The sequence below is a fragment of the Rothia sp. HMSC072B03 genome, from assembly GCF_001809565.1.
Lineage (GTDB): Bacteria > Actinomycetota > Actinomycetes > Actinomycetales > Micrococcaceae > Rothia > Rothia mucilaginosa_A.
The window spans coordinates 1-57,671 of record NZ_KV797968.1; the positions used below are offsets into that span (position 1 = coordinate 1).

Sequence of the window (57,671 nt, forward strand, 5' to 3'; positions counted from 1 at the left end):
TTGCGTTCACTGTATGGTTTTTGGATAACAATCCAATAGGCAATAAAAAGAGCCCGCTTACGCGGGCTCTTTTGCTTTAACAGCTAAAGCTGGGAAGGGGGGCAGACCCAGGTGGGTCTGCCCCCCTTTTTGTGCCCTCGCACCCCTTCGAAGGGAGGGGAGGCAAGGAGGAAGAAAGAATATCTCCTCCTGATAGGTGACCAGTGGGATAGAGTAGAACCATGCACTACCCCATGTTTTCCCACGCACCAGAGCCTACCGACCAGCAGCAACCGGTCAGCGAAGAACGCACTGTAGCCCTATATGTAGAAAGCGCTCTGGAGCCCCACGAAGTATGGGCAGCACTCACTGAATACATTCACCTCTGGTGGCCCAGGCAGCTCCTACAGGGCGAGGAAAGCCATATAGACCTCTCCGCTGAGCTATTGCTCGAAGAGACCGAGAACGGTGATGTTATTCCTATAGCCCGTGTTATCCAATGCGTAAACGAAGACGTACTTACCATCGCCCCCTACCTGGGAACACTCCTAGGGCGCCTCCTGGGAGCGGATGAAGAGACAGAAGAGAGCCTGAGCTTCATCCTGGACGCCCTAGCCCCGGAGACCGCAGAGGGGCCGCTATCCCTGCTCGAGATGAGCAGCGGTACCTACAAAGGACTAGAGGATGAGGAGTTAGGCATCTACGCGGGACACGAAGAAGTAGCTGCGCTACTCATGGGTGCGTATGCCCGTTTCATTGGAGCTGAACTCCAGAAGGAAAAACTATAAGGTATTCTCGACCCTGTAGAGTGGTATGTCATGAGCACACAGGACCAGAACACCCCGCAGCAGAAGGACGCACGCCCCATCTGGGCGCGGCTGCGCACCAAAGCCGCAGAGGGACGATCTCTGCAATACAGCAGAGCCGATATGCTGAGGTAAAGTAATATCTGGTTCCGCAAGCAGGGCGTGCCCCTCATCATTCCTGCACGTCAGCGTGCTCTTGACGCGTTCCCGCGCTCCGTTCCCTGGATTCTGTGGGTGAGCATCATGCACGTCTGCTATATCTTCCTGCGCGATATCCTCATCTTCATCCTTGACGGAACTAACGGTTCCCTCCCGGAGTACGTTAGGGCCATTGCAACCGATACTGCCCTGAGCGAGGACGTCGTTCCCCTACTCGTGCTTGGCGGCATCTTCCTCGTGATGCCGATTATCTCTGGTGCGTTTATTGCCCTAGTACATCTGCTGATGGTGCGCTCCCCGAAGTGGGTACAAATTACCGCAGGTGCTTTTACCGTACTCGTTGCAGGGGCTCAGCTTCCCGCGTACCTGGGCGGTTCTGGGCCTCATGGGGCTACTCGCCGTGTTCGTGGTCGTCACTGCCTCTCTAGAGCGCACAGCGCGCCTTCTGGGTCGCAACAGAGGTGACGACGTCGCACGCTTTAGCGAGAAAACGACTACGAGCGCGCCGTAGCCCTCGAAGGCGGAATCTGGAACACCGCCCAGGACTGGGTCGAAGAGCAGAAAATCCTCGAACACCGACCCCTCAAAATCGCGCCCTGGGGCAACCTCATCATCATCCCCATGATCGGGTAGATTATTCAGGCAAGCTTCTTCATGCTGCTCGTCTTCGGGTTCTTCATGGGGTTCTCATCCGTAGCCATTAGTGACACCATCATCGAATCGTGGATGGCCGTCAAACCCAAACACCTCAAAATCCTCGGCGTAGACACCAATATCAACGCCGTGGTCATCAAGGTGTCCATGATTGTTGCCGTGTTCTCCGGGCTCAGCTTCGTCGCAACCACCAGTAGCGACGAAAAATATGCCCGAAGCTTCCTCAAACCCATGATTGAGCGAATCAAGCACATCCTGATTATTCGCGATATCTACCTGGGGCTTGCTCACCATGCCTAAAAGCGAAGCACTCGTACCCCTTAGCGAGGAGGAGACTGCGGAAAAAGAGCCTGACAAGGGATAAAAGGTATGGTGCTAGTGGGCAGATAGGTCCATGGTGAGCAGGTTGAATACCAGATACACCATGAGTAGGGCCACCGCCGCGTCAAGTACACGCCAGGCCTCCGGGCGGGCGAAGAGCGGACGTAAAATTCGTGAGCCGTAGCCAATCATGAGGAACCACAGCACGCTACCGCAGCAGCAGCCCAGGTAATACCACCAGCGGCCGGGATCGCCCTGCGTATTAGCCAGAGAACCGAGGAAAATCGTTGTGTCCAACCATGCCAGCGGGTTGAGGTAGGTGACCGCCGCCGTGGTTAGCAGGGCCGCCTTCAACGACTGCGCATCCTCGGTACCCTCCTCAACGACAACCGCATGCGGGGTGAAAACACGCTTCGCCGACTCGTAGCCGAACCACGCCAGAAAAGCTGCGCCGACGTAGCGGAGAACCTCCATAACCCACGGGGCGGCGTCAAGTAGCGCACCAAGACCCACGACACCCAAGCCAATCATGAGCGCATCCGAGAGCACGCAGAAGATAATAATCGGGGTAATATGCCGACCCGTAATGCCCTGACGCAACACAAACGTGCCCTGGGCGCCAATGGCGGCCACCAAAGAGATAGTGGTGGTGGCACCCAGAAACAGCAGGGACAGGGATGTGGACATCGTGAAACTTTCTATGTCGATCAAACGGGGTATGAACCCGCGTACGCAGTGGCGGGTAGCGGCTCTCTTACTACCAGCTTGCCAGGCAAAAGCTCGCGACGCAGGGATAAAGCCTGCGTTAGCAGGAGTATGAAGCGCCAGAGACGAGAATACGGGAAAAAGGACCCTAAATCTATCTAAATATTTTCACACTGCGTAAGATATTCTTATGACACGTTTCAGTACCGACCAGCTCACCACCTTCGCCACCGTCATCGAATATGGCACCTTCGACGCGGCGGCAGATATCCTGCGAGTGAGCCCCTCCGCCGTCTCCCAGCGCATCAAAGCCATGGAGCAGATCGCCGGAAAGGTTCTGCTGCGCCGAAGCAATCCCGTGACCCCCACGGATGCCGGACAGAGCGTGCTGCGCATCGCCCGCCAGAGTGAATTCCTGCAGCAAGAAATGGAACGCGAACTCATGGGTGCCGGCGGCTTCCAAAGCGTGTCTGTGGCGGTCAATGCCGATTCGCTTGCCACCTGGTTCATCGACGCCGTCGGAACTCTCAGCCGCGAAGACAGCATCTTCTGCGACCTGCGACGAGAAGGCGAATTCCACTCCTCCGCCATGCTCCGATCCGGAGAAGTCATGGCAGTCATCACCTCCAAACCCGAAAAAATCCCCGGCTGCTCCGTCGAAACCCTCGGCGTGGCACGCTACTGGTGCGTTGCCACCCCCGACTACGTGCAGCGGTACCTGCCCGGCTGGCCCAAGACCATGAGTCACGAAGAGCTCAATCGTGCCCCCGTCGTCGAATACGACCGTAAAGACTTTGTGCAGGATGTGGCACGAGCCCTCATTGAAAAAGAGGTAGGCCTAGAGGCTGAAGAAACCTTCGTTCAAAGCCCCACCATCTACATTCCCTCATCTCCAGACTATGCGCGCGCCGTTAGCTCCGGTATTGCCTGGGGCCTCATTCCTGAGGCGCAATGCGCCGAAGAGCTCGAAAATGGGCACCTCGTGAAGCTCGCCGCAACCCCGGTAGAATTTCCCCTCTACTGGCAGCGGTGGAACATTAACTCGCCCGTTATGGAGACCGTAACCCGCCGCGTCCACGAAGCGGCGCGAGGCGACCTTATCTACTAGAAGGGGTGGTTCCGTGGGTTTTGTGGAACGTCACCAGGTGGCCCTCTACCTCGTCTCCATGGCTGCGGGAGTTGCCTGCGCGGGGCGGGGCGGATGGAGTCAGGTCTCCGAGCAGCTCGTGCCCTACGCGCTCGGTGCGCTACTGTGGACCAACTTTGCCCTCATGCCCCTAAGCGGCATGAGCGCCGGTCAGCACAAGAGGCTCACCCATACTGTGGTGCTGGTTGCTGCTTTGGGGACTCCAGTTCTGGTTGCACTGCTCGTTCCCCTCTTTAATCCCGAGGGCGGTCCCGTTGCTTTAGCTGTAGCAATTGTTCTGTTGGCTCCATGCGTGGATTACGTTGTGGTCTTTACGTGTATTACCGGAGGGGAATATCGAGGTTTGCAGGCGGCAACACCCTACCTACTTGGCGCCCAGATCCTTTCTATTCCTATATGGACTAGTGTATATATTTATATGAGAATATTAAATATGGGGGTAGTGGGAGAAATATTCCCCCTCCCCGTCGAAAGCTACCTCAGCCTTGCACCGCTCATCGTGCCCCTAGCAGCCGCTTACCTGGCGCAACGCTGGTCAGCCCGCTCACCGTAGCGTCAGCAAACCTCATGAGCGCCACCGTACTCACCCAAACCCTCACCGAACTGCTCATCATGGTCGCCATGACCGCAATCTTCCGGGTCAGAACAAAGAAAAGCACAGCAGAGGCTCTCTAGCCCCAGCCCTACCAAACACTCAACTCCCAAACGCAGAGAGGCGGCCGCCACATACGGGACGACCGCCTCTCTCATAAAATCTAACGCCTAAGTCTTAACGCCAGCGGGTCATCATCAGCATACTCACCATCATGGCGCCCACGCCGATGCTGACGTTCCACATACCCAAGTCAGGAATCGGGAATAGGCCCTGCGTAATGTAGAAAACAATAATCCACAGGATGCCCAGGGCCAGCAGCGAAAACATGATGACCCGGTACCACAGCGGAGTCTGCTCCTTCAGCTGCGTACCGCTCTCCATCTCATGGGCAATCTCGCGCAGACGAATCTCGCTTGCGTCCTCCACCTCAGATTTCTCGGACTTCTGAGACTTCTTCTTGGACGATGCCTTAGCCGAGTTGGACGACATACTTCCTCCGCTTATTGTTGTATGGGTAACCTAAAAATATACGTTTACACCTATCTTTGCAGACTTGCGGGATGATTTCACCTCGCCCGAGCGTTAAACACAGCGTATGACGGCTGAGAAACGCAATGCCACTAACCCCAAGGAGAGAGCATGAGCCACGGAAAAGCACATAATGCTGCGCGCCGACCCCGCACCGTGCTGCAATGGATCATCCAGATTACCGGCGAGCTCCTTATCACCGCGGGCGTTATTCTGCTTCTCTTCGTTGCCTGGCAGCTGTGGTGGACCAATATCGACGCCGACCGTACCCAGTCCCAGGCCGTCAGCACCCTCGTGCAGGAGTTTGACGCGCATCCGGCCGAAGCCCCGCCCAGCTGGGACCCTAACACCCCTCCCACCGGGCTGAGCGAACCCGAACACGGTGAGGTCTTCGGAGTCGTCTACATCCCCAAATTTGGCGCGGATTATCATCGTCCCGCCACCCAGGGCACCAGCGCCGACGTGCTCGACTCCCTCGGTCTCGGACACTACGACGGGACCGCCATGCCCGGCCAGGTCGGCAACTTCTCCCTCGCCGGCCACCGCCAAACCCGCGGTAAGGTCCTCAACGACATCGACCTGCTCACCGAAGGCGACCACATCTACGTGCGCACCAAAGACGGCTACTACACCTACACCGTCTACAGCCACGAAATCGTGCAGCCTGACCAGGTTGAAGTCATCGAACCTGTGCCCGGCCAACCCGGTGTGGCCCCCACCGAGCGTCTCATGACCCTCACCACCTGCCACCCACGCTACGGCGATACCGAACGATACATCGTGCACGCCCGATTCGAATCGTGGCGTCCCGCCTCCGCCGGCGCCCCCGCAGAAATCGCCGCTTCGGTGGCCGGATCTTAAGGAAAGGAAAAGAACATGTACGGATGGATTTTCCGACACCTGCCCGGGCCCCTGTGGCTGCGCATCATTATTGCCATCGTGCTGGTGCTCGTAGCCGTCTACCTGCTCATGGAGTACGTCTTCCCGCACTTCGCCGAGTACGGCCCCTTCAACCAGAACGTCACCATCAACCATTAGCACTAGGACAACACCATGACCCGCATCCTTGTCATCGACAACTACGATAGCTTCGTCTTCACCCTTGTGGGATACCTGCAGCAGCTCGGCGCCGAGACCACGGTCATCCGCAACGATGAATACGACCTGGACCACGTGCTGAAGCTCGCGGAAGACCACGACGGCGTGCTCATCTCTCCAGGCCCCGGAGCGCCCTCTGAAGCCGGCGTCATTATTGACACCATCCGCTGGGCGGCAGAGGCAAATAAGCCCCTGCTGGGCGTCTGCCTGGGCCACCAGGCCATTGCCGAAGCCTTCGGCGGCACCGTTACCCACGCCCCCGAACTGATGCACGGCAAGACCTCGAAGATGGTGCACGAGAACGTTTCCGTCTTCAAGGACGTGCCCTGCCCCTTCACCGCGACCCGCTACCACTCGCTTGCGGTCGTACCCGAGAGCATGCCGGACGTCCTGGAAACCACCTCCACGACCGACAACGGCATCATTATGGGCCTGCGCCACCGCGAAGCCCCCATGCACGGCGTGCAGTTCCACCCCGAATCGGTCCTGACCGAAGGCGGCTACCTGATGCTCGGCAACTGGCTTGAGGAAACCGGCCTGCAGGGCGCCGCAGAACGCGCTAAGAGCCTCTCGCCCCTCATGGCCTAATCCCTTATAGCCTTTAGAGTCCTCAGTGGCTTATATCGCCTCCAGAAGCTCCGTAGTAGGCGCACTACAGGGAAGCTGGAGGCGATACTCTATCTGAGCCCATAGTCGCGAGCAAGCCCGGGCACACGGACAGGCACACGAAAGGGGCGGCGCCCCACACCCAACGGTGTAGAGCGCCGCCCCTTTTTTCGCGGCTAACCTCTAAAACCCCTTAGCGGGAGTTAGCGTTATTTGCATTGGCGTTCGCGTTATTACCCTGAATCGTACGGGTACCCGCAGTAGCGGACGCAGCCGGTGCCGGAGTAGCCGAAGCGGTAGAATGCTGCTGGTTCTGGTTACCGGTGGTAGCGTTCTGGTTACCGGTCGACGCGGCAGGCTGAGTGGCCTGCTGAGTGGCCTGACGCTGCTGGTTACCGGTGGTAGCGTTCTGGTTACCGGTCGACGCTGCCGGCTGAGTAGCCGCAGCAGTCGGGGCAGTCGTCTGAGTCGGGGTAGCAGCCACGCGAATCGTCACGGTGCTGTTCTGCGGCACCAGGGTACCGGCCGCAGAACTCTGCGAAAGCACGGTACCGGCGGGACGCTCGGTCGTCTGAACCGTCTCAATGTTGGTGTTCAGCAGAACATCCTGAGCGGTCAGAGCGGCAATCGCCTGATCCTTGGTCAGACCCACCAGCGAGGGGACCTTCACCTTACCCGAGGACAGGACAATGTTCACGGTGCTACCGGCCTCAACCGTCTGAACACCCTTATCGTCCGTCGAACCCTTCTCGGGGGACAGCTCAACCACCATACCGGCAGGCACCGAAGCGCTCTCCACGGTGGAGACACGGCCGTCCACCAGACCCAGGTCCTTCAGCGCGTTACGCACGTACGCCTCGCTCTGGCCCTGCAGGTTATCGGGCAGCTTAATCTTCTCCGGGCCGCTTGAGACGGTCACGGTCACGGTCGAGCCCTTATTAACCGTAGAACCGACACCCGGCTCGACGCTAATCACGTCGCCCTTCTTGATGTTGTCGGAGTAGCCCTGACGGTACTCCACCACGAAGCCTCGGTTACGCAGCTGGTTATCGGCATCATCGCGGGAAATGTTCACCACGGCCGGAACCTGAACCTGCGGAACCTCGTTCAGCTTGTTCTGGTAATACAGCACCGAGCCGACGCTAAATGCCAGTAGCGCGGCGATGAGAATACCAACCAGGAAGCGCGTCCACGCACGCTTACGGGGCGAACCCTCATCGTATTCGACGTACTCCTCATCCTCGTACGGTTCCTCTTCATCCTCGTAGTCGAAGAATCCGTTGAGACCGCCGTCCTCCACCGAAGCCTCGGTAATCGAGGTGGTGTACGGGGCGTAATCTTCGCCCAGGGACGCGGTGGTTGCCGACGGCACGAACGCGGTCGTCATGGCGGCGTCCTGAGCCACGGTTTCCTCGCCGGGACGAATCACGGAGACCAGTGCCTGCTCGAACTCGGCAGCGCTCTGATAGCGGTCGTCCGGGTTCTTAGCCAGACCCTTCAGAATGACCGCATCCAGACCTGCCGGAACCTCGAGCGGGGTGAACTTGCTCGGGGGCTCAGGGGTGTCGGAGAGGTGCTTAGCAGCCAAATCCACATTCGACTCGGCATCGAAGGGGGAACGGCCGGCAATCATCTCGTAAATCACGCAGGCGGCCGAGTACAGGTCGCTACGGGCATCGACCTCCTTGCCGCTGACCTGCTCGGGGGACATGTAGCGTGCGCTACCCATCACCACGTTCGCCTTGGTCAGCGCCTCGCCGGCCTCCTCAATCGCGCGAGAAATGCCGAAGTCCATGACCTTAATCTGGCCCGGCTGACCCTTCGCGATATCCTCGCTGGTGCGGTCCAGCACCATGATGTTCGCCGGCTTAATATCGCGGTGAATGATGCCCATCGAGTGGCTGTACTGGAGCGCGCCCAGCAACTGCTCGGCGTAGCCCAGCGCATCGCTCACCGGCAGGTGACCGCCACGCGACAGGATGGTGCGCAGGGTGTGACCCTCCACGTACTCCATCACGATATAGGGGATGAGCGTAGACTCGCCTGCGGCCTCATCCACGCCGTAGCTCTGGGAAGGATCGAACGAACCGGTGTCATACACCGCAACAATCGCAGGATTATTCAGAGACGCGACGGCCTCCGCCTCCCGCTTGAAACGGGCACGGAAGGTCTCATCCTGGGCCTGCTCCGGACGCAGAATCTTAAGAGCCACCTTGCGGCCGAGGCGGGTGTCCTCGGCAGCGTAAACGGTCGCCATCGCACCGGTACCGATTACCTCGAGTACCTTGTAACGGTTATCAACCGTGTCGGGAACCGACAGGTCCATAAGTTCTCCTGGATCAATAAGACAAAAACTAAATCAAAACGTAGGGGCTAACGCGCCGTGGCGGAAGCCGACGCAGACGGTGCAGCGGAAGCGCTGGCACTCGATCCCCTACCCGAATTGGAAGAGGCCACATACATGTCTACATTACTACCAACCGTCACCTTAGTGCCAGATGAAGGTGTAGTACGAAGAACCGTGCCGGGGGCCGCGGTATCCGAATTCTCGTAGTGAAGAGAAACATTCACGCCGAGCGCTGCGACGGCCTTCGAAGCCTCGTCCACGTTCTTACCCTCAAGGTTCGACGGGAGAGTCACCGACTTCGGACCGGTCGAATAGCGCACGGTGACGCTATTGCCCTGCTCCAAAGTACCCGTCGGGGAAACCGAAATCACCGTGTTCTCCGGTTGAGTGGACTCCACACCCTCCGTCTTGGGGGAAAGGCCGAGGTTCTTCAACTCGTTCACCGCATCCTGCAGCTCACGACCCTCGTAGTTCACCGCGTTCACGGTCACCTTCTTCTTGGAGGAGGTCGTGGCAGCGGCCTCGCTCGTCTCCACCGTCGACACCTTACCGGTGTTTGTCGGTTCCGAAGAGGCCGAAGCGCTCGCCGATGTCTCCGGGGACGTGCCGCCTCCACCGTTATTGGTGAAGAACACGGTCCAGATGCCGCCCAGAATCAGCAGGATTGCCAGCAGCATCGCGACCCACATCCACACGTTCGGGCCGCGCTTCGTCGAGGAACGGGGCGCCGCGGCAGAACGCTCCGCACTCGTGCGCACCGTCTGGGCGCTCGTGCGGGGGATAGGCGCCGTGGTCGGTTCCGGCGAGAAACGCCCGCCCGAACCGAAACGCGGTGCGGCGGAGGCGCTAATCGGCTCAGCCGCACCGTTCATAGCGTCCATGGCCACGGTTGCATCGTCGGCATTCTCCTCGGCCAGGAACTGGGCAAGGGAGGGCACAGCCTTCACCGCTGCCTTCAGGTCGCGGCGGCGAATCGCATCCACCGCAGAAGCCAGAGCGGTCGCATCCTTAGGACGCTGAGCCGGGTCCTTCGCCAGCAGGCACATAATCAGCGCGCGTGCCGCGGCCGGAATGCTCTCCGGAAGCGGCGGCGGCGGATCGTTCACCTGAGCCAGCGCAATCGCAATCTGCGACTCACCGGTGAACGGGCGTCGTCCCACCAGGCACTCGTAACCGATGATGCCCAGAGAATACATATCAGAAGAAGCGGTCGCAGCCTGGCCGGTAGCCTGCTCGGGAGCCAGGTACTGGGCGGTACCCATCACCTGACCGGTCGCAGTCAACGGCACCTGGTTTGCCAAGCGCGCGATACCGAAATCGGTCACCTTCACGCGGTCGTCCGGGGTGATAATCAGGTTACCGGGCTTCACATCGCGGTGCACCAGGCCCTGCGAGTGAGCGGCAGCCAGCGCACGAGCGGTCTGCGCGATAAAGTTCAGGACGCGGTCCGGCGGCAGGGTACCCTCGCGCTCGATGATACTCGACAGGGGGCTACCCGGCACAAGCTCCATCACCAGGTACGCGGAGTTATCCTCCTCGCCGTAGTCGAACACGTTCGCCACGCCGGGGTGGTTCAGCAGCGCCGTATTGCGAGCCTCCGCGCGGAAACGCTCCAGGAAGCCGGGGTCGCCGGTGTACTCTTCCTTCAGGATCTTGACCGCAACGATGCGACCAAGCACCTTATCGCGAGCCTTCCACACCTCACCCATACCGCCAATTGCGATACGCTCGGTCAGGGTGTAGCGCCCGCCCAGGGTAATATCAGCCGCAGGCCTCACTTGTTCAACACCGCCTCAAAAAGTTGCTTACTTGTACCGGTTGCCAATTGTGCGCCGGTCGCCACGTCAATATCTTCGTACACCACCGCGATGGCAATCTGAGGGTCATCGGCCGGAGCGAAACCGGTGAACCAAGAATTATTCAAACCCGCCGTCGTCTCTGCGGTACCGGTCTTACCCGCCACCTTCACGCCCGCGACACCGGCATTACGTGCAATACCATTATCAACCGAATTCACCATCCACTGCTTCACCTGGTTGGCCACCTCGGGGGAGGTGGAGGTGCGGAGCTTCTCAGCCGAGAACTCCTGCAGGGTGCTCAGGTTGCTGGTCTTCACCGAACGAATCAGGTTCGGCTTCATCTGCACACCGCCGTTCGCAATCGCCGCGGAGGTCATCGCCACCTGCAGGGGCGTGGTCTTCACGTTATACTGACCGACGGCCGACTGAGCCAGCTGGCTCTGCGTCATATTCGAAGGGAACGAAGACTTCGACACGGTCAGCGGAATCTTCAAATCCTGACCGTACCCGAAGTTCTCGGCGGTCTTAGCGATACGCTCCTGACCCAGGTCCATCGCAATCTGCGCGAACGGGGCGTTACAGGACTGCGCCAACGCCCACTCAATCGTTGCCTGAGTTCGGGTGGAACACTGGCCGCCCGTGTAGTTCGGCAGGCTGATGTTCGTGCCCGGCAGAGGCAACTGCGCGGGGTTCGCGATAACCGACTCGGCGTTGTACTTACCCGACTCGAGGGCCGCGACCGCGTCAATAATCTTGAAGGTCGAACCCGGCGAGTACGTATTACCGGCAATCGCTCGGTTGAAGAGGGGCTGATCCTCATCTGCCGTTAGCGCCTGGTAGTTCGCAATCACGGAAGAACCCGAGTGGGAGGACAGCAGGTTCGGGTCGTAGGAGGGGGATGAAGCCATCGCCAGAATCTCGCCGGTCTTCGGGTTCAGCGCCACGACGGCACCCTTACGGCCCTGCAGAGCGTTGTAGGCGATGTCCTGAAGCTTCGAGTTGATGGTCAGCTCCACGCTGGCACCCTGAGCGGAGGAACCGCTGAAGAGCTGCGCCACGCGATCGTAGAACTGGCTATCGCTCGTGCCGGCGAGCTCCTTATCCATGGCGGCTTCCAGGCCGGTCGCGCCGTAGATGGTGGAGAAGTAGCCGGTCAGAGCCGCGTACTTGAGCGGGTGGTTGTACACGCGCTGGTAGTTGTACTCATCATCGGACTTCACCGAGGAAGCAATCTCCGTGCCGTCCACCACGATGGAACCACGCGCCGAACCGTAGTTGTCGTACAGTGCTCGGCTATTCCACGGGTTAGCCATCAGGGTCTTCGAATCGAAGAACTGAATATAGCTGAGGGTACCCATCAGCAGGACAAACACGCACGCGGCTGACATCCACATGCGGCGAATCGCCCTATCCATTCTTCTCACCTCCAGAATCCTTTGCCGTGATACGGGCCAGGACGCTCGTCGCGCCCTCGGGCTCGTAGCTGGTATCCATATGGTCGATACCCTGCGATGCATCGTAACCGGCCACCAGGTGCGGGGCACGGGCACTATGCGAAATCGACAGCCACAGCGCCACAATAATCCAGTTGGCCACCAGCGACGAACCGCCCGCCGACATAAACGGAGTCGTCAGACCCGTCAGCGGAATCAGACGGGTCACGCCGCCAATCACCACGAACAGCTGCAGCACCATGACCGTGGACAGGCCCGCCGCCAGCAACTTACCGAAGCCGTCGCGGGTGCCCAGAGCCGCGCGGTAGCCGCGCGAAACCAGCAACATGAACATCATCAGGATGGCGCCCAGACCAATCAGGCCCAGCTCCTCACCCAGCGAAGAGATGATCATGTCGGAGTTTGCGTAGGGAACCAGGTTCGCTCGGCCCTGACCCCAGCCGCGACCAAACAGGCCGCCGTATGCCAGGCCGAATACGCCCTGTAGAATCTGGCCCGAACCACCCGGCGAAGCCTGGTAAATATCCGGGTCAAAGGCGTGAACCCACGCGTAGATGCGGGCGTGCACGTGCGAAACGTAGTTGTACGCGAAGTACCCACCCACAGCGATACCGATACCGGCCACGACCAGCCACGACAGGCGGCCCGTCGCCAGGTACAGCATCGCCATGAACAGGCCGAAGAACATGATGGCCGAACCCAGGTCCTTCTGGAACACCAGAACACCCAGGCTCACGAGCCAGGCCAGGAACACCGGTGCAAGGTCGCGCAGTCGCGGCAGGTTTACCGGACCGATGCGGCGGCCCGCCACCAGAATCAGGTCGCGGTGCGTTGCCAGGTAACCGGCGAAGAAAATCGCCAGCGTAATCTTCGCGACCTCGCCGGGCTGGAAGGTGCGGTTGCCGATGTGAATCCAGATGCGCGCACCGTTCAACTCCATGCCCAGGCCGGGAATCAGCGGCATGATGAGCAGAATCATCGACAGCACCAGGGAGGTGTACGTGACCTTGCGCAGCACGCGGTGGTCGCGCAACACGAACACGATGACCGCGCACAGCACCATGGACACGCCCGTCCACATGAGCTGGCCGTCGCCCACCGGCGCGGCAATCTGCGGGTCCAGACGGTAAATCATCGTCAAACCGATACCGTTCAGAGTCACCACCAGCGGCAGGATGAACGGGTCGGCGTAGCGGGCACGGAACTGCAGGACCAGGTGGATCAGGAGCGAACCGGCGCCCAGCACGATGGTGCAGGGAAGCCACTGGCTCTTCGACGTGTCCAGGGCGTGCTCCGGGTCAATCAGGTACATGCCGAAAGAGCTAATACCCACGGCCACGACCAGCAATAGTAGCTCCGTGAAGCGACGCGCGCGCGGCGCATCGGAATCGCGTCGGAACGACAGCTTAGCCATGGTTCTCACCGCCCTCCGTGCTCGGGGATTCGGTCGGGGTTTCAGCCCCTGATTCCGCGGGCTCGGGAGCCAACGATGCGGTCGCCGTCGGATCGGGAGTCGGCGAAGCGGAGGCGGACGCCGCCTGTTCCGCCTTGATGCGGTTCTGCTCGGCCTGGGTCTTCAGGCGCGACACAATCTGGTGCGCCTCGTTCAGGTCCTTCGCGGTAATCGAATTACGCAGCAGGGTGCGGGTGTGGTCGGAGAGCTGCGAGGTCGAAATATCGGTATTCTCCACCACGTGCGAGAGGCGAATCGGGCCCAGCGCATGCGGAATACCGTTGTACACCGCCACCGTGCCGTCGCTCTCGCCCACATAGTAGCTACGCTCCACGTAGCGCAGGCCGGTCCACGCCGCCAGGGTCAGCAGAGCCGCCACCAGCAGGAAGATGAAGAGACGCACCGACCAGGAACGGCGGGAGGTGCGTTCGGCCGGCTCCTCCGCGATGAGCTCCTCCAGCTCGGCGGGCAGGGGCGCTTCATCCACCGTTAGCGGCATGCGCTGAGCCACCGTGGCGCGGTGCTCCAGGGTACGGGAGGTCACCGCCGGAATCATGCCGGTCTCGGTCGCCACCGCGGCGGCACCGACCAGCTGATGCGGACGCGAACCCAGCTCGCCGCGCAGAATCGCGGCGTTGGTGAGGGCCGCATCCACGGCGTTGTCGTAGGTTCCGATGTGGTGGCGCACCGCATCGGAACCGCTGTGCAACAGGGTTCCGGCAAAGTCGCGGGCACGGCGGAAACGACGCACGTTGTGGTGAGCGGACTCTTGCTCCAGCGCGGCGAGGGTTGCCTCCGCGGCCTCGGCGGTTGCGGCAATCTCGGGAAGCTTCTGCGTATTCACGCTGACTTCCTGCTCCGCCGCAATCGAGTCGGGCAGCGCGGAATCGGGTAGCGCGGAGGGACCCACCGGCTCGTCCACCGGCAGTTCCTCGCGGTCGATGACCTGCAGGGCCACGACGGTCACGTTATCGGGCGCGCCGCGCTCCAGGGTCATGGAGATGAGCGTGTCGGCAACCTCCGCGAGGTCGTCGTGCGAACGCATCACCTGCTCAATTTCGGGTACGGAAACCACGGCGTCCAGGCCGTCCGAGGACAGCACCCAGCGCTCGCCCACGACGGCGTCCAGGGTCTTGAGCTCCAGCTCGGGGGAGGCGTCAACGTCACCGAGCACGCGCATAATCACGTTCTTATGCGGGTGGTGTTCGGCCTCCTCCGGGGTAATGCGGCCCTCGTTCAGCAGGCGCTGCACGAAGGTGTGGTCGGTCGAAATCTGCTCGAACTCACCGTCGGCACCCGGGCGCAGGCGGTACGCACGCGAGTCACCGATGTGGGCAAACTCGATGCAATCGCCGTCAATCAGCAGCGCGGTGCAGGTGGTGCCCATACCGGCAAGCTGCGGGTCATTTGCGGCCAGCTCGTTAATAATCAGGTTGGCGCTCTGAATCTCGTCGGCCAGGTAAACGCCGCCGGTGCCGTTCTCAAAGTCGGGGTGGTCCAGCGGGGTCAGGCTCAGCACCGTGGTCGCGGAGGCGACATCGCCACCCACGTGGCCGCCCATGCCATCGGCGACGACCGCAAGGTAGCGGCCGCCGTAACCGGAATCGTCGTTCTTAGAACGTTTGAGGCCCGTATCGGAGCGCGCCTCAAGACGGAAAGCAATCTTCATCGGCTACCCCCTCAGCTGCATGGTGGTGCCGCCCACGCGGAATTCATCACCGGGTTCAATCGGGGTAGCGCGAGTCAGTCGCTCACCGTTGACGTACGTGCCGTTGGTCGAGTTCAGGTCCTCCAGGAACCAGCGGGAACCCTGGGGGAACAGGCGGGCGTGACGGCCCGAAGCGTAATCGTCCTGTAGGGACACCTCAATATCGTTGGCGCGACCAATCGTGATGGGGTGGTCGCCCAGCTGCATCATGGCGCCGGCCTGCGCGCCCTCGGTAATAATCAACTGCGAGGGCCGCGAGGGCGGGGGCGTGATGTGGGTGGCCTCGGCGGAAGCCTCCACAGGCACTGCGCGGTAGTTCTTACCCAGACCTAGGTCGCGGCGTGCCGCGGAGACCACCAGGAACACGAAGAACCAGATGAGCGCCAGGAACGCGTAGCGAAGAATAGTGACTGTTAGTTCGGACGCCATTAACGGGCACCTCCGGTAGAACTATGGAAGATGATGCGGGTATTGCCCATGCGAAGGAGTGAACCGTTGGTCAGCACCACGGGAGAGCGAAGTGGAGCGCCGTTGACGAGGGTGCCGTTCGTGGACCCCAGGTCGGTGGCAACGACGGCGCCGTTATGCGCCGACAGCTGCACGTGACGACGGGAGACGCCCTTATCGTCCAGGCGCAGGTCAGACTCCGAACCGCGGCCCAGCGTGAAGGGCAGGTGGCTAATCGGGTGCATGCGCCCGTTGATCTCCAGGAAAAGACGGGGAGCCGCCGCGGCGGGAGCGGCCGGGGACGCCGGGGCACCGTGGGCGCCCTGCGGGGCGTGCCCACCCTGGCCGCTACGCGGGATGCGCGAGAGACGAGAGTTCGGCTGCGCCACCGGCTGCGGCGGCTGAACCGGCTGCGCGGGCTGAGGCTGGGCGGCGGGTTTCGTGATGCGCGTGGGCAGCGAAGACTCCCGGGGCGGGCGCACCGGCGCGTAGTTAGCGGCGCCGCGCAGGGTGGGGGAGGCGGGCGCATCCGGAACCGAGAACGGCTCGAAGGTGGCCACCACCTCGAATTCACCCTCGGCCAGGGAATCGAGAACGTTGAAGGTCACGCGCACCGCGCCGATGAGGGTGTATCCCTGGGCGCGAGCGTGAGAGATGGCCAGGTCGCACAGCTCCACGGCGAACGGGTTGCCCCACTCGCGCACGCGCGGAAAATCGACCGGCGCGAAGCGGAGCGTGTAAATATTCGGGGCCATGGTGCGGCCGCTGCCGTCCACGTAAGACTCGTCGTCCATCATGATGCGGACGCGGTTGGCGACATCTGCCTTCTCAAAGGTGCCGAAGCCCTTAGAAAAGCCGACGGTGCGGCCGATGCCCTGTTCCAGCTTTCCTAGCTTGTCGAAAAACTTCATGCCGCCTCCTTCTCAACGACCAATCCGAGCAACTACTGCGCTCGCGGTATACCTCAAAGGGTTCAGTTTAACGAGCGTGCCTGTGCGTTAGCTGTGTGTTCTGTGCGTGAACACACCCGGTTCCATTTTAGGGGATGCACGGGTGAATCGGCCCGGAATCCCGCGTATCGTCTGGGGATTGGGCCGTTAATGCATGAAAAAATCCCCGGTTCTTTCGAACCGGGGATCGTTGGTGCGCGAGGGGGGAGTTGAACCCCCACGCCCTCACGGGCACACGGACCTGAACCGTGCGCGTCTGCCTATTCCGCCACTCGCGCAAGTGTCTTACGGTGTATCACCGCAGGCAACACATAGAACTATACGGGGTGTGTGATGTACTGTCCAATTGAAATGGTGTGACCTTCGTTACCTTAATGGTTGGGTGGGGGTGTTAGACCCGGACTACTCGGCCCGAGCCGCAACCTCACCGGCTTCCCCGAGCGGAGCCCCGTCCCGCTTCGCCGCCTCCAGCTCCCGCTGTGCGGCCTCCGCGCGCTCGGTACGAACCCGCAAAATCCAAACCAGGGGGCCAAGATACGGCAGGAACAGCACCAGCAGAAGCCACTTAAGCTTCTGCACCTCGGAAAAGTACGGGCTACGGTGCACCGTCAGCAGACCCCACAGGGCCAGGCCGATACCCAGCAGGAAAACCGCGGTCACCACGATATCCACTACGGGCTTCCAGTCCATTACTTCTCCTCACAATGCCTCAATAGCGCCCCGCCTACGCGCGGCGCACCTCCACCAGAATACCGGTGCACGCGACGCCCACCGGCCGAATCGCACCGTTGGGCCCCCGAATAGCGTGAGGGCCCGCCCCCACATTCGGCGGGAACGGGCCCTCACACAGCTCTCAGTCGACGGCTCACGCTCGGTGAACCGTGTCAGCTAGCCTAGCGACCGGCCTTCGCAGCCTTCTTGGCGGCCTTCAGCTTGCGACGCTCGGCCGTCTTCGCATCGTACTCGGCCCAGAACTCGCGGGTCGTCACCACGTCCGTGCCATCCCAAGCCGCAAGGTTCTTAATCTCCGGAAGGTCCGAAGCCCTGAAGATCGGCTCCAGGCCGGCCTTACGCTGCGCCTCGTAATTCTTCAGCACCGCAACAACCTTCGGCGTCATCAGCAGCACCGCCGTCAAGTTCACAATCACCATGCCAGCGTTCAGCATATCCGCGGTCGTCCACACCAGATCCAGCGAAGAAATCGCGCCGAAGAACACGAACACCAGAACCAGCACGCGGAAAATCGTCAGGACCACCTTGTTCCCGGTCACGAAGCGCATGTTCGACTCGCCGTAGTAGTAGTTACCAATCACGGTCGAGAACGCAAACATGAAAATCGCGATAGTCAGGAAGTGAACCGCCCAATCGCCCAGCTGCATAGCCAGCGCCGACTGAGTCAGCGAAGCACCACGCGACTTATCACCGTAGGCCGGGTTCGACAGCAGCACGATAAACGCGGTCACGGTGCAGGCCATCATCGTGTCAAAGTAAACACCCAGGGTCTGCACGTAGCCCTGCTTTGCCGGGTGAGAAATCGTTGCGGTAGCGCCGGCGTTCGGGGCGGTACCCATACCGGCCTCGTTGGTCAGCAGACCGCGCTTCATACCCCAAATCACGGCACCCATGGTACCGCCGGTCACGAACTCCTTAATGCCGAACGCGCCCTGGAAAATCATCAGCAGCATGTTCGGGATCTCGGTGATGTTCAGCAGAACCACCAGCAGACCCAGCAGTAGGTACAGCACCGCCATAATCGGAACCAGCCACTCGGTCACCGAAGAAATCGCGCGAATACCACCGAAAATAATGGCCGCGGTCAGCAGCACCATGACGACGCCCACGACCACGCGGAAGCCCATGGAGTTCGTACCCGACACGTCGATGCCCAGGGAGTTCGAGGTCGCATCCACCACGGCGTTAGTCTGCACAGCAACGAACACGAACGCATAGGTAATCACGATGAACGCCACGAAGATGTAACCCATCCAGCGAGCGTTCAGGCCGCGCTTCATGTAGTACGCCGGACCACCGATGTAGGAATCCTTACCGCGCTCCTTGTACAGCTGACCCAGCAGAGACTCCGCGAAGGCTGAAGCCGCGCCCACGGCCGCGATAACCCACATCCAGAACACAGCGCCGGGACCGCCCATAGCGATAGCCAGGGCCACACCCGCCACGGTACCGGTACCCACGCGGGATGCGGCAGAGACCGTAAACGCACGGAACGAAGAGATGCTCTTCTTACCGTCAGCCTCACGAGCAACCGGGTCACCCAGAACACGGACCATTTCCTTAATGGAACGCCACTGCACGCCGCGAGTGCGAATCGTAATGTACAGACCAGCCGCAATCAGGGCGTAGTAGAGGAAGTTGCTCCACATCCAGTTCTGCACAGCATACACGGAAGAAGTCAGTCCCGAGGTCTGCTCATTTATGTCCCCGATGATGTTCAGAAGAAAATCCACTCGGTACTCCAATCTAGAAAGCGCGAAAGCCCACACGTTCACACCGAAGGGTGGGTTACGAGGGGCTTCTCTGCTGGTGATGCGGCTTTAGATCCGCGGCGCGCGGTCAAAATGCGCACGATTAGTCATCTCATTGTGGAGTTCGTGGGCTTCGTTCGGCAACTTAAAAGTGGGGCAGAGCTCAAATTGTAACGAATACTTAATATAGGGTCGGGTTAAACATTCACGCCCCGGCGGGCCGCGAAGAGGCGGTGCCGGGGCGAGAAGGCGCGATGCTGTGCCCTATCCTTGCCCTCTAATCTTGGCGGGACTTCACGAGCGCCGGGGTTTCACGAACGGGAACGAAAGCACGCCGCGAATCTGCGTCTGGGCCAGTAGCATCACGAGGCGATCAACGCCCAGACCCAGGCCGCCGGTCGGGGGCATACCCGTCTCCAGGGCGTACAGGAAGTCCTCATCCACCTCCATTGCCTCCGGGTCACCCGCGGCGGCCTTCAGCGACTGCTCCGTCAGACGCTCACGCTGCACGAGGGCATCCGTCAGCTCCGAATAAGCGCACCCCATCTCCATGCCGTTAATGACCAGGTCCCAGCGCTCCGCCAGGCCCGGTACACTGCGATGCGGAGCCGCAAGCGGGCTCGTTTCCGCTGGGAAATCCGTGTAGAACGTCGGTTCCACGGTGACGGCCTCCACCAGCTCACCGTACAGCTCCTCGATGATGGCGCCCGGCCCCATGCCCTCGTGAACGCGCACCCCGTGACGCTGCGCGAGGGCCAGGAGCTCCTCGAAATCTGTCTGCAGGTCGACGCGGCGGCCCAGCGCCTCCGAAAGGGCATCACACACCGAAACCACGCGCCAGGGGCCCGAAACATCTGTCAGCACACGCTCCAACGAGGACTTGGGGCCAAGGGGCAGCTGAACCGTGCCGAACACGGCCCGTGCGGCGTCCTTGATGAGCCGTTCGGTCAGCTGGCGCATCTGCACGTAATCGGCGTGGGGGCGGTACGCCTCCAGCACCGTGAATTCGGGGTTGTGGGTTGCGTCCGCACCCTCGTTGCGGAAGTCTCGGCCCAGCTCGTACACCGGGCCGCTACCGCCAACCACCAAGCGCTTGAGGTACAGCTCGGGGGCGATGCGCAGCGTCAGATCCTCGCCGTAGGCGTTGATGTAGGTACGGAAGGGGCGTGCGCTCGCCCCGCCGTGCACCGTGTGCAGGATGGGGGTCTCGACCTCGAGGAAGCCTTCGGCGTCCAGACGCGCGCGCAGTGCCTTGATAACCGCCGTGCGTAGGCGCAGGTTGTGCATCTGATCGGGATTCACGATCAGATCGGTCGAGCGTCGGCGCAGGCGGGCCTCGGGGTCGGTGAAGGAATCGAAGGGGATGGGGTGCAGGCTCTTAGCGGCCATACGCCAGCCGGAGGCGATGAGCGAGGGGGTGCCCGTGCGGCTCGTGCCGTAGGTGCCGGTGGTTTCGATGAGGTCACCGGTATCGAGGGCTCGGGAGGCGAGGCTCAAAAGCTTCTCACCAACGAGCTCACGCTCTAGGATGACCTGCAGGGTCTTGCCAACCTCAAAGAGCGTCACAAAGAGGACTCCACCGTGGTCACGCAGAGCGCGAACGCGACCCGAAACAGTATATCCTTTTTCAGGAATATTTTGGTGGGAGAATATATCGAGGGCCTCGGGCACGCTGAGCACCATAACAGAGCCATCCCAACCGTGGGTTTCGGTAACATCTTCGCTCTCGATGGGGTACGGGTTCATGCCGGCATCGCGTAGCTCCTGCAGGTGGCGCAGGCGGTGCTGCGTCTGCTGGCTACGGGGCACCTGCGGGTGCTCCTCAGCGCGCACCTGTTGCATCTCGCGCAGAAGAACCAACTCACCCTCGCTCAACGTGCGATGCTCCTCCCGCGAGCGACGGGCGGACAAATCCGGCAGGAAGCCCTCCGCCACGCCCGCCGCAACCGCAACGTTCACAAGCGCCAGCGTCGGCTCGCAAGCAAGGTAGCGGGGTACCCAACGTGGAGAGAACTTCAAGTTGAAGCGATACAGGCGACGCAGCTGCAAGAAACGGTCAAGCACACCCAGGGAACGGGAAGCGAAACGATTCCACGCCGAGGCACCCACCCGGTCGGCCGCGGCGAAAATCTGCCCAAACATCGCGAAATTCAAGGACACCCTGCGCACGCCAAGCGAAGCGGCCTGCTCCATGAGGGAGGCCACCATGAACTCCACCACCCCGTTGGGGGCCTCGGGGGAGCGGCGCATGACATCGAGAGAGAGCCCCGTGGGGCCCCAGGGCACGAAGGACAGCAGGGCCACCATGCGGCCCTCACCGTCGTGGGCCGATACCAGAACCGTGGACTGATCCGCCGGATCATTGACGCGGTTCAGGGCCATGGAGAAGCCGCGCTCCACGCGACCGTGCCGCCACGCCTCGATATTGTGCTGGATCTGCCGCTTCTGGGTATCGTCAAGCTCGGAGTAGCGGCGAATCTGCACGCCGTACCCGCCGCGGCGCACACGCTGAACGGCCTGGCGCACCGCAAGCATCGAGGTGTCGTTGAGGGTGAACCGGTCGGTTTCGAGCACCGCCTCCTCGCCCATCTGAAGCACGCTCAGGCCCGCGCGACTATAGGCGCGCGCACCGGCCTCGCTGACGCTCAGGGCCGCTGGAACCCAACCGTAGCTGCGGGCCTGCAGCATCCAACGTTCGATGACGTCCTGCCAGGCGTGCGGATCGCCCACGGGGTCGCTGGAAGCCAGGCACACCGAACCCACAGTGCGGTAAGTGATGGCCGCCCTGCGGTCGGAGGAGAAGATAACCTGCTTATCGCGACGGGTCGCAAAATAGGAGAGGGAGTCGTTTGCGCCGTAGTGCTGCAGCAGGGCACGAATCTGTAGCTCCTTCTCGCCGTCCCACTCGTCGGGGGCGCGGTACCCGCGGGCCAACTGGTAAAGAGCCAGCACGAGGAAGAGACCATCGCTGACGGAGGCGATAAAGCCCACGAGGTCTGCGGACCACAAGCCCGGATGCATACGCTCGATGCCCAGCCCGTGCAGCAGCAACTCCCACACTGAGACGTGGCGTAGCTCGGGCCACCAGCCCACCCGGCAGAGGTACCACAGGGCGAGGGTCGTAAGGGCAATACCGCCCACCGCGGTCGCCAGGGCCCCGGCCCAGGAGAGGCGCCCCACGCGCGCGGGGAACGCCGAGCGAATCGTCACGAGGAAGGGAACCAGCAGCGCGGCGCACAGAATCGAGAGCGTGTCGATGCTCGAGGAGAAGAGCCGGTCCTTGGGCATAATGCCGGCGGGAAAAAAGAGGGTGAAAGCGCTATGCGAGGCCAGGAGCGCGCCAAAAATCTGGAAGGCAATGACGACGTATAGGGCGGCGCGCTTGCGCGCGATAAGCCCGGAAACCACCACAATCAGGGTGATGGCGCTGGGCAGGGTGTGCGTGGACGGGATATTGAGCAGGTCGGCGATGACCTCCCACCAGGTAAACCCGCGGCCGTGGCGTAGCGGCGAGAGAATCCACGCGAACGAGGTGAGAATCGCGGCAAACGAGTACACCCCGATAACCCAGCGTGCCGAAATTTCTGCGTACCGGGAGGGGACGGCGAGTTTCTGCCGCCTCCTGCCGGTTGAGCGGTGGCGAGCATGCCCATCCGCTACGTATTCCGCGCGTTCCGCGGGGTTGTCCGTCGTGCGACGGCCCCCAAGGGGAGTGCGGTTTTCGGTGTTTTCGATGCGGTGAGACATGGTTATCTTCGGCTGGGAATCGGGGTGTAGCGGGTGAGCGTTTTAGGCCTTCGGCTCGGTCTTCGGGTCACGGTAGGTTCCCTCGAAGACGTCGGGGATGCCGTTGTCGTCAGCGTCCACGCTTTCCTTCTCAGCCAGGGCACGGTAGTGCTTGTTACGGCGAGACAGGATAGCCGCACCCACAACAGCAGCCAGAACAGAGCCGACGAGAATCGCAATCTTTGCGTCCTCGGTATGCGGAGAGCCGTGCGGGAAGGACAGCTCAGCCACTAGCAGGGACACGGTGAAACCGATACCACCGGTTGCAGCCAGACCGATCACGTCAATCCAGGCGACGTCCGGGTCGAGGTTAGCGTTCTTGAAACGGGTCACGAGCCAGGTAGTACCGAAAATACCGATGGTCTTACCTGCAACCAGCGCAACCATAATGCCGACCGCCACAGAGTCGGTGAGGGCGCGTCCGAGGCCTTCAAAACCGCCTACAGCCACACCCGCGCTGAAGAACGCGAAGATGGGCACGCAGATGCCGGTAGAGAGGGGGCGGAAGCGGTGCTCCAGCACCTCTGCCAGGCCGTGTTCTGCGTGCGCTGCCTCGGAGCGTGCGGACATCTTCACGGGCACCAGGAAGCCCAGAACCACGCCGGAAATGGTGGCGTGAATACCGGATTCGAGGAAGAGTGCCCAGGTGATGATGCCCAGGGGCAACAGCAGAACCCATGCGGCGAGCGGCTTCAGGTGCAGCATGGTCTCACCACGGTAGGCGATGAACGCGAAAAGTGCGAGCGGAATCAGTGCGAAGAGCAGGTACTCGCCGTGGAAGTTATTGGTGTAGAAGATCGCGATAATGCAGATTGCAATCAGGTCGTCGACCACAGCCAGGGTCAGCAGGAAGACACGCATCGCAGAGGGGAGGAAAGTACCCACGGCGGCGAGAACAGACACCGCGAACGCAATATCGGTTGCGGTGGGGATAGCCCAGCCGTGCAGTGCGGTGGGGCTGGTGAAGTTCAGCGCCGTGTAGATAATCGCGGGCACCGCCACGCCACCGAAGGCAGCCGCAATCGGCACAATAGCGGTGGAAGGCGACTTGAGGTCACCAATCACGAATTCCTTCTTCAGCTCCAGGCCGGTGAGGAAGAAGAAGACGACGAGCAGGCCGTCTGCTGCCCAGGTGCCGATGCTCATCTGCAGGTGGTTGAAGCCGGGGATAACCGGGCCGACCACGGTGTCTCGCAGACCAAAGTAGAAGGTGGAGGCGGGGGTGTTGGCGAGTACTACTGCCAGCACCGTTGCGATGAGCAGGATGGTACCGCCGACGGATTCTGCACGCAGAATATCGGCTACGCGGCGTGAGTTGCTGTAGGAGCCGCGGCTGAGGGTATCTGGGTTGGTGTGGGTCATTCTCTCCTCTTTCTGCCGCGAGATTCTGCGGCATCTAAGGCTTTTAAGTTTACTCTGCACTGTATGAGTATTCGAGTATCCGCTGGCGGCTTTTAGCTCCTGGACGGTGCTCTACGGTAGGCTTTTAGGTTTTAAATGCATAAACGTTCCGCCCTCGCCGCGGTATGCGGTGAGGGCGGAACGTTAAAGATTCTGCAGGTATTCTGCGGGGTCGACTAGGGGCCTAGCCGCGCAAATGCGAGATTAGGCGCCTGCGATTGCGGGTGCGCCGGACTCCTGGCCGTGGTCGTCGCCCAGCTCGCGGGCAACGTAGTTCTCCAGGTCGAAGAGGTTGCCGTTGGCACGCTTCACGACGGTTACGAGGGTCTCCATGGTGGCGACTTCCTCAACCTGCTCCTTCAGGAACCAGAGGATGAACTGCTCGCCCAGTGCGTAGTTCTCAGCGCGTGCTGCGGAGAACAGAGCCTCGATCTGACCGGTGACGACCTTCTCCTGTGCCAGGGACATGTCAACGATTTCCTGGACGTTCTCGAAGTCGTTCTTGACGGCGGGAACAGCGGGGATCTCGACCTTGTGGCCGCGGTCCAGCTTGTACTGAACCATCATGAGTGCGTGCTCGCGCTCCTCGAGGGACTGGCGGTAGAAGAACTTAGCCAGCTGGGGCAGGTCCTCACCGTCAAGCCAGATAGCCATGGACAGGTACTGGTGGGATGCTGCGAACTCGTGGCCGATCTGCTCGTTCAGAAGGTCGTAGAAAGACTTAGACATATGGTTTCTCCTTATATGGTGGTTGCTTCTGGGCGCCGGACGGCGCGGTGCAACCTGTTGGTATTTATCGTACGGGGTGCTGTGGGGTGTGTACAGAGAGAAAAGGCTAATCGGTGGGGTAGATGAGGTACCCCTGACATATTGTCACCACTACCCTTAGTGTGGGTGACCTGAATACAACCTTTGGGATGGGTGGTATTGGGTGTGTTTCCTTGAGATTTCGCGGTTGAGGGAGGCGTTAGATGCCTCAACCTCCCACACACTTACACGAGGCAGCTTGTGCTCGACAGCCGCTCATCCGGCGTTCCTGCGTGGTCCTCGAGCTGTAAAAATTTTTTTAAAATTCTTCGCATATGGCGGGGGATGGGGCTACTTGAGGCTGTTTTAGGCTCACCCGTGCCGTAGCGCTCGCGGCTACAAGAGGCTGTTAAAGAAAACTGTTAAAGAGATAAGGCACGCTCCCGGTGGGGAATGTGCCTTATCTCTGATTCTCTCAACTCTCACCCGAGGTGGAGGAGGTTATTGTGCGGGGTATTCTCCGCGCTTGAGCGCATCAATGGAGATGACGTTTGAAGGGGTGTTGCCCAGGACTGCCTCACCGATTTCTGCGAGGTGCTCAATCTGCTCGGTCGTGAGGTGGTCGAAAATCTGGCGGCGTACTTCGTTCACGTGGCCGGGGGCGACCTCCTGCACCTTCTGCTCGCCTGCGGGGAGCAGGTGGCAGATGCTGACTCGGCGGTCTTCGGCGCTGAGGGAGCGGCGGACGTATCCGCTCTTCTCAAGGCGTGCCACGACGCGGGAGAGACGCGCAGGTAGGGTGTTGGTGGTAATTGCCAGCTCGGTCATGGTGAGGGAATGATCCCTAGACTCGGAGAGCATCGCGAGCACCATGTATTCAACAAAGCTAATGCCGGCTTCGGTCTGCAGCTGGTTTTCCAGCTTGCGGGTGAGGCTGAAAATGATGGAGCTGATAAAGAGCCAGCCTTCTCGCTCCTGCGGCGAAAGCCACTGGACGGATTCGCTGTGTGCGGTATTGTCAGACCGCTGCGCAGGCGTGGTTGGTGTGGACACGGGATTGGTTCCTCTTTTATCGGATATGGAGCTCCCTTTTTAAGGGGAGATGCGGTGTGTTGGCACCCATTGTAGCGAAGCAACAACCGCTCAAGGTTGAAATTGGTACGGTCAAGTAATACTTGACACTTTGGTGCTAATTTTTCGGAGGGTGCTAGGGTTGTCGATTTATGAGTATTAGGTGCAAAAATAGCAATCTGCCTAGTGACCCAAGACACTTATAAAAAGATTTCCACCGCAAGTATAAACGAGAATGACTCAAAAATCATCTTTGGCCCACCGGGAAACTTCCGCGAAATATCAAGGATTTTAGGGGTATTGATGAAAATTCTGGAGAGTGCAAAGAACTTGCCCTGGGTGAAAAATAACAAAACGATAACAAATTTTTTAAAAAACCCCCGGTTTTAGGTTTGCAGACGTTATGAAACCGTGTACACTGATTACATAACGGGGTCGAAGGAAGCCTCCGAGGCGAGACCGGAAGCTCGCTTCGATAGGTTCGACTCTCTATTTATCGGTGATTGTCGTCGGTGTACGAGTAACTCGTATTTCTACCGACGGATGTGCGGTGCGGATGCAGTTCGTGGTTGGGCTGCATTCCGTACCGTATCTTTTTAATTGCGTTTCTCTATCACTCACTCAAGAGCATCCCGCGGCGGGATGCTCTTTTCTTTTGCCCTTTACGCCCCGACGTCGGCGTCGACGGAAATTTGGCACTCTGGTGCGGCTCCTCGGGGTAGTTTGGTTCCCTGGCGTTCCGGGGGTACGTCTCCCCAATCTTGTCTCCCCCCGTTCTTGTCGGAAAAGAGGTTATCCACAGGAGTTTTCCACAGTGTGGAGAACTTACATGCGTGTGATTCTTGCTCCCTGCGCGGGGGGACCGATGTGCCTTAAAAATTCTGGGCGGCTGGAAAATTCTTGTAATTACAGGCTTCTGCGCTCGTTAAAACCGAGGGGGAATTCTTAAACCGAAAGGTTTCTCGCCTTTAAATCCGCGGATTTAGATTTTCTCCACAGTTGTGGATAACCCTGTGCACTTAATCCACCGCCTCCGCCCCGCGGTCCCAAAAATCGTTAGGTGATGTCACGAGATGTCACATACTTCGGCTGGGGGCGAGGGGCTTGGGCGCGACGTAATCCTCCGCCTATCCCCTTAAAAGATGGTTATCCACAGAAGTTTTCCACAGTGTGGAGAACTTACAGCACTGTTATTCACATGAGTGCATACCCCGATATTTCAAGGCAGAATAGGGTGCCGAACCTGAAAATCCTGCTGATACACAGGATTATCCACAGATGTGGGGAAAAGTCTTTGCCTAAGATCCACAGGCTCGAGCGAGGTTTTACATAAATGTGACGCTCCCCAACTTATGAAAAGTAAAGTAAACGCTACGCTGGTAATCTTTAATGCGAGCCAAGTTTTCTAATGAAAGGCATCATCATGGCTGAAAAGTACACTCTCCCCGAGCTCCCCTACGACTACGCGGCGCTCGAGCCCCACATCTCCGCAAAGATCATGGAGCTGCACCACGACAAGCACCACGCAGCATACGTTGCAGGCGCTAACGCAGCTCTCGAGCAGCTTGAAGAGGCACGCGAGAACGGTGCATACGGCAACGTCTCCAAGCTCTCCAAGGACCTGGCGTTCAACCTGGGCGGCCACACCAACCACTCCATCTTCTGGAACAACCTGTCCCCCGAGGGTGGCGACAAGCCCACCGGCGAGCTGGCAGCAGCAATCGACGAGTTCTTCGGCTCCTTCGACAAGTTCCGCGAGCACTTCACCAGCGTTGCACTGAGCATCCAGGGCTCCGGCTGGGCAATCCTCGCGTGGGACACCGTCGGCAAGCGCCTCATCATCGAGCAGCTCTACGATCAGCAGGGCAACATCTCCGTTGCACTGATCCCCGTTCTGCAGCTGGATATGTGGGAGCACGCATTCTACCTGGACTACCAGAACGTCAAGGGCGACTACGTCAAGGCATTCTGGAACATTGTGAACTGGGCTGATGTTCAGGCTCGTTTCGAGCGCGCAGTGTCCCAGACCAAGGGTCTGGTCCTCTAATCTAAGGTTTTCACCGACGCGGTGACGTAGCCGCGGCGGAATAACCGAAACGGGTGCCCGGTGCCTCCACATTCGGAGGTGCCGGGCACCCGTCTCTTTAATGGCTTAATCGGGGTATGTCCGCAATTTTAAGCGTGATGATGTAACAACTGGGATGTGAAATTTGTAAATCTGGTGGTTTTGAGTGGCAAATATGTAACTCTCAATCAGGTTTTGAGTGACAAAATGTAACTTTCCAGCAGATTTTGTCACTCAAATGTAAAGTTCACGCAGGAGTACATACACGATTGCTATGTAACTTTGTCCTAGATGGCGCTCTGGATACTATTTCCTGTCTTAGATGTACAGCGGAGCCCTAGAGCGCCAGCGTGCGGTCAATACGGATGCGGCGGCAGAAATCCTCATCGTGGCTCACCACGATGAGCGCGCCGGTGTATGCTTCGAGCACCTGCACCAGCCAGTCCACCGAAGAAATGTCGAGGTTATTCGTCGGCTCATCCAGCATGAGTAGCTGCGGCACCGGATCTGCCAGAAGCACCTGCGCCACCGCGGCACGGAAACGCTCACCACCGGAGAGCTCACCGGTCTTGTGGTGCACGCTCTCTCGGCGGAAGAGCAGGCGCGCCAGTTGGTCACGCAGATGCTGTTCGCTCACGCCGGGATTAGCCCGCTGCACACTCTGCAGGAGGGTCAGCTGCGGGTCGAGGGTGATGCGCTGAGGAATGTACGCCCCCTCGAGGCAATAGTCGACGCGGTAGGCGGGCTGCACGGGGGAGCGGTACTCCGGGTCTTGTGCGTGGGCAATTGCCTCAAGGAGGGTGGTCTTGCCGCTGCCATTCGCGCCGGTGATGCGCAGATGCTCGGGGCCGCTGAGAATCAGGTGTTCTGGGTACTCCGCAGGGGTTCCCTGCCGGCTCTCACTATCAGTCTCAGTGGGTGAAAAATGCAGAGAATCAACCTTAGTGGGTTGCTGAACAGTAAATGTTTCACGTGAAACCCGAGAATCAACACGGTGAGAATCAACCCTATGTAGCTCCAGCACCTTGCGACCTGCGGGTAGGGGCTGCTGGCTCAGCTCGGCATAGATTTTCTCCTGCACGCGCACCTCATCCTGGGCGTTCTGGTATTCCTCCTGAGCCTGCTCCTGCTTGCCGATGCGCAGAACTCGAAGCTTTGCCGCTGCCTGACGCGAGGCGTCCTTGGTGAGGGCAAGAATCGTATCCGGCTGGTCGTCTTTCCACACCTGCGCCATGTTCTTCGAGATAATCTCCTGTGCATGCACCCACTCGCGATGCGCCGAACGCACCCGGTTTTTCGCCTCGCTCACGCGACGCTGAGCTGCCTGCTGTTCGGTCTCCAGCGCCTGGCGGTAGGTGCTGTAGTTACCCTCAAAGAGACGCAGATGCGCCAGCCCCTGACGATCGGAGTGAAGCTCCGCAATCACATTAACGCGCTCCAGCAGATCGCGGTCGTGGCTAATGATGAGCGCCGGGCAGGGTAGCGCCTCCAACGCGGCGAAGAGCTGAGCCTTCGCCGCGGAGTCCAGGTTGTTCGTCGGCTCGTCGAGCAGAATGAACTCGGGGTCAGAAATCATCAGCGAGCCAAGCGCGGCAATGACTGCCTCGCCACCGGAGAAGCTGCTCATGTTGCGGGCAAAGAGCGCCCGAACCGCCTGCGGGTTGTCGCGATCAACCACGGTCGCCGGGGTGAAACCGTAGGTCGCAAGAGCCGCCAGGGTGCGCTCCTCAACATCCCAGTTATCCCCGATGGTCTCGTAGAGTTCGGGGGAGTACTCGCCGGATTCCACTGCCTGCAGCGCCCGCAGAATCTCGGAGATTCCGCAGAGCTCGGCGAGGGTCTGCTCCCGATCCAGACCCAAATCCTGAGGTAGATACGCCATGCGTGCCGGTGCCGCCAAAGAACCGGAACTCGGGGTCAAATCACCCAAAATCAACCTCATAAGGGTTGTTTTTCCGCAACCATTATCACCAATGAGCCCGGTCAGAGGTGCCGAAAACACCGCCGAAAGGTCCACAAACAGTGGAGGCTGGCTCGGGTGCGCAAAGTGCAGATGAGCGATACTAATGTGCGCCGCCGCATGGGAAATGGCGTGCGAGCGGGCATCGCGGGAAGAAGCGGAACGGGGAAAGGTCGCCTGCGGCTGAAGTACGTGTGTCATACGAGCTCCTTGAGGTATGGATGCTCGGGTGCTCTCAAACTCCGACGGTGGTGCGTTGCAGTAGTGTGCCGGCAGTTTGGGGGTGCCTATGCTGAGCGCGTGGCGGTAAGAGGATCGCCCCAAAAAAAGGCGCGAAAAAACCCGAGCGTAACGGTGGATGTACCTGTGCCCGGGTGCGTGCGCGCTGATTGGAACACGTAGGAAACGTGTCCGTAGAGCTGCTGCGTGAGCGCGCGAAAAATTCTTCTGAGTCCGGGCTTATGCTCGGTGGGTCATTTCTTTGATGCCTCCTAGATTCCGAATACCACCCCGGTCGCGCCTTGGGTGGCTTCGGTCAAACGATACGTTCAGCTCCAGGCTACCTCGGTAACGGGAGCGAGAAGAGAGCTGATGGCTCAAGCATAGAAACTATGTGGGCGCTGAGTCAAACACCCTCCCATGTAGGAGAAGATTCAGCATGCTGATTCCCCGAATGGTTCCTTCCCGAGAGTTTTTGTTGAAAGGTTGAGTGTGCGGTCAATGCGGATGCGGCGGCAGAAGTCCTCATCATGGCTCACCACAATGAGTGCGCCGGTGTATGCTTCGAGCGCCTGCACCAGCCAATCCACCGAGGAAATATCGAGGTTATTCGTCGGCTCATCCAATATGAGTAGCTGCGGCACCGGGTTGGCCAGAAGTACCTGCGCCACCGCGGCACGGAAGCGCTCACCTCCGGATAAATCCCCAATGCGCTGATGTACGCTTTCGCGACGGAAGAGCAGGCGCGCCAGCTGGTCACGCAGATGCTGTTCGCTCGCACCGGGATTCGCCCTCTGTACGGTTTCAAGGAGGGTGAGCTCCGGGTCGAGGATGATGCGCTGCGGTAGGTATGCGGTGTTGTCCAGGCGGTAGAGCACTTGGTATGCAGGCGGCACTGGGGAACGGTAATCAGGGTCATTCGCGTGCGCTATCGCATTGAGAAGCACAGTCTTGCCACTGCCGTTTGCTCCCGTGATGTGCAGGTGTTCGGGTCCGGTCAGGATAAGAACCTCGGGAAAATCTTGGATTTGAAGCAGATAATCAACTTTATATGGTTGTGTTTCACGTGAAACGGTGTTTTGGGTGTACGCATTCTTAAGGTCGGTGCTCTGTGGTGTAGATGCGCAAGAGTCGTTCTTCATCCGATGTAATTCCAGTACTTTCCGCCCCAGTGGGAGCGCATCCTGAACAAGTTCCAGATAGATACGCTCCTGCACGCGCAGGTTCTCTTGGGCTTCTCCAACTGCCGCCCGCGCATCCGCCACCATGCTTTCGTGGGCTGTGTGAAGTTTCCCGGCAGAGCGCTCTGAACTGTTCTTATCCAGGCCCATAGCCATGCCAGGTTTCCGCTTTGACCGCTCAAATTCGCGACCTCGGCGAGTGTTGCGATCGAGCTTAATCTGGTTCTCGGCACGCTCACGCTCAGTTCTACGGGCCTCATTCTTCGCCTCGGTCACGCGACGCTGAGCTGCCTGCTGTTCGGTCTCCAATGCCTGCCGGTAGGTGCTGTAGTTACCCTCGAAGAGGCGCAGATGAGCCAGCCCCTGACGGTCGGCGTAAAGCTCCGCAATCACGTGCATGCGCTCCAGCAGATCGCGGTCGTGGCTAATGATGAGTGCCGGGCAGGGCAGCGCCTCCAGTGTCGTGAAGAGCTGGGCTTTCGCTGCGGAGTCCAGGTTGTTCGTCGGTTCGTCGAGCAGAATGAACTCTGGGTCTGAATACAGAAGCGCGGTGAGTGCGGCTGTGACCGTCTGACCACCTGAAAAGGTGCTAAGGGGACGCATCAGAAGGTTGCGACGGGCCTGTGTATCGGTCGTAGTGAGGGCAGGACCAAAACCATGTTCGGCAAGGGCTACGAGGGTGCGTTCTTCAATATCCCAGGCGTCGCCTATGGTGTCGTAAAGGCTGGGGGAATATTCGCCCGATTCCAGCGCATCAAGCGCCTGCAGTATTTTTGTAATTCCAAAAATATCGGCAAGATGCAGATGCCCACTCAACCCTAAATCTTGCGGTAGGTACGCTATGTGCGGTGGGGTGCTGATTATGCCTTGACTAGGGTTTATGTCGCCAAGAATAAGTCTGAAGAGGGTAGTTTTTCCGGTGCCGTTATCGCCGATAAGCCCGGTGAGTGGCGCAGAAAATACCGCGGAAAGGTCTGTGAAAAGTGGGGGCTCACCCGGATGTGCATACGAAATATGGTCGAGTGTAATGTGGTGTGGCATGGGCCGAGTTCCTTCGAATGGGTGCTCGGATTCCCGCCATCGTATTGCACGTTAGGCATGAGAATATGAAAAAACCCGAGCGCGGTCTGTAGGTACACGTAAGCCCGGGTAGTGGGGTGGACGCATAAAAGCGCATTGACCTGGTGTTGTTGGATCCGGGCTTATGCTCGGTGGGTCATTTCTTTGATGCCTCCTAGATTCCGAAGGGCACCCCGGTCGCGCCTTGGGTGGCTTCGGTCAATCGATATGTTCAGTCCCTTAGGCTACCCCCACGGTGGGGTAGCGCGGATAGAGAGCTGATGGCTCAAGCATAGAAACTGTGTGGGTGCTGAGTCAAACACCCTCCGCAAAACCTTCTGACAAGTACCGATACCCCCTAGAGAGCACCGGAGAGTACTAGAGAACACAAAAGGAGGGGCGACACCATTCGGTGCCGCCCCTCCTTTGAAGCATTAGATCTTAGGCATTAAATCTGCGCGCGTACAACGCGCGAAACGCTATTACGCCTCGTGGCGCTCACGGTACATGCCCAGCGGGCCCGCATCCGCGTACGCCTGAGCGTCGTTGTAACGGTACAGGCGCGGCGGGCGGTGGCGGGTGCCCTCCACACGGCGGCCGGTGTCAATAATCGACTTCGATGCCGCAATCTGGCGGCGGAAGTTCGCCGGATCCAGGGTGCGGCCCAGAATTGCCTCGTACACCTCACGCAGCTGCGCCAGGGTGAACTCCTCACCCAAGAAAGAGTGCGCGATACGCGAGTACTCGACCTTGTTCTGTAGGCGGTAGAGTGCGTACTCAATGATTTCGTTGTGGTCGAAGGCGAGCTCGGGCAGCTCATCCACCGGGAACCAGCGGATGTTCTCGTGCACGCGAGTGTTCGCGACCTCGGTGGCGGGAATCGAAGCCCAGTACACCACGGACACCACGCGCTCGTGATCGGCGGCGGGGGTGGGAACCGGGGCGCCGCTCAGGCGGGCGGCGCGTGCCTCGGGGGCGCGCAGAACGTCGCCGAACGCGTAGAGCTGCTCCAGGTAGCCGGGCTCCAGGTTGGTGGCACGCTTCAGGGTAAAGCCGGCCGCCTCCTCCAGGGAGAGGGTCGGCTTGAGGGGGCCGCCGGGTAGCGCCCACTGGTCCTTGTAGGGCTCGCGGAGGCGGCGAACCAGCGGTAGCCACAGGGTCGGGTGGGTCTCGTTCTCCTTGGGGCGCAGGGCTAGGATAACGGTTGAAACGGCGAGGGATACGGAAGAGTGGTCCACGTCGTTGTGCTCTTCAACGGCGACTGCGCCGGGAAGAGGCTCAGATGCGATGCTCATTCAGGCCTCCTGTGCGAATGGGTATCGATAGGTGTGCATACTCTACTCATTTTAAGGGGTTAATAGGGTAAAAATGCACGCAAGGCATCCGCTGACCCGAAAACCGGTACCATCCGCGTCGTGTCAAGGGGAAAAGTTCAGGTACCGGACACGCTAAAGCGCCTCTCCTGTCTGTCCAATAGGACAGGCAGGAGAGGTGCTTTGGTGTCTACTTATGCAACATCTAACTATGCAATTCTAGGGTGCATATCAGCGGTGCAGACTAGTCAATCTGCAGCTCGCCCATAGCGTCCCAGCCCTCGCCGTCAACCAGGCGAGAAACAATCTTCGGGGTTGCGGTCAGCATGGGGCGCATGTCCTTCAGAGCCTGCTGGAAGTGGTCAGAGTTCACGTGCGGGCCAGCGGCGTCATCGTTGAAAGCCTCGAGCAGAACGAACTCGTTCGGGTCTTCGATGCTGCGGGACCACTCGAAGAACTTGTTGCCTTCCTCGGCGCGGGTTGCCTCGGTGAAGGCGCGGGTCTTCTCAATCCACTGGTCAGCGTATTCGGGCTTGACGGGGAACTTCACGGCAATAAAAATCATGGGAACTCCTTGGTTGGGGTGATGACGTATCACTTCAGTTTAAACCCTCGGTGCCTGTCGGTGCTCGGGTTTTCATCGGGGTGGTCGCACATGCGGGGGTCGTTAATTGGCAACCACTGCGGCCTTGAGCACCTGCAGTGCGTGTTCCAGCGCGGCGCGGTCGGATTTGAGCATGTCGGCGGTCTGCGGGTTGGCGGAGCCGCCCCCGAAGGCCGCGTTGTAGTACATTCCGTCACCCAGAAGTAGCACGGCGCGGGCGATGCGTTCGTCGCCGAGCTCGGCAAGAATGAGCGAGTGCCACCCCTCCTGTACGCGACTCATGGTCTGCTGGGCGAGCTCATTATTGTTCTGAGCCAGGCGGCTGAGGGCAATGAGGGCACGGTCGAACGGGGTGTTATCCGGAGTGGAGGAATTGATGTAGTAGGCGCTTGCCCCCTCGGGCGCCTGTTCCATTGCCGCGAAGTCCTCTTCGGCCAGGGTGAGGGTGCGTTCTGCGAGCGCCTCAAGGAGCGCCTTCTTGGATGAGAAGTGGTAGAGCAGTCCGCCCTTGGAGACCTTGGCGGCGGTGGCGACGGCGTCGAGGGTTGCGGCGCGTTCTCCCGAGCGAATCAGTAGGTCGACGTAGGTGTCGAGGATGTGTTCGCGGGAGTTGTTGGCGCGTTGTTTGCGGTGGTTGGGGGTGGTCATGGGTACCAGTCTAACCGCTTGAAACTATACCGTCCAGTTGGTATAGTTAATCTTCGTTTGTGGACCCGCCCGGACCCCTAAAACCTCCGGGTAAGCCCCGAAAACCTCACTAAAATACCTAGTCCAAAAGACAAACCGAGCTGATGCTGCGCCCGCGTCCGCCACATCAGCCGACACTTTATAGACGCACGAAACACTTCATGACGAATCACAATCCGCACACCACGGCTCTGCCCATTCACGCCCCCGACCAGAAGACCAAGCGCTGGGCGGCACTCGGCGTGCTCATGCTCCCGGTGCTCCTGGTCTCCATCGACAACACGGTGCTCGCCTTCGCGGTGCCCGCAATCGCTAAGGCACTGAGCCCCTCCTCCGCGGAGCAGCTGTGGATCGTTGATGCCTACCCGCTGGTGCTCTCCGCCCTGCTCGTGCCCATGGGCGCTATCGGTGACCGCATCGGCCGCCGTAAGCTGCTGCTCATCGGTTCGACCGGCTTCGCGGCGATTTCTGCGCTCGCGGCGTTCGCGCCCTCCGCACTGATGCTCGTGGTTGCCCGTGCCCTGCTCGGTATTTTCGGTGCGATGCTCATGCCGGCAACCCTGTCGATTATTCGCAATATCTTTGTGGACGCGACCGAGCGCCGCATCGCTATTGCCGTGTGGGCTTCGGGCTTCTCCGCCGGTGCGGCGCTGGGCCCGATTGTGGGTGGCTTCCTGCTGGAGCACTTCGACTGGGGTTCGGTGTTCCTGCTCGCTGTGCCGATTCTGATTCCTCTGCTGATTCTTGCCCCGATTATGGTGCCCGAGTCTAAGGACCCGAATCCCAGCCCGGTGGATCCGCTGAGCATCCTGCTGATTATGACCGGCATGACCGGTATTACCTTCGGTCTGACTCACACCTCCGAAACCGGTTTCGATGCGGTGGCTATTAGCACCATCCTTGCCGGTCTGTGTTTCATCGTTCTGTTTGTGCTGCGTCAGCTCAACCGCGAGAAGAACGACATTCAGCCCATGCTGGATGTGCGCCTCTTCCGCAACACCGTGTTCACCGGTGCGATTACCGCGAACCTCATCTCCATGACGGTGGACGTTGGCTTTATCTACTTCGCCTCCCAGCACCTGCAGTTGGTCTCCGGCCTGCCGCCCATGTACGCCGGTATGCTGCTGATCCCCGGTACCCTGGCGACCATTATCGCCGGTCTGGTGATTGCGCGCGTGGCGGTGCACTTCCACCCGGCGCAGGTGGTGTCCTTCGGTCTGGCGCTCAACGCTGCCGCGTTTGCGGTGCTCGCCTTCCTGGGTGCGCACAGCGACGTGGTTATTATCCTGATCTTCATCGTGCTCGGTACCGGTATCGGTATTGCTCAGACCATTTCGAATGACCTGATGCTCTCCAGTGTGCCGCCGCGTAAGGCGGGTGCGGCATCCGCGATTTCTGAGACCTCCTACGAGACGGGTGCGGTGCTCGGTGCCGTCATCATCGGTGGTATGCTCACCGCCGTCTACCGTGCGAACGTGGTCGTGCCCGCCGGTCTGGATGAGACTCTCGCCGATAACGCCCACGAAACCCTCGGCGGTGCCGTGACGGTCGCAAGCCATGTAGGTGGCGAGCAGGCGAACCAGCTGCTCTCCTCCGCATTCGCTGCCTTCGACTCGGGCGTGGTGCTGAGCTCCGCATTCAGCGCCGTGCTCATGGGTGTTATGGCTGTCATCAGCTACCTCATGATTCGTAAGGCACCGCGCGAAATGAAGCCCGCAGAACACTAAACGCAGAACACTAATATCGCCCCCGTTCGTCATGGGTCCGCCGCCCGCCCCGGCCTTCTTCGGAAGCCGGCGCGGGCGGCGTTGCGTTACCCGGAGGTGCCGCCCCGGGGGCGCCGCGCGAACCGCCGACCAGTCATGCGGATTTTCCAGCCCGCGCACAGCCGGTCACAGGTGCGGGTGGTACGGTAGAACCCGGAAGATATTGCACCCGAGGCAACGCCCGGTCCGCGTGCGCGCGGAACTCGGGGCGACCGAAACCCCGGTATACGCGTTCAACGAGAAAGGCCGGAATGGGACTCAAAGACTGGATTGCACCCTTCATCACCCTGCTGATCGGTGCCAGCACCATCTTCATCTCCTATAAGAACTATCAGGCGCAGGCTGCGGCAAAGCCCTCCGAGCTGGCGCGACTGGAACTGTGGAGCAAGCTCCTCACCGAAGCCGGCATGGACCTCAATGCCCTACCCGACCCCGATAAGCTCACCTCCGATCAGCGCGTCGTCCTGGAGAATTACCGGGTCTTCCTCAAGCGCGCCTCCCTAGAATCGAAGCTGCGTAAGGTCGGCATCGACAGCAACCGCATCTTCAGCCTGCTCATGAAGCGCGCCCACTCCTCGGTCAAGCCCGCCCCCATCCAGATGGGCGACTCGATTAGCTACTACCGCCTGATTCTGCGTGCCCTGCTGTACATTTGGGTTCCGCTGGCCGTGATTTTCATCGGCGTGCCCATCATCGTGGTCACCATCGCCTACCTGATTGGCCTGTTCACGAACCACCGCGGTGACCTGTCTGACTTTGCACTCTCCCCGCTCGCCGTGGTGCTCCTGATTGTTGGTGCGGTTGCCGTCGGTTCCCTCGTGTACCTGCAGAACCGCATTATCTCCGCCATTATCGCGAACAACGTGTACTTCTACTTCTGGGATATTTACGGCTCCAAGAAGGGCGCCCGCGACTCCAAGGACGCCTACAGCGAGCGCCTGGCGGCTAAAACCTACGCCGACCAGCTGTTCTTGGGTCAGCAGGAGTTCGCCCACCAGTTCCGCGAGAACATGTACATGGCGGGTATCCAGGAGATCGACGAGTACCCGCGCGTGCTCAGTGATAGCGTGATGTTGCCGCGTAACTACCGGGTCGTGGAAACCACCGAAGGTGAGGACCGCATCGACCGCTTCGTGAACTGGGTGCGTTCCAAGATTGGCTTCGAGCGTCTGGAACCGCGCATCATCTACACACTCGAACATAAGGACGCGCACAAGGATGGGCAGAAAGACTCCGCGCACGGTGAGCCGGTAGCTACTGAGCAGGGTGTTTCTGGGCAGCCCGTAGAGACTCCGGCTCAGGATAAGCAGGAGGATGTGCAGAAGGCTCCGGAGGTACCCGCCTCGGAGGAGCCCATCGTTGCGGAGGTGCCCGTTGAAGCGCCTGCCGAGGATCCGGCTGATGCACCCACCGAGCCCGTCACCGGAAGTGCCACCGAACCCTCCGCCGCAGCAGTTGCCGTATCCGGGGCAGACGACCCCACGGAGGCGTTCACCCGCATCCCGCACGATGCCGCCAGTGAGGAACCCGGCGCTGAGAAGCCCAAAAACTAAATAGCCGCCCGGAACACAGAAAAACCCCGGGGCACAGAAAATCCCCGCAGTGCCGGAATCCGGGCATGAGAAAAGGGTCGCAGCCTACGAGTTCGCCGTTGAACCGTAAGCATACGACCCTTTTCTTTATTCTCTTCGGGGGCGCGCGAAATCGGAGGTACCGCGCGTTCCAGAAGAGCCTATCGATGCGCTCGTCGTGCATCGTACCGGCCATCTCGCCGGGTAGCCGGCGGGCGCATCACGTCTTTCGAGCCGTCCGCTACCGCGGACGGGGGATCCGCTCCCCGGGTGAGTCCTACCCTTTCTCACCCGGGGGCGCATCGAGGGACGTTCACGGTGTCATGAACCATCCCACCGGAACCCCACACTCAACACAGGAGTTCCGGGACCTCGACGGTATGCGTGCCTACCGAGACGTGGGGGCGTCCTCGCGAGCGATAACAACCTTGACCGCGTTGTGCTCGGTCGCGTGCCCGAAGACGTCGTAGGCCTCCTCGAACTGGTCGAAGGAGAAATGGTGCGTCGCCATGGCCTTGGCGTTCAGGCGGCCGGAGCGAACCATGTTCAGCAGGTTGCCCACGGTGTTGCAGTTGACCAGGCCCATGTTGATGTTCACGTTCGAAATCCACATGGTGTTCAGCGGCAGCTCAACGGGCTTGCCGTGCACGCCGGCGTTCGCGATGTTGCCGTAGGGGCGAACAATCTTGGTGCAGGTCTCGAAGGTCTGCGGAACGCCCACGGCCTCGATAGCGACGTCTACGCCCAGGCCGTCTGGGGAGAGGGCCTTAATCTTCTCGATGAAGTCCGGGTCAGCCGCGTTGACCTTATCGGTGGCACCCAGCTCCAGGGCCTTGTCCATGCGGTTCTCGTCGAAGTCGACGGTGATGACGCGACCGGCACCGCAGAGGTTAGCGGTCATAATCGCGCCCAGACCCACCGGGCCCGCACCAATCACGGCGACGGTATCGCCGGGCTTGGTGTTGCCGTTGAGAATACCCATCTCAAAGCCGGTGGGCAGCGCGTCGGTGAGGAAGAGGACGTCCTCATCGGTCAGACCCTCCGGAACCAGGTGAACCGAGGTCTCTGCGTAGGGAACACGCACGTACTCAGCCTGCGTACCGTCAATCATGTAGCCAAAAATCCAGCCGACGCCGCCGACGGTCTGGCAGTGCGAAGGCTGGTTCGCCTTACAGTACGAGCACTTACCGCAGCTGGTCACGGCCGGAATGATGATGCGGTCGCCGACCTTCAGGTCAGTCACCGCGGAGCCAACCTCGGTAATGGTACCGACAGCCTCGTGGCCGAGGATGCGCCCGTGCTCCACCTCGGGGCAGTCGCCCTTGAGGATGTGCAGGTCGGTACCGCAGATGGTGGTGGTGTCCACGCGTGCGATGACGTCCGTGGGCTCGAGGATGGTGGGGTTCGGCACTTCTTCCCAAGCGCCCTTCTGGTCGGGGCCGTGGTAAACATACGCTTTCATGCTGACTCCTCCGTTGAAGTTCATGTAAGGGGTAGCGATGACGTTATCACTGCCGATATCAACCTATAAGAAGTGTTTGATAGGTTGTACTTTCATTAAACAGGGAGTGTTAAATTAAGCGTCTTTATTACACGGAGTGTTCTCTTTGGTTCTTAAGGCTTAAGCATGGGGCCTCTTGAAGGCTTAAGCCGCTGCCTCCGAACTCTGCTTGAGCTGAGCTCGCGCTCGAGAACGAACCGCCGTCACCGCCCACACCAGCACAAAAGCCGCCACCATCGACAGCACAATCGTGCCACCGGTCGGCAGGTTAAACGCCCACGACAGGTACAGGCCAACAATCGAGCAGATACCGCCGAACACCGGCGAGAACACCATCATCGACCCCAGTCGGCGGCACGCCAGGCGCGCTGCCGACGCGGGAATCACCAGAAGCGCCAACACCAGCACATTACCGAGGGTCTGCAGGCCCAGCACCACGGAAATGGTTACCAGAACGTACAGCACAATGTCCAGGGCGAGCACCGGCAGGCCCATCGCGCGGGCACTCTCGCGGTCCAGGCTGACCGTCACAATCTGCCGGTGGAACAGCCACAGCACCAGCAGAATCACGGCGCCCATGATTGCGGCGTTGGTGATGTCCTCATTCGAAACACCCACAATCGAGCCGAACAAGAAATCCTGCACCGACCCCGAATAGCCCGGCGCCAAGGAAATAATCACAATGCCCAACGCAAAAGAGGCGGCGAAGAAAATACCGATGACCGAATCCTCGCGCAACCGCTGATTCTGGCTAAAAATAGCCACCAGAATAGCCGTCACCACGCCCGCGGTCAGGCCGCCCACCATCAGGTTGCCGCCCAGCACGAACGCCACCGCAAGGCCCGGGAACACCGAGTGCGCCACCGCATCGCCAATGAAGACCATGCCGCGCATCATCACGTGGCAACCCACCACACCCGTCACCACCGAGGCCAGCAGCACCGCAGCCAGGGCGCGCGGAAGGAACGCCAGGGACGGGTTGAACAGATCGGCCAGAAAATCGAGAGGAGTAATCAACGGGAACCCCCGGTAGAAGTAGCAGTATCAGCGTGGGCGGGGGAAGAAGCGCAGAAATCCGGCAGTTCGTGGCCGTACTCATCCAACGCACCACCGGCACAGGTGAAGCCCGTGCGGGCGTGACCCTGCGCCTCCTCAATATCGTGGCCGTGCAGCCACGTGTGCAACTGCTCCAGGCTGAAGGAGGCCGCCGGGCCGTCCAGGTGAATATTGCCGCGCACACCGCACAGGCGCGAACAGGATTCGCGCGCCGCCAGCATGTCGTGCGTGGACATCAAAATCGTGATGCCCTCGTCCGCCAGCTCGCGGTACAGGCGGGTCAGCGTGGTCTGGGTGGGTGCATCCACGCCCGTGAACGGCTCGTCCAGCAGCAGCAGGGAGGGGCCGGCCGCCAGGGCGCGCGCCAAAAGAACCCTCTGGCGCTGACCACCGGAAAGCTCCGCAATGGAAGCATCCTGCAGGTGCAGAACATCGGTGCGTTCCATCGCCGAAAAGACCTGCACCCAATCCTTCTTCGCCGGGCGGCGGAAGAACCCAATCTCACGCACGCGGCCGGTCATCACCGTATCCTTGACGGTCAGCGGAAAATCCCACTGGAACTGGTGCTTCTGCGGCACGTAACCGATGTGCGCACGCGCCGCGCGGGGCGACTCACCCAGCACCCGAACCTGCCCGGAGGCGGGGCGAATCAGGCCCAAAATGGTACGCAGTAGCGTGGTCTTACCGGCACCGTTGGCGCCAATCAGACCCGCAAACTCGCCGCGCTCCAGGGTCAGGGACAGATCCTTGAGGATGGAGCGGCGCGCGTAGCCCGCGTACAGGTTTGAAATTTCGAGGACGGGCTCAGTGCTCGCTGTTACCGACGCGCTCACGAACGGTCACCGCGCACTTCATCCAGTGCCTCACGCTGAGCGGAGGAACGGCGGCGACGGGAGGCGATGAACGCGCCCACGCCCACCACGACCACGATGCCAGCGACAATAGGACTCCAGGAAATCGTGAACTCGGCACGGAAACCGCTCTGGTCGCTCGCTGCGGCGGCAGAAGAAGAACCGGATGCCTGGGTACCGGCGGCCTGAGAAGCAGAAGAAGCCGAACCCGAGGAACCGCGCGCCTGCGCCTCCATCGCGTACAGGGTATCGGCGCTCGCGGAGTCACCCACCGCAAACTTCAGGTAGCGGGTATCGGACACGGTCGAACCGTCGGAGAGCTCGGCGCTCGCGGTGACCTTCAGCAGGTACTCGCCCGGGGCGGTGAATACCCAGTTCGCGTGGGTGTGAGTGTTCTTCTCAACCCACAGCTTCTGCGGCTCACTCTTGGTCGAGGACCACAGCACCTGCGGTGCCGAGAAGTTGCCGTTCTCCAGGTACAGGCTGAACGTGCCGGGGCCGCTCACCTGCTCCAGGGTCAGGTTCACGCCGCGGTTCAGCTTGGACACCAGCTGCGGATCCTGGGTGTTCCAACCCGGCCAGATCACGCCCTTGGTTTCGGTCTGCGGAATCACGTACACCTTAGAACCGGCGGGTGCGCCCACGAAGGAGTAGCGTGGGTCGTTCGGCACCTCCAGGATGGCCTTATCGCTGCCGCGGTAGATGACCTCGTCCAGGCTGCGCCAGACGGGGGTCTCGCCGTGGTCGTCGTGGAGCATGAGCTCAAACTTACCGTTATTGAAACGAGGACCCATGTCCACGTGGCCGGCGGAGATTTCGGTGCGGCCGGATGCGACCGGCTGCTCCGCCGACAGGGTCTGGGTGAGGGCGCGCTCGCCGCGGCTGAGGTTGCTGTCGCTCGGCTGAGTCGAGGCGCTCTCAGTGGTTGCCGGGGTGGTCTCCGCGTGTGCCATACCCAGGGGGGCGAGCATGAGGCTGGCGCCCAGAGCCAGGGCGGACAGGGTGCGGCTACGTGAGGAGCGGGAGGGGGTGGTTGAGTTCATCATGAGGACTTCCTTGGATCATGACCGAAACGGTGTGTGAAAGATTATCTATATGCTGATACGACTATGTAAGCTTGTGGGTAGCTTAAAACCGGGTTACGAGGTGCTTGCCTCCGAGCAGCTAGCACCCGAAGAATCGCCGCCAGAACTAGCCCCAGAGCACAGCGCAATCGTGTGAGCATTCGCCAACATCATCTGCGCGTAGTGAGGAGCCTGCGCATCCAGAGTGTCCGAATAGAGCACCCCGGTACGCACCTGAGCCTCCCGAGCCAGCTCCGTGAGAACCGGCGAACGCATCGCCGTGGACTTATCCAGATAAATCGCTGGAACCTTCAAATCCTCGACCGTGCGACGCAGGCGCTGACGCTGCTGAATACTCGGCTCGCCGCTGGCACTGGCACTCACGAAACCGGCAATGTGCAACCCGTAGGTACTCGCCAGGTAGCGGTAGCCGTCGTGCGTGGTGACCAGGTTGCGTGCCGACTCCGGCAGGCCCCCGTACACCTGACGCAACTGAGCGTCCAGGGCATCGAGCTCCTTGACGACCTGCTCGGTGCGGGTCGCGTACTCGCTCGCACCCGCCGGGTCAGCGGAGATGAGCGCGTCACGGATGACCTGCACGCTCGCCTTCGCGTTCGGCACCGAATGCCAAATGTGCGGGTCAATTTCGCCGTGCACGTGCTTGCCCAGAACGGCCTGCGCCAGCAGGTACACCTGACCGCGATGCTCCGAAGCACCCGAACGCAGGAAACGGTAGCTACCGCCCGCGGGCACCTCCTGCAGGGTGCGGGAGGGGACCGCGACCACGGTGCGGTTCAACTCGTACTCGACGGCGCCCTGGGAGGAATCCGCGCGAAGCACGAGCCTGCCGTCGCCGGTACGTGCCGTAATATCGGCGTGACCTGCGGAAAGAACCTTGATCTCGGCGGCAGAAACGTTCTGTTCCTTCGCCAGACGGTCCACCAGCTCCTGCGGGTCACGACCAACCGCGCAGTACAGGGTGCCGCGCGAGGAACGCACCGACTCCGGCGCCTTGACCGCGGTGGCGCTCAGCTCAATGGCGTACTCGCCGGCATCACTAAACGCCCACGACAGGTGCGTATGCGCCTGCAACGGAAGCTCCAGCGAACCCATATTGCCGGTGCGAATCGCGGTGTCCCCCTCACGGGTGAGGTTCACGCCGCGCGCATGCGAATCGCACAGCATCTCCACCGCGCCGAAGGTCTGCGTAATGAACGCCGCCAGCTGCGCATTCGAGGAATCGGTGGCGGTGCGTGCCCGCACGCTCTGCACCTCAAAACGCATGCCGGCCTCCGAAGAGTCGGCGGGGGCGGACTCGTTCTGCCCGCCCTCCTCAACGCGCAAACCCAGCCAGATGGAGTCCAGGGAGGCATCCTCCACGATGGCTTCCAGCTTGCCGCCGTACTGCTCGATTTTCTCCGCAACCGCCACGGACACAACGCCTGCGGGCAGGTTCGCCTCAACCATCTTAGTGAGCTTGCGCTGCTCCAGCAGCAGGCCGTTCGTCAGGGCGCAGCGGGCGTAGGCGACATCGCGGATATCGCGCAGGCTCGGCTCGTACGAGTGTGGGTCGGCACCGGCGGGCACGAGGGAGTGTACGCTGGCGCGGTCGCCAGCAATCTGCTGCGCCAAATCCGCCAGAATCGGGGTCGTGGCGACCACGTGCATCCGGTCGGAGGAGGCATTGACGGTGGTGGCGCATCCGCTCAGCGCGAGGGCACCTGCACCGGCACCCGCCGCGGCACGGGAGGCGAGGGTGAGGGCGGCGCGTCGCGTATAGGCGTGCGAACCCTCGCCGGCGGTATATCCGCTATGCGGTGCCACCGCGGCGTCCCTTCCGGCGTGCCGAACGCAGAATCATGGCGCCCAGCGCCAGAGCGAGAACCGAGGTGCTGACCATGAACGGGTCGATGACCACACCGGTGTTCGGCAGCTTACCCGCCGCGGCCGCCTTCTGGGCGGTGGCGAGCTCCTGGCTGGTCAAGGCGCAATCCTCGCCGGACGCGGTCTTGCCGACGATGCGCACCTTGGATCCGTCGGGCTTGGTGACGATGCCGGTGGCTTCGTCCACGGTGCCGTTGAGTGGGTTCTTGGCGGTGCTCTTCTCGCCGCCGTTGTTGGCGCCGTTAGCGCCGTTAGCGTTGCCGCCGTCCTGCTTGGTGCCTGCCGCACCCTGCACGTTATCGCTGGCCGGGGCGTTATCGGGGTTGCCGACGGTGAAGTGCAGAACCGATTCGCTGCTGACCTGCTGACCGTTCTTCAGGCGCGCAGTCCAGCCGATGGTCACGGTGTAGCGACCCTCGGCAGTGAAGACCCAGTTGCTGTGCTGGTGGGTGTTTGCGGGCACCTGGAAGGAGCCGCCGCTACGCGAATCGAAGACCTTCTGACCGGCGGAACCGAAGTTGCCGGAGAGGAAGGTGGACATGGTGCCGGGGCCCTCAAAACCGTTGAGGCTCATGGTGACGGGGCCGTCGAGCTGCTTGAGCAGTTCGGGGTCCTGGGTGCTCCAGCCGAGCCAGGGTACGCCCTGCTGCTGGGTTGCACCAATCATGTGCACGGGGGTGCCCGCCGGGGCGATGTCTTCCATGCCCGCGGGCAGGTTGAGCTTCGCGGCGTCGTTGAGCACGAACTCGAGGGCGCCGGGGGAGACGTGGCGGGCGGGGCTGGTGCGGTCGTCCTTCACGCTGCTGGTGAGGTTGCCGCCGTTGAGCACGGGACCCACGTCGAAGTGCCCGTGGGTGACTTCTTCACGGCCGCTGTGCTCGGCGGCGTTAACCACGGCGAGCGTGGGGATGCCGGTCGGCGCCTGGGCTGCCTGGTTGCTCTGCTTGCTGTCTTTCTGGGCGTCCTTGGAGTCCTTGGCATCTTCGGCGGGAACCTCGGTGGCGATGCACTGCTGGTTCAGGCTGCCGGGCAGACCGGAGGAGAGGATGCCGCCGCCGTTACCGCTATTGCTGGGTGCGCTGACGTTCTGGGCGTTGGAGCCCTTCACACTGGATCCCTTCGCGCTGGGGGAGTTGCCGCTCTTGTTGCCGTCCTTGTTTTCACCCTTGTCAGAGCCGTTATTGGTGTTGCCGGTGCCGCTGATAGCTGTTACACCGGATCCGCCCTGGGATGCCTGCTCACCATTTGCCGCCGCCTTCGCGCCGTTCGGGTCGGTCACCTGCGCGGCGTTCTGGCCGTTCACGGATCCATCCACGCGGCGAATACCGGTGGATGCGCTTGCCTCAGCAGATGCACTCGCCTCAGCACTTGCGGAGGTAGATGCGCTGGGGCTGCTGGTGGCGCTCTCGGTGGCGGTGGTGCTCGCCTCGGGGGTAGTGGTTGCCTCGCTCGTGGCTTCCTTGGTTGCTTCCTTTGCGGCGTTCTGCGCGTTCAGGAGCTTGAAGCCGTCCTCAGCGTTAGTGCCCACGGCGATGGTGTAGGTCGCCTCGGAGCTGACCGGGGTGCCGTCGGCAAGGGTTGCGGTGGCGCGGAACGTCAGCTGGTAGATGCCTGCGCGGGTGAATGCCCAGCTGAGGTGTTCGTGGCCGCCAGCGGTGATGGTGTGCGGCGCGAGCTGGTCGTTGGTGCTGAAGACGCGCGGGTTGTCGCGACCGGGTTCGGTGAAGACTTCAGCGCGGCCGCCTTCGGGTACGCTGCTGCGCACGAGTTCAAGGTTGATGGTGTTGTCCTTGAGTGCGCCGGGGCGGATTCCTTCCGCACCGAGACCGGGGTAGAGCAGGCCGCGGGTGCGGGTGGAGGGAATGTAGAAGATGTCGGTGCCTTCGGGGGCAATGTAGTCGTAGCCTGCTACGACCTTGGTGTGTACATCCTCGACGTTGGGCAGGTGGAAGACGGTGCGGGCGGGGTTGAATCGTCCCTGCTGGCCGGGGCCGGTGTCTGCGAGGGTGCCGAGGGTGAACTGGCTGCCGTCGAGGAAGGCGTTGAGCATTTCGGTGTGTATGCCCGCGATGACGTAGTCACCTTCGTAGTTGACGTAACCGCGCGACTCGGTACCTGCCTGGGTGCCGGTCTGGTTTTCCTGCGCCTGGTTTTCCTGCGCCTGTGCGGCGGTGAAGGTGCCGACCAGGGGGAGGGCGAGGGGTGCCCCGAGTGCGAGGGTGCATCCGAGGGTGGTTGCGCTGAGTAGGCTCAGGGGTTTGGTGCGTCCTTGCATGGTGGCTCCTTGGATGACTGCTCGTTGGCTGGCGCGCTACCCGATGTTTTCGGGGCTTGCCCGGTGCTGGGTCCGGCGGCCTGTTGCCGGTTTCCCTCTTGGGTTCGGGGTGCGCTCTGCCGTGTTTTTCTCTTTGTGGATGTACGTGGTGTGCGTTTTTGGGCGCGCCTCGGCGCACACGTGTTTCTGAGAATCACTATACTCACTTAGGTCCTAAATGACAATTATTTGCAAAAGAGCTACCCTAGGAAATAGAAAAATGAGAAAGGTTGTCATGAGCTCTCAGAAGCAGACCCAACGACGGGTCACCACACACACCCCCGCACTCTTCATCCCCGGCGGCAAGCCCGCCCTCCGCCGCGCAGCCGCGTTCCTCTCCGCCGCAGCGCTGCTCGCGCTCGCCGGCGCCGCCCCCTCCATCCCCGCCGCAGCAGGCCCCGACGACGGCAAAATCGTCACCACCAAGGGCCACGTTGACGCCCCCAAGGCATACTGGGACGAGCAGAACGGCACCTTCGTCCTCATGAACGAGGCGAACCCCTACAAGACCGGTGCAGACACCTACGAACTGGACAAGACCGTCAACTGGGTCGGCAAGGGCTACAGCACCAGGGACGGCAAGTCGCAGTACACCATGACCCTGGGCGACTCGCCCTCCCTGGCGTTCCTCGGCGAACCCGGCCAGACCCTCTACATGGCACCGCACCTGACCTACGGCAACCAGGACCCCATCTGGGCTGGCCTGGGTGCCTCCACGAAGGTGCCCACTGAGCGTTTCCGTGACGGCGTGTTCGCTACCGACATTCTCTCCGTTGAGGGCCCCGGCCGTATGGAGCTCTTCCGCTACAACCCGGACGACGCCCCCGCCGACGTGTACCGCATGCTCTCCAGCAGCTCGACCGGCTGGCACTCCTGGCTGCTCGACAAGGGTAGTCACACCCACAACACCACGCCCTTCACCCGCCCCGGCCGCTACGTGGTCACCTACCGCACCGTGGCGCGCTCCACCGACGGCCGCATCATTAGCTCCAAGCCGTCGAAGCTGGTCTGGCAGGTTGGCGGCATGCAGCCCGTGCTCGGTGACGGCACCCCCACCGCCGTGCCCACCGTCGACCGCTACAACGCGGCACCCGTTGGCGACCTGGACGCCGCAAAGTACGTGCTGTCCGTGGCACCGCACCGCCTGGACGCTGACCCGGCTAAGAACAAGGACGCCGACGACAAGCTCAGCGACATCACCTTCACCGCCGCGAACAAGAACCTCAAGGGCACCCTGACCCTGTACAACAACGGCTACTTCCTGACCGACCTGCCGGTCGTGAACGGTACCGCCACCTGGTCTGAAATGCTCGGTAGCGAAGGCTCTCAGCTGCAGGCGGTCTTCACCCCCGACACCTCCGATGCGAATAGCGCGGAGGCGTCCCGCTGGATCTCGCACAAGCTCACCTACGAGCCCGGCAAGGCTGAGAGTGTGTACAGCGATGACGGTAACGGCTCCTGGCCCGAAGAAATCCCGGATCAGGCGAACACCGTACTCAGCACCCAGCAGTACACGCCGACCAGCATGGACTACGACGTGACCGTCACCCCGAACGGCAACGGCTTCAGCACCGTTGAGGTCCGCTTCAAGGACCCGAAGGTGCGCGGCTTCATGCGTGGCGGCTTCTACGCCCAGGATGACCCGGTCTACCCGTACCTCGACCTGGAAGGCTCCGTCGAGGATGGCGTGGTGCGCTTTACCTTCCGTGACGAGTCGTTCTACAAGGGTACGGCGCTGCGCGTGAAGATGCTGACCCACCCGGATATGAACGCTTCCGCCTCCACCACTGAGGTTGCGGCGAACTACGAGCCGGGCACCAAGTACACTGCGCACGGTGCGCTGGCACCGGATAGCGCACCCATTAGCGATGCGCCGAAGCCTGCTCCGGTGGATCCGTCGCCGAGCACTGAGCCCACCGTCGCGCCCTCTGCCGAGCCTTCTGCTGAGCCGAGCGAGGCTCCCTCCGAGGCTCCGACCGCTGAGCCCAGCACCGTTCCGTCGGTGTCCCCCAGCGAGGTTCCGACCGTGCCTGCGGTGCCGACCGCCTCCGCAGAACCGAGCGTACCTGCTCCGGCGCCCTCCACTCCGGCACCGAGCAGCCCCGCGCCCGCGAACCCGACCCCGAGCGCCCCTGCTCCGACTAGCCCGGCACCGTCTGCGCAGCCGTCCACCCCCGGAACCCCCGGTAACCAGTGCGTGCCCGGTCAGATTGACGGCCGCACCAAGATTTCGCACGGCCACCTGGACATCCAGGCGACCCTGAAGGACCGCCAGCTGTCCGTGGGTCTGCGCGACGATAGCGGCATCATTGACGCTGATTCGACCGTGCGCCCGCTCGATTCGGTCGTGTGGACGGTCAGCGAGAACGCCCGCCGTGTACGCACCGAACGCATGGCTGATGAGAAGCTGAACTTCATGGGCCCGGTCGGCACCGCCTTCTACGGCCTGCCGCAGACCCAGCAGAGCGGCCTGCCCTGGCCCGGCTACAACACGCAGGACATTGACTACTCGCAGCTGCGCGGCCCCGTGCGCCTGCACGTGGTTCCGAAGGTCATGCCTGAGGGTGCGCGCTTCGGCATGTTCACCGAGTCGCTGAACGGTGCGGATGTGCTGCTGGATTCGACGACCGGCAAGACCACGATCGACATTGATTACGCGACGCACGCGCACGCGAACTGGGTGTTCTCTGAGCCCGGCCAGTACATGTTTGACGTGCACTATTCTGCGACCCTGGCTGATGGTACTGAGGTGAACAGCCCGGTGCAGCAGCTTGCGGTTGCTGTGGGTAAGAAGGCGTCGGATGCGTGCTCGTTTGAGACTGCCGTGCCGAAGGACCCGAACGCGGCTGCGGACGACTTTAGCGGTGTGCGCCGTGTGGATTCGGCAACCCCGGGTGGTGCTGGCGGTAATGCTGGTTCCGGTCAGGCTGGTCAGTCGGGTGCCGTGCAGGCTGGTCAGTCCGGCCAGGCTGGTGCTTCTGGCGCCGCCGGTGGCGTGAACGCGCAGGGTTCGGCTGACGGTTCGGCTGATGGTTCTGCTGGCGGCGTGTACCCGGGTGGTATTTCCGGTGGTGGTACCGGTGGCGGCTCCCTGGGTCAGTCTGGTGTGTCTGCTGCGTCGGGTGGCGTGAGCTCCCAGCAGGGCGGCCTGGCGCGTACTGGTTTTGGTGCGGTGTCTGTGGCTGTGGGTGGCGCACTGGTGCTTGGTGCCGGCACTGTGATGGTGTTGCGTTCTCGCCGCCGCGCTTCTTAGCGCTCGCCGCGTGAGGACACGCTGATACGGTGAAGCCCCCGCGGCTGAGAGGATGACTCTCGGCCGCGGGGGCTTTCCTGTGCCCGGTTCTCGGGGTTGATGCGATGCTACATATCGACGTCAGCAAGACCAGTGACCTTCTCGCGACTCCTGAAATAAGGAATGGTCATATAGCCATTGTCCAGCTTATCTACTTGAGCTACATCAGTGGGATTATTCATGTCAGGCCAACGTTCTTGCTCAATCCTGAACCGTACAATCGCCATGAGCCGGTAATTCTTGTGCGTCATGGGACCAAAAGCAGCAATCAGCTCACCTGATCGGGTGTAAAACCCCACCGTATCCTGGTCTTCAATATTCAGCGTTTCGTAATACACGATGCTGTCTATCGCGTTAATAGGGTAGCGGGTCGGGTTGGCTGACCAGACGCGCTGCTCAATACCCTCGGGGGAGAGCTTCACGTAAGCGACAAAAACATAGCGGGCATAAAGATAGCAGAAAAATACAAAAATAATATTTGCTAAATTCAACCAGATATTCACATTTTCACTTTGAATATTTGCCAGACAAGCTAAAAATGGCAGCATTGGAATAAATATACAGAGTAGTGTCTCGGCGCGAGTTACTCGCTTAATATAAATTCCCTGCGCTTCTTTTTTCTTATCTTGGCGTCGATTAATCTCATACCTAATAATGATGTAGACAACAGAGATAAAGGACAGTGCAAAAATAATTCCGGAGAAAATAATCAGGAAAATACGCATGACGGGTTCTCGTTTCGTGTGGTTGGTGAATAGGGTTCGGTGTTTGGGCCTATCGTATCGACTGCCGGGCGGCGCTACATCTTGATGTCCGCTAGGCCGGTGATTTTGTTGCGTCTTCTGTATAGCTTCCTGAACAGGGGCTGCGTCCACTCGAGGTTATCCCACGTATCAACCCACGCCAGATCCTGCGGGTCCCGCATATCGGGCCAGCGGTCGAACTCAAGCCTAAACCGTACGATGGCCAGCAGCCGGTGGTTCTTGCCAACGGGGTCAAGCTTAGCGATTTCCTTGCCTTTCTTGGTGTAGAAGGTGGCCTTGTCAGATCCTACCCCAGTCCATTCCAATTCTTCCTCCGCCTCACCCTGGAAGTAGAAAACCTGGTCGATAGCCCTAATCGGGTAGGAGGTCACGGCGGCGAACGGTGAGAGCTTCTGCTCCACATCGTCTGGCGTGATTTTCGTGTACACCAGGTGAACGTGCAGAAAGTGGTAGGGGAAGAAGAGCAGCATGATGAACGCCAGCAGGTTGAAGAGGATACCGAGCTCAACCTGCGTGTAGAGGTAGAGAGCGAAGAAACCTGCCGGGAATATGGGTGTGAGAAGGCCTATGAGTGCTTCACGGCGGGGCACGCGCGTAATGTAGATGCCTTCGTCGCGCAGCTTCATGTCCTGGCGCAGGTGCCTATCATGCAGAACAATGATAGTGATGGCGCCGATGATTGATGCGAGGGTGCAGGTGCCCCAGAGCAGAAGGAAAAAGGTGTGCATGATGCGTGCTCCCCTTTCGCGGTGTTGGTGGTGTTCGTGCCGGTTGTGGCTCTTTGGATGTAGGGGGTAGTCGGCGCTTATCGAGCGGGCTACATGTCGACGTCGGCAAGGCCGGTTACCTTCTCACGGCCCCTGAAATAAAGAATGGTCATACCCCTGTCGTCCAACTCATTCACCTTCGCCACGTCATCAAGATTATTCATGTCAGGCCAGCGTTCGTTCTCAATGCGGAACCTGACAATTGCCAAGATCCGATAGTTATTGTGGGTAGTCGGACCGAAGGCAGCAATCTGTTTACCGGAGCGGGTATATAAGCCCACCATATCCTGGTCTTCAACATTCAGCGTTTCGTAATACACGATGCTGTCTATCGCGTTAATAGGGTAGCGGGTCGGATTGGCTGACCAGACACGCTGCTCAATACCTTCAGGGGAGAGCTTCACATAAGCGATGAGAATATAGCGAGAGTAAAGATAGGTGAAAAATACAATAATAATATTAAATAGATTCAGCCAAATACCCGTATTTCCAGTCTGACTATTAGCCATATAGCCCAAAAAAGGAAACATCGGATTAAATATACAAATCCATACCTCAAAGCGATTTACTCGCCTAATGTAAATTCCCTGCGCTTCTTTTTTCTTATCTTGGTGTCGATTAATCTCGTACCTAATAATAATGTAGGGGATAGAGAGAATAGACAGCGCTAAGATAATTCCCCAGAAGATACTAAAAATGGTATCTAACATGTTTTACTCCGCCTCCTGAATGCTAGCATGAGAAGAGGAATCCGCGTCTTCCTTCTCGGGAATAGTGATACCCACGGTGACGTACTTTTTCACCGACCACCCATTCATCGCCACCGACGCCGCGAAGAACAGCGCGGGCAACCACTCCAGACGTACCAGCGAATAGCCCAGGTACCCGAGCGCAATACACGCCGCCAGGCCAGCCACGCCGATGCACACGGCACGCAGGGTGCGATACCTGTCGGTTCCTTCTTCAAGGCGGGTGCCCTGCAGGTAGAAGAGGCCCTCACGCACAACACGCAGGAACCCAGGGGCCAGGAAAAGTGCGACCGCCAGAGCCGCCGGATCATAGCCTGCAGTCATGAAACTGGTCAGGGGAACCACGAGGCACAGAACCGTGAAAATAGCCGCTGATATAACGCCCACGCGGGTTGAATACCTATTCATCTGCTCCATGCGCTGCAGGTTAGGAATATCGTCATTAGGCTCGGTAGGCTGAACGAGGAAGTAGGTAATGAATATTCCGCCAGCCATGTACCAGGAGGCGAAGTTCGTCTCAGGGGTCCACAGCATTGCATCCGTAGTGCGCAGTACCCCAAAAGCCGTCAGAGCCGTTAGTACAATCAAACCCACTGCACCGAAGAAGAAAACGAAGATAAAGAAGTGGTGGAAAGGGCCACCGTTTGCTTTGCCTACAATGCTTTCGCTGTGAGCCATATCTATGACTGCGAGGAATACGGGACACATAATGAGGAACAGTGCGCCCCACTGCCAGTCCCCAAAAATGAACGATAACAACGACACAAGAATCATGAAGCTAAAGCCGAACCATAGGAAGATTAGCCATAGGATTCTGAAGGTTTCAGAGATAGCGTTCATGCTATTTCCCTTTCAACTATTTGGACTCTGCCGCGGCACGGTCGAGGATGCGCTGCAGGTGCTCCGGGATCTGTCGGTACTCCCCAGCCTCGGGGGAACCAATCTCATACGTGCGGGCGTAGCAGATGACCTTGATGAGAGCGTCCATGTCCTCGTAATCGCCGAACTCTACGAAGAGTTCGGGGATGTACTTGGGCGGCCAAACACCGTAGCGTTCGCGGAAGAGAATCATGTGGTAGATGTAGGTGGCGTCAAAGAAGACCGGACTGAACGCTAGGCGGCGTTTACCCATCTGGCTACTGCTAATGAGTAGGTGCCCGCCTTTGCCGTTGACCTGCATGTGTATTTTGGTGATGCTGCTGTAGTCGAACTCGCGGGTTTTGAATCGCCAGTTCCGCCATTTCACGGAGGTCTCATTCTGCTGGATGTAGAAAGAGTGAACATGGATGGACATAAGCCAAAAACAGGACCCCACGATACTTCCAAAGATGAGGAAAAATATGAAATCTTCAAGCGTTTCTGAAATCCAGAGGGGCACCAAAAAACACACAAAAAGCGTGAAAAAATCCAGACAAACAACAGCCAGTAGCGGTTTTTTCTGCCGCTGTCCCAGAGGAATGTAGCCTTTGGGTCGGTTGAGGCCGATGGAGCCGTTGGTGACGGTTTCGGCAAGGAATTTTCTGAGCATGGGGTGTCCTAGTGTGGTGGGTGGCTACATGTCGACGTCGGCGAGGCCGGTGACTTTCTCCTTTTCCCTGAAGTACGGGACCGTATCAGGGCCACTGTCTAGAGCATCCACCTGAGCTACGTCATCCGGATTATCCATATCTGGCCAATGCTCGTTCTCAATCCTGAAACGCACAATCGCCAAGAGCCGGTAATTGTTGTGGGTTATCGGATCAAACAAGGCAATCTGGATGCCAGATTTGGCGTAGAAACCCACCATATCCGGTTCATCAATATCTGGCTTTTCGTAGTACACGACGCGGTTAATCGCGTTGAAGGGATAGCGGGTTGGGTTGGAGAACCAGATGCGCTGCTCGACGCCTTCGGAAGAAATCTTCACATAGGCAACGTGCACATACCGCAAGTATGCAACAAATATCGCTGATGCCAATAAACCCACTATCCCAAGCGTCACACCTTCTGTACCAGGTTCAAGAATGTAGACTGCAGCCATAAGAATTGGAAGAGCGGGGGTAAATATCACAATGAGAGCTTCGAGCCGAGTAACCCGTCGAATATAAATACCCTCGCGCCGCCGCTTTTTATCTTTCCAACGTTGCACCTCGTAATTGATGAGGACATAAAATGTCGCAATTGTTATAAGTGTAGCGAGGGTGCTCCAGAAAATCAGGGGGAGACTAAGCACGGTGGGTTCTCGTTTCGTGTGGTTGGTGAATAGAGTTCGGTGTTTGGATCTATCGTATCGGCTGTCGCGGGGTGCTACATGTCGACGTCGGCGAGGCCGGTGACTTTCTCTTTTCCCCTGAAGTACGGGACTGTATCAGGGCCACTATCTAGAGCATCCACCCGAGCAATATCACTCGGATTATTCATATCAGGCCAGCGGTCATTATCAATCCTGAACCGCACAATCGCCATGAGACGATAATTCTTGTGAATAATCGGGCAGAAGGCGGCAATGAGTTTTCCGGATTTACTGTAGAAAGACACAAGATCCTGGTCGTCTGTAGAGGTTGCCTCGTAGTATTCAATGCCGTCAATAGCGTTGAAGGGATAGACGGTTGTACGCGCCGACCACATGCGCTGCTCAATACCTTCAGGGGAGATCTTCACGTAGGCAACGTGTACGTACCAGGCATACATCATGAGCCCGATTGACAGAAGTAATGCAATTGATTCATAGAAGATACCCGCAGACCCATCGTCTACAAGATGAAGATAGAGAAAAAGGCACGGGAACCCAGGGGTAAATATTGTTAGAAGAGCCTCTGCTTGATTAACTCGCCGGATGTACGCGCCTTGGCGGCGGCGCGCTCTATCCTTCCATCGCTGAATCTCATAGTTGGTAATGATGTAGAGTGTCCCGGTTACCGAGATGAAGGCCAGGATACCCCAGATAATAATCAGGAAAATGCGCATGGTGGGTTCTCGTTTCGTGTGGTTGGTGAATAGGAAGAGCGCGCTCCGTACGCGCATCCCCGGGAGCCTTTAGCCTTGTATGTCGGGGCTACATGTCAATCTCAGCCAGACCCGAGATTTTCTTACGGAACTTGAAGTACGGAATGACTTCAGCACGGTTATCCAGCTGGTTCACCTTATCCACGTCAGCCGGAATATCCAGGTAAGGCCAACGCCCGTACTCAACCCTAAATCGAGTCATAAGCAAGAGGTAGTACTCATCATAATTGGGGCTCAACGGGTTAATGCGCGCACGCGACTTGGTGAGGAACCACATCCGGCTTGCGGTATCTTCATCCTTGGACTCACTATAAACAACGCTATCGATCGCGCCGATGGGGCAGATCCTCGACCCGCGAACAGGGGTGTGCTGCTCAATACCTTCAGAAGAAATCTTCATGTACGTGGCGTTGACACTCCACAGGTAGAACAACAGGAAAGCAGCCATGAGTATGGATGCAATGTCTACAAATGAGTTAGTCCCGGGGCCATTGAGCGACAAAAAATAGCAGATAATCGGGAAACCCGGGAAAAAGACAATAATGTACGCCAGCAGCGTTTGCATACGACTAATGTAGATTCCTTCACGCTTTTTCTTCTCGTCACGGCGCCGATTAATGATGTAGGTGGCCAGGGTGAAAAGCGTGAAAATAGTCGTGATGATGGAGCACGCACCCCAAAAGGTAATAGCAAATTCTTGAGACATCATTTAGCTATTCACTCCTTCAGCCGAGTTGGAGTCGGCGATGGTAGCAGAGTACGCTTCTCTGCTTACTTCAGCTGTGCTCATGGTATGTACGTCCTTGTGTGGTGGTTGGTGAATCGCGCCGGGTGAGGCGGCGGGTACATCCTTAGCCTATCGCACCGTATCTGACCAGAAAGTTAACTGGGGGCAATGCTTGGGTGAAGACCGAGCGACCATTCGTCAGAAGGGCTGGCTCAGCGGCGAACCGACCCCCGTCGGTGCGCGGAATTCACCCGCAAAACGCTAGAATCCGGGCCGTACGCGGCGTGTTGACAAACTAATATTTCAGCAAAAATCCCGCCGGAAAAACGCGGACTAGCCCACATGCCCTAAGCCTCAACTAGAAGGTGCACTCTGTACGCAAAAACTTTAACGTTTAACCTCTAGAATAAGAAAAGGTTCAAGGCGCGGCCGCACGCCGTACCAACACCGCTCACTCTGCAGAAACACCAACCTTGAAAGGTACAATCATGACCTCCAAGAAGTCCGCACGGCTTACCCGCCGCGCAGCCCTGGCCGCCGCCGGTGCTGGCGCAGCAACCGCCCTCGGTGCGCTGCTCACCCCCGCGCAGGCCTACTACAACCGACCCACCGTCCGTTACCGCCCGGCCTTCCGCTACACCTACCGTTACAACCGTTACGGCCGTCGCGAGCGCGTCATCATCGTTGATAACGGCGGTAACTAAACCAAACACCCGACCGGGTTATCCTCGTGTTCGGAACATATACTAGGAGGCGGTGCCACACACTCGTGGCGCCGCCTTTGGCGTATCGTGCCGTACCCGCCGCGCGGTCCGCCCATCACCACGGATAGAGAGAACCCATGAATACGATCAAGCCCCTCACCCGCCGCTCCGCCCTCGGCCTGCTCGCAGCAACCGGCGGCGCAACCCTCCTCGCAGCCTGCGGTGCTCAGCCCCAGGCAATCAGCGGCAACGCATCCGAGAGTGCATCCGGTAGCGCATCTGCTTCCGCGGCGGCATCTAAGACCGCACGCACCGACTACTCCGGCGTCGCAGTTCTGGAGGGC

49 protein-coding genes and 1 tRNA gene (1 of these 50 running past the window's edge) are annotated in these 57,671 nt (G+C 60.0%); 15 read left to right on the plus strand and 35 right to left on the minus strand.

Annotated features, from left to right (window positions below):
* The first annotated feature begins 221 nt into the window (after window positions 1–221).
* The 4 genes from HMPREF2630_RS02335 to HMPREF2630_RS09295 all read left to right on the plus strand — a co-directional run bounded on the left by HMPREF2630_RS02335 (window position 222) and on the right by HMPREF2630_RS09295 (window position 1,898).
* Window positions 222–767 (plus strand): GTPase, encoded by a 546-nt coding sequence (locus tag HMPREF2630_RS02335; protein WP_070483193.1) that lies wholly within the window; start codon window positions 222–224, stop codon window positions 765–767.
* A 30-nt stretch (window positions 768–797) separates the two neighbouring features.
* Window positions 798–920, plus strand: a complete 123-nt coding sequence (locus HMPREF2630_RS09390; protein ID WP_256387521.1) for a hypothetical protein — start codon at window positions 798–800, stop codon at window positions 918–920.
* Between the two features lie 27 nt (window positions 921–947).
* The gene (locus tag HMPREF2630_RS09290; protein ID WP_239663110.1) at window positions 948–1,409 is read left to right on the plus strand and encodes a hypothetical protein; all 462 of its coding nucleotides are present in this window, start codon (window positions 948–950) and stop codon (window positions 1,407–1,409) included.
* A gap of 189 nt (window positions 1,410–1,598) precedes the next feature.
* Entirely contained in the window at window positions 1,599–1,898 is a 300-nt protein-coding gene (locus HMPREF2630_RS09295) for a hypothetical protein (RefSeq protein ID WP_239663111.1), read from the plus strand.
* Window positions 1,899–1,973: 75 nt separating this feature from the next.
* Here the strand turns inward: HMPREF2630_RS09295 and HMPREF2630_RS02345 are convergent, their stop codons facing one another.
* Complete coding sequence (locus HMPREF2630_RS02345; protein ID WP_049333723.1) at window positions 1,974–2,606, minus strand: LysE/ArgO family amino acid transporter; 633 nt, start codon at window positions 2,604–2,606, stop codon at window positions 1,974–1,976.
* A gap of 208 nt (window positions 2,607–2,814) precedes the next feature.
* Between HMPREF2630_RS02345 and HMPREF2630_RS02350 the strand changes: the two genes are divergently transcribed.
* Window positions 2,815–3,732 (plus strand): LysR family transcriptional regulator ArgP, encoded by a 918-nt coding sequence (locus HMPREF2630_RS02350; RefSeq protein WP_049342953.1) that lies wholly within the window; start codon window positions 2,815–2,817, stop codon window positions 3,730–3,732.
* Between the two features lie 13 nt (window positions 3,733–3,745).
* Window positions 3,746–4,324 carry a hypothetical protein gene (locus HMPREF2630_RS02355; RefSeq protein WP_049342954.1) on the plus strand — a complete coding sequence of 193 codons (579 nt, stop codon included), beginning with the start codon at window positions 3,746–3,748 and terminating at the stop codon, window positions 4,322–4,324.
* A 216-nt stretch (window positions 4,325–4,540) separates the two neighbouring features.
* On the opposite strand, the gene HMPREF2630_RS02360 is transcribed toward HMPREF2630_RS02355, so the two are convergent.
* The gene (locus HMPREF2630_RS02360) at window positions 4,541–4,855 is read right to left on the minus strand and encodes a cell division protein CrgA (protein ID WP_049333728.1); all 315 of its coding nucleotides are present in this window, start codon (window positions 4,853–4,855) and stop codon (window positions 4,541–4,543) included.
* Window positions 4,856–5,005: 150 nt separating this feature from the next.
* Here HMPREF2630_RS02360 and HMPREF2630_RS02365 point away from each other — a divergent pair, with 150 nt between their 5' ends.
* Genes HMPREF2630_RS02365 through HMPREF2630_RS02370 form a run of 3 tightly spaced genes read left to right on the plus strand, consistent with a single transcriptional unit; the run spans window position 5,006 to window position 6,580 of the window.
* On the plus strand, window positions 5,006–5,755 hold the full coding sequence (locus HMPREF2630_RS02365; RefSeq protein WP_049342955.1) for a class E sortase: 750 nt from the start codon (window positions 5,006–5,008) through the stop codon (window positions 5,753–5,755).
* A gap of 15 nt (window positions 5,756–5,770) precedes the next feature.
* Complete coding sequence (locus HMPREF2630_RS09175) at window positions 5,771–5,932, plus strand: hypothetical protein (RefSeq protein WP_049333732.1); 162 nt, start codon at window positions 5,771–5,773, stop codon at window positions 5,930–5,932.
* Between the two features lie 15 nt (window positions 5,933–5,947).
* The gene (locus tag HMPREF2630_RS02370; RefSeq protein WP_049333735.1) at window positions 5,948–6,580 is read left to right on the plus strand and encodes an aminodeoxychorismate/anthranilate synthase component II; all 633 of its coding nucleotides are present in this window, start codon (window positions 5,948–5,950) and stop codon (window positions 6,578–6,580) included.
* Between the two features lie 211 nt (window positions 6,581–6,791).
* Here HMPREF2630_RS02370 and pknB read toward each other — a convergent pair whose 3' ends face one another.
* The 14 genes from pknB to HMPREF2630_RS02440 form a co-directional block, all read right to left on the minus strand.
* A complete protein-coding gene (gene pknB, locus HMPREF2630_RS02375; RefSeq protein ID WP_049342956.1) occupies window positions 6,792–8,924 on the minus strand; it encodes a Stk1 family PASTA domain-containing Ser/Thr kinase in 2,133 nt (710 codons plus the stop codon).
* Between the two features lie 47 nt (window positions 8,925–8,971).
* Window positions 8,972–10,723 carry a protein kinase domain-containing protein gene (locus tag HMPREF2630_RS02380; RefSeq protein ID WP_070483195.1) on the minus strand — a complete coding sequence of 584 codons (1,752 nt, stop codon included), beginning with the start codon at window positions 10,721–10,723 and terminating at the stop codon, window positions 8,972–8,974.
* Entirely contained in the window at window positions 10,720–12,159 is a 1,440-nt protein-coding gene (locus HMPREF2630_RS02385) for a peptidoglycan D,D-transpeptidase FtsI family protein (protein ID WP_049342958.1), read from the minus strand. Before HMPREF2630_RS02385 ends, HMPREF2630_RS02380 begins: the two co-directional genes overlap by 4 nt.
* Window positions 12,152–13,612, minus strand: coding sequence for an FtsW/RodA/SpoVE family cell cycle protein (locus HMPREF2630_RS02390; RefSeq protein ID WP_049342959.1), 1,461 nt, complete (start codon window positions 13,610–13,612; stop codon window positions 12,152–12,154). The genes HMPREF2630_RS02385 and HMPREF2630_RS02390 overlap by 8 nt, the downstream gene beginning before the upstream one ends.
* Entirely contained in the window at window positions 13,605–15,320 is a 1,716-nt protein-coding gene (locus tag HMPREF2630_RS02395) for a PP2C family protein-serine/threonine phosphatase (RefSeq protein WP_049342960.1), read from the minus strand. Before HMPREF2630_RS02395 ends, HMPREF2630_RS02390 begins: the two co-directional genes overlap by 8 nt.
* A gap of 3 nt (window positions 15,321–15,323) precedes the next feature.
* Window positions 15,324–15,788 (minus strand): FHA domain-containing protein FhaB/FipA, encoded by a 465-nt coding sequence (locus HMPREF2630_RS02400; RefSeq protein ID WP_049333748.1) that lies wholly within the window; start codon window positions 15,786–15,788, stop codon window positions 15,324–15,326.
* Window positions 15,788–16,717 carry an FhaA domain-containing protein gene (locus HMPREF2630_RS02405; RefSeq protein WP_049342961.1) on the minus strand — a complete coding sequence of 310 codons (930 nt, stop codon included), beginning with the start codon at window positions 16,715–16,717 and terminating at the stop codon, window positions 15,788–15,790. The genes HMPREF2630_RS02400 and HMPREF2630_RS02405 overlap by 1 nt, the downstream gene beginning before the upstream one ends.
* Window positions 16,718–16,947: 230 nt before the next feature.
* Window positions 16,948–17,034 (minus strand) — tRNA-Leu (locus HMPREF2630_RS02410).
* 124 nt (window positions 17,035–17,158) lie between these two features.
* On the minus strand, window positions 17,159–17,446 hold the full coding sequence (locus HMPREF2630_RS02415; protein WP_049333752.1) for a PLDc N-terminal domain-containing protein: 288 nt from the start codon (window positions 17,444–17,446) through the stop codon (window positions 17,159–17,161).
* 203 nt (window positions 17,447–17,649) lie between these two features.
* Window positions 17,650–19,221 (minus strand): alanine/glycine:cation symporter family protein, encoded by a 1,572-nt coding sequence (locus tag HMPREF2630_RS02420; RefSeq protein ID WP_049342962.1) that lies wholly within the window; start codon window positions 19,219–19,221, stop codon window positions 17,650–17,652.
* Window positions 19,222–19,533: 312 nt separating this feature from the next.
* Complete coding sequence (lysX, locus tag HMPREF2630_RS02425) at window positions 19,534–22,986, minus strand: bifunctional lysylphosphatidylglycerol synthetase/lysine--tRNA ligase LysX (RefSeq protein ID WP_080978726.1); 3,453 nt, start codon at window positions 22,984–22,986, stop codon at window positions 19,534–19,536.
* Window positions 22,987–23,028: 42 nt separating this feature from the next.
* Window positions 23,029–24,387 carry a Na+/H+ antiporter NhaA gene (gene nhaA, locus HMPREF2630_RS02430; RefSeq protein ID WP_049342963.1) on the minus strand — a complete coding sequence of 453 codons (1,359 nt, stop codon included), beginning with the start codon at window positions 24,385–24,387 and terminating at the stop codon, window positions 23,029–23,031.
* A 243-nt stretch (window positions 24,388–24,630) separates the two neighbouring features.
* Window positions 24,631–25,155 (minus strand): ferritin, encoded by a 525-nt coding sequence (locus HMPREF2630_RS02435; RefSeq protein ID WP_049333759.1) that lies wholly within the window; start codon window positions 25,153–25,155, stop codon window positions 24,631–24,633.
* A 519-nt stretch (window positions 25,156–25,674) separates the two neighbouring features.
* Complete coding sequence (locus HMPREF2630_RS02440; RefSeq protein ID WP_049333761.1) at window positions 25,675–26,226, minus strand: MarR family winged helix-turn-helix transcriptional regulator; 552 nt, start codon at window positions 26,224–26,226, stop codon at window positions 25,675–25,677.
* A gap of 1,441 nt (window positions 26,227–27,667) precedes the next feature.
* On the opposite strand from HMPREF2630_RS02440, the gene HMPREF2630_RS02445 reads away from it, so the two are divergent.
* A complete protein-coding gene (locus HMPREF2630_RS02445) occupies window positions 27,668–28,291 on the plus strand; it encodes a superoxide dismutase (RefSeq protein ID WP_049333763.1) in 624 nt (207 codons plus the stop codon).
* Between the two features lie 355 nt (window positions 28,292–28,646).
* Here the strand turns inward: HMPREF2630_RS02445 and HMPREF2630_RS02450 are convergent, their stop codons facing one another.
* The 5 genes from HMPREF2630_RS02450 to HMPREF2630_RS02470 form a co-directional block, all read right to left on the minus strand.
* Window positions 28,647–30,470 carry an ATP-binding cassette domain-containing protein gene (locus tag HMPREF2630_RS02450; RefSeq protein ID WP_070483197.1) on the minus strand — a complete coding sequence of 608 codons (1,824 nt, stop codon included), beginning with the start codon at window positions 30,468–30,470 and terminating at the stop codon, window positions 28,647–28,649.
* 452 nt (window positions 30,471–30,922) lie between these two features.
* Window positions 30,923–32,710 (minus strand): ATP-binding cassette domain-containing protein, encoded by a 1,788-nt coding sequence (locus HMPREF2630_RS02455; RefSeq protein ID WP_070483199.1) that lies wholly within the window; start codon window positions 32,708–32,710, stop codon window positions 30,923–30,925.
* A gap of 500 nt (window positions 32,711–33,210) precedes the next feature.
* Entirely contained in the window at window positions 33,211–34,023 is an 813-nt protein-coding gene (locus tag HMPREF2630_RS02460) for an NUDIX hydrolase (protein ID WP_049342966.1), read from the minus strand.
* A 262-nt stretch (window positions 34,024–34,285) separates the two neighbouring features.
* Window positions 34,286–34,606, minus strand: a complete 321-nt coding sequence (locus tag HMPREF2630_RS02465) for a putative quinol monooxygenase (RefSeq protein WP_005507364.1) — start codon at window positions 34,604–34,606, stop codon at window positions 34,286–34,288.
* Between the two features lie 102 nt (window positions 34,607–34,708).
* The gene (locus tag HMPREF2630_RS02470; RefSeq protein ID WP_070483201.1) at window positions 34,709–35,293 is read right to left on the minus strand and encodes a TetR/AcrR family transcriptional regulator; all 585 of its coding nucleotides are present in this window, start codon (window positions 35,291–35,293) and stop codon (window positions 34,709–34,711) included.
* Between the two features lie 200 nt (window positions 35,294–35,493).
* Between HMPREF2630_RS02470 and HMPREF2630_RS02475 the strand changes: the two genes are divergently transcribed.
* Together HMPREF2630_RS02475 and HMPREF2630_RS02480 are read left to right on the plus strand one after the other, a co-directional pair.
* Entirely contained in the window at window positions 35,494–37,059 is a 1,566-nt protein-coding gene (locus HMPREF2630_RS02475; RefSeq protein ID WP_070483203.1) for an MFS transporter, read from the plus strand.
* A gap of 290 nt (window positions 37,060–37,349) precedes the next feature.
* A complete protein-coding gene (locus tag HMPREF2630_RS02480) occupies window positions 37,350–38,651 on the plus strand; it encodes an NADH dehydrogenase (RefSeq protein WP_070483205.1) in 1,302 nt (433 codons plus the stop codon).
* A 406-nt stretch (window positions 38,652–39,057) separates the two neighbouring features.
* Here the strand turns inward: HMPREF2630_RS02480 and HMPREF2630_RS02485 are convergent, their stop codons facing one another.
* The 6 genes from HMPREF2630_RS02485 to HMPREF2630_RS02510 all read right to left on the minus strand — a co-directional run bounded on the left by HMPREF2630_RS02485 (window position 39,058) and on the right by HMPREF2630_RS02510 (window position 47,300).
* Window positions 39,058–40,131, minus strand: a complete 1,074-nt coding sequence (locus tag HMPREF2630_RS02485; RefSeq protein WP_070483207.1) for an alcohol dehydrogenase catalytic domain-containing protein — start codon at window positions 40,129–40,131, stop codon at window positions 39,058–39,060.
* A gap of 183 nt (window positions 40,132–40,314) precedes the next feature.
* Entirely contained in the window at window positions 40,315–41,187 is an 873-nt protein-coding gene (locus HMPREF2630_RS02490) for an anchored repeat-type ABC transporter permease subunit (protein WP_049333785.1), read from the minus strand.
* A complete protein-coding gene (locus HMPREF2630_RS02495; RefSeq protein WP_070483209.1) occupies window positions 41,184–42,059 on the minus strand; it encodes a metal ABC transporter ATP-binding protein in 876 nt (291 codons plus the stop codon). The genes HMPREF2630_RS02490 and HMPREF2630_RS02495 overlap by 4 nt, the downstream gene beginning before the upstream one ends.
* Complete coding sequence (locus HMPREF2630_RS02500) at window positions 42,056–43,123, minus strand: TIGR03773 family transporter-associated surface protein (protein ID WP_070483211.1); 1,068 nt, start codon at window positions 43,121–43,123, stop codon at window positions 42,056–42,058. The genes HMPREF2630_RS02495 and HMPREF2630_RS02500 overlap by 4 nt, the downstream gene beginning before the upstream one ends.
* Before the next feature lie 93 nt (window positions 43,124–43,216).
* On the minus strand, window positions 43,217–44,965 hold the full coding sequence (locus HMPREF2630_RS02505; RefSeq protein WP_070483213.1) for an anchored repeat ABC transporter, substrate-binding protein: 1,749 nt from the start codon (window positions 44,963–44,965) through the stop codon (window positions 43,217–43,219).
* Window positions 44,952–47,300 carry a TIGR03773 family transporter-associated surface protein gene (locus HMPREF2630_RS02510; RefSeq protein WP_070483215.1) on the minus strand — a complete coding sequence of 783 codons (2,349 nt, stop codon included), beginning with the start codon at window positions 47,298–47,300 and terminating at the stop codon, window positions 44,952–44,954. The genes HMPREF2630_RS02505 and HMPREF2630_RS02510 overlap by 14 nt, the downstream gene beginning before the upstream one ends.
* Before the next feature lie 274 nt (window positions 47,301–47,574).
* Here HMPREF2630_RS02510 and HMPREF2630_RS02515 point away from each other — a divergent pair, with 274 nt between their 5' ends.
* On the plus strand, window positions 47,575–50,592 hold the full coding sequence (locus HMPREF2630_RS02515) for a choice-of-anchor M domain-containing protein (RefSeq protein ID WP_070483217.1): 3,018 nt from the start codon (window positions 47,575–47,577) through the stop codon (window positions 50,590–50,592).
* Between the two features lie 107 nt (window positions 50,593–50,699).
* Here HMPREF2630_RS02515 and HMPREF2630_RS02520 read toward each other — a convergent pair whose 3' ends face one another.
* The 8 genes from HMPREF2630_RS02520 to HMPREF2630_RS02555 all read right to left on the minus strand — a co-directional run bounded on the left by HMPREF2630_RS02520 (window position 50,700) and on the right by HMPREF2630_RS02555 (window position 56,605).
* The gene (locus HMPREF2630_RS02520) at window positions 50,700–51,356 is read right to left on the minus strand and encodes a hypothetical protein (protein ID WP_070483219.1); all 657 of its coding nucleotides are present in this window, start codon (window positions 51,354–51,356) and stop codon (window positions 50,700–50,702) included.
* Window positions 51,357–51,430: 74 nt separating this feature from the next.
* The gene (locus tag HMPREF2630_RS02525) at window positions 51,431–52,123 is read right to left on the minus strand and encodes a hypothetical protein (protein WP_070483221.1); all 693 of its coding nucleotides are present in this window, start codon (window positions 52,121–52,123) and stop codon (window positions 51,431–51,433) included.
* An 89-nt stretch (window positions 52,124–52,212) separates the two neighbouring features.
* A complete protein-coding gene (locus tag HMPREF2630_RS02530; protein WP_070483223.1) occupies window positions 52,213–52,872 on the minus strand; it encodes a hypothetical protein in 660 nt (219 codons plus the stop codon).
* 3 nt (window positions 52,873–52,875) lie between these two features.
* On the minus strand, window positions 52,876–53,751 hold the full coding sequence (locus tag HMPREF2630_RS02535; RefSeq protein WP_070483225.1) for a hypothetical protein: 876 nt from the start codon (window positions 53,749–53,751) through the stop codon (window positions 52,876–52,878).
* Between the two features lie 16 nt (window positions 53,752–53,767).
* Window positions 53,768–54,157, minus strand: a complete 390-nt coding sequence (locus tag HMPREF2630_RS09075) for a hypothetical protein (RefSeq protein ID WP_143131582.1) — start codon at window positions 54,155–54,157, stop codon at window positions 53,768–53,770.
* A 306-nt stretch (window positions 54,158–54,463) separates the two neighbouring features.
* Window positions 54,464–55,123 (minus strand): hypothetical protein, encoded by a 660-nt coding sequence (locus HMPREF2630_RS02545; RefSeq protein WP_070483229.1) that lies wholly within the window; start codon window positions 55,121–55,123, stop codon window positions 54,464–54,466.
* A 74-nt stretch (window positions 55,124–55,197) separates the two neighbouring features.
* On the minus strand, window positions 55,198–55,857 hold the full coding sequence (locus tag HMPREF2630_RS02550) for a hypothetical protein (RefSeq protein WP_049345180.1): 660 nt from the start codon (window positions 55,855–55,857) through the stop codon (window positions 55,198–55,200).
* A gap of 88 nt (window positions 55,858–55,945) precedes the next feature.
* The gene (locus HMPREF2630_RS02555; RefSeq protein ID WP_070483231.1) at window positions 55,946–56,605 is read right to left on the minus strand and encodes a G protein-coupled receptor family protein; all 660 of its coding nucleotides are present in this window, start codon (window positions 56,603–56,605) and stop codon (window positions 55,946–55,948) included.
* A 506-nt stretch (window positions 56,606–57,111) separates the two neighbouring features.
* Here HMPREF2630_RS02555 and HMPREF2630_RS02560 point away from each other — a divergent pair.
* Together HMPREF2630_RS02560 and HMPREF2630_RS02565 are read left to right on the plus strand one after the other, a co-directional pair.
* The gene (locus tag HMPREF2630_RS02560) at window positions 57,112–57,327 is read left to right on the plus strand and encodes a hypothetical protein (protein ID WP_049333812.1); all 216 of its coding nucleotides are present in this window, start codon (window positions 57,112–57,114) and stop codon (window positions 57,325–57,327) included.
* A 137-nt stretch (window positions 57,328–57,464) separates the two neighbouring features.
* Window positions 57,465–57,671 carry the beginning of a DUF6318 family protein gene (locus HMPREF2630_RS02565; RefSeq protein WP_246822742.1) on the plus strand. The gene runs 528 nt beyond the window's last position, so only the first 207 of its 735 coding nucleotides appear in the window; the start codon lies at window positions 57,465–57,467; its stop codon lies off the right edge, out of view.

What these genes read in the sequence shown, in the direction of transcription:
- HMPREF2630_RS02335 (WP_070483193.1), top strand. Translation starts at nt 222, where the DNA reads ATGCACTACCCCATGTTTTCCCACGCACCAGAGCCTACCGACCAGCAG.
- HMPREF2630_RS09390 (WP_256387521.1), top strand. Translation starts at nt 798, where the DNA reads ATGAGCACACAGGACCAGAACACCCCGCAGCAGAAGGACGCACGCCCC.
- HMPREF2630_RS09295 (WP_239663111.1), top strand. Translation starts at nt 1,599, where the DNA reads ATGCTGCTCGTCTTCGGGTTCTTCATGGGGTTCTCATCCGTAGCCATT.
- HMPREF2630_RS02345 (WP_049333723.1), bottom strand. Translation starts at nt 2,606, where the DNA reads ATGTCCACATCCCTGTCCCTGCTGTTTCTGGGTGCCACCACCACTATC.
- HMPREF2630_RS02350 (WP_049342953.1), top strand. Translation starts at nt 2,815, where the DNA reads ATGACACGTTTCAGTACCGACCAGCTCACCACCTTCGCCACCGTCATC.
- HMPREF2630_RS02360 (WP_049333728.1), bottom strand. Translation starts at nt 4,855, where the DNA reads ATGTCGTCCAACTCGGCTAAGGCATCGTCCAAGAAGAAGTCTCAGAAG.
- HMPREF2630_RS02365 (WP_049342955.1), top strand. Translation starts at nt 5,006, where the DNA reads ATGAGCCACGGAAAAGCACATAATGCTGCGCGCCGACCCCGCACCGTG.
- HMPREF2630_RS09175 (WP_049333732.1), top strand. Translation starts at nt 5,771, where the DNA reads ATGTACGGATGGATTTTCCGACACCTGCCCGGGCCCCTGTGGCTGCGC.
- HMPREF2630_RS02370 (WP_049333735.1), top strand. Translation starts at nt 5,948, where the DNA reads ATGACCCGCATCCTTGTCATCGACAACTACGATAGCTTCGTCTTCACC.
- pknB (WP_049342956.1), bottom strand. Translation starts at nt 8,924, where the DNA reads ATGGACCTGTCGGTTCCCGACACGGTTGATAACCGTTACAAGGTACTC.
- HMPREF2630_RS02385 (WP_049342958.1), bottom strand. Translation starts at nt 12,159, where the DNA reads ATGGATAGGGCGATTCGCCGCATGTGGATGTCAGCCGCGTGCGTGTTT.
- HMPREF2630_RS02390 (WP_049342959.1), bottom strand. Translation starts at nt 13,612, where the DNA reads ATGGCTAAGCTGTCGTTCCGACGCGATTCCGATGCGCCGCGCGCGCGT.
- HMPREF2630_RS02395 (WP_049342960.1), bottom strand. Translation starts at nt 15,320, where the DNA reads ATGAAGATTGCTTTCCGTCTTGAGGCGCGCTCCGATACGGGCCTCAAA.
- HMPREF2630_RS02400 (WP_049333748.1), bottom strand. Translation starts at nt 15,788, where the DNA reads ATGGCGTCCGAACTAACAGTCACTATTCTTCGCTACGCGTTCCTGGCG.
- HMPREF2630_RS02405 (WP_049342961.1), bottom strand. Translation starts at nt 16,717, where the DNA reads ATGAAGTTTTTCGACAAGCTAGGAAAGCTGGAACAGGGCATCGGCCGC.
- HMPREF2630_RS02415 (WP_049333752.1), bottom strand. Translation starts at nt 17,446, where the DNA reads ATGGACTGGAAGCCCGTAGTGGATATCGTGGTGACCGCGGTTTTCCTG.
- lysX (WP_080978726.1), bottom strand. Translation starts at nt 22,986, where the DNA reads ATGTCTCACCGCATCGAAAACACCGAAAACCGCACTCCCCTTGGGGGC.
- nhaA (WP_049342963.1), bottom strand. Translation starts at nt 24,387, where the DNA reads ATGACCCACACCAACCCAGATACCCTCAGCCGCGGCTCCTACAGCAAC.
- HMPREF2630_RS02435 (WP_049333759.1), bottom strand. Translation starts at nt 25,155, where the DNA reads ATGTCTAAGTCTTTCTACGACCTTCTGAACGAGCAGATCGGCCACGAG.
- HMPREF2630_RS02445 (WP_049333763.1), top strand. Translation starts at nt 27,668, where the DNA reads ATGGCTGAAAAGTACACTCTCCCCGAGCTCCCCTACGACTACGCGGCG.
- HMPREF2630_RS02450 (WP_070483197.1), bottom strand. Translation starts at nt 30,470, where the DNA reads ATGACACACGTACTTCAGCCGCAGGCGACCTTTCCCCGTTCCGCTTCT.
- HMPREF2630_RS02455 (WP_070483199.1), bottom strand. Translation starts at nt 32,710, where the DNA reads ATGCCACACCACATTACACTCGACCATATTTCGTATGCACATCCGGGT.
- HMPREF2630_RS02460 (WP_049342966.1), bottom strand. Translation starts at nt 34,023, where the DNA reads ATGAGCATCGCATCTGAGCCTCTTCCCGGCGCAGTCGCCGTTGAAGAG.
- HMPREF2630_RS02465 (WP_005507364.1), bottom strand. Translation starts at nt 34,606, where the DNA reads ATGATTTTTATTGCCGTGAAGTTCCCCGTCAAGCCCGAATACGCTGAC.
- HMPREF2630_RS02470 (WP_070483201.1), bottom strand. Translation starts at nt 35,293, where the DNA reads ATGACCACCCCCAACCACCGCAAACAACGCGCCAACAACTCCCGCGAA.
- HMPREF2630_RS02475 (WP_070483203.1), top strand. Translation starts at nt 35,494, where the DNA reads ATGACGAATCACAATCCGCACACCACGGCTCTGCCCATTCACGCCCCC.
- HMPREF2630_RS02480 (WP_070483205.1), top strand. Translation starts at nt 37,350, where the DNA reads ATGGGACTCAAAGACTGGATTGCACCCTTCATCACCCTGCTGATCGGT.
- HMPREF2630_RS02485 (WP_070483207.1), bottom strand. Translation starts at nt 40,131, where the DNA reads ATGAAAGCGTATGTTTACCACGGCCCCGACCAGAAGGGCGCTTGGGAA.
- HMPREF2630_RS02500 (WP_070483211.1), bottom strand. Translation starts at nt 43,123, where the DNA reads ATGATGAACTCAACCACCCCCTCCCGCTCCTCACGTAGCCGCACCCTG.
- HMPREF2630_RS02510 (WP_070483215.1), bottom strand. Translation starts at nt 47,300, where the DNA reads ATGCAAGGACGCACCAAACCCCTGAGCCTACTCAGCGCAACCACCCTC.
- HMPREF2630_RS02515 (WP_070483217.1), top strand. Translation starts at nt 47,575, where the DNA reads ATGAGCTCTCAGAAGCAGACCCAACGACGGGTCACCACACACACCCCC.
- HMPREF2630_RS02520 (WP_070483219.1), bottom strand. Translation starts at nt 51,356, where the DNA reads ATGCGTATTTTCCTGATTATTTTCTCCGGAATTATTTTTGCACTGTCC.
- HMPREF2630_RS02525 (WP_070483221.1), bottom strand. Translation starts at nt 52,123, where the DNA reads ATGCACACCTTTTTCCTTCTGCTCTGGGGCACCTGCACCCTCGCATCA.
- HMPREF2630_RS02530 (WP_070483223.1), bottom strand. Translation starts at nt 52,872, where the DNA reads ATGTTAGATACCATTTTTAGTATCTTCTGGGGAATTATCTTAGCGCTG.
- HMPREF2630_RS02535 (WP_070483225.1), bottom strand. Translation starts at nt 53,751, where the DNA reads ATGAACGCTATCTCTGAAACCTTCAGAATCCTATGGCTAATCTTCCTA.
- HMPREF2630_RS02550 (WP_049345180.1), bottom strand. Translation starts at nt 55,857, where the DNA reads ATGCGCATTTTCCTGATTATTATCTGGGGTATCCTGGCCTTCATCTCG.
- HMPREF2630_RS02555 (WP_070483231.1), bottom strand. Translation starts at nt 56,605, where the DNA reads ATGATGTCTCAAGAATTTGCTATTACCTTTTGGGGTGCGTGCTCCATC.
- HMPREF2630_RS02560 (WP_049333812.1), top strand. Translation starts at nt 57,112, where the DNA reads ATGACCTCCAAGAAGTCCGCACGGCTTACCCGCCGCGCAGCCCTGGCC.